Source organism: Pseudomonas sp. GW822-FHT02G04 (genome assembly GCF_058802085.1).
Genome location: NZ_JBXANU010000004.1, coordinates 113,483 through 171,153, shown reverse-complemented (window position 1 = coordinate 171,153; position 57,671 = coordinate 113,483). Strand labels below are relative to the sequence as shown.

Genomic DNA, 57,671 nt, shown 5'->3' with positions numbered 1-57,671 from the left:
ACCAGGTCACCTTCGACAAAACGCTTGAACCAGGTGTCCTGCGGCGCGTCGGCCTGCGCATTGAGGCGGTCTTCGACAAAGGCAAAGTGACCGCGCAACGCCTGCGGCAGGTTGGAATCGGCTGCGGCCAGTTCGATCAGCAACTCAAACAACTGGGGCAGGGAAGCGCCGGCGCCACCGTACTGCACTGGCACGCGCACGGCGCCAAAGCCCGCTTCCTTCAGCCACTTCACTTGTTCAAAGGGCAGGCTGCGGCTTTGCTCGCGCTCCAGTGCGCCAGCGGCGATGCGTGCAAAGATCGGCCGGAAGCGCTCGGCCAGGGCCTGGTATTCGGTATCGCTGGAGAGGGGGCGTGGCAGGTGCTGTTGCTGGACAGTCATGGTGCTGCTCCTTATGGAAGGCAAGAGACGCAACAGAGCAGTCGATCTGTTGCGTATTGCTGTTAGTGCACAGGTCGTGCCTGACACTGCAAAGTCCATATTACCGGGCGCGCGGGGGTGTTGACGAAGCTTGCGACTGTCGCCTGCCGGGTAACTTGTGGAAGCACTGACCGCCTGGCAACAGTGGCCGAGACGTGCTGTGTTGCGCGGACCCGGAGGCAACTGTTGTTCGCGCAACAGTTGATCATCAGCCTGTCCGCCAGGCGACACCGCACAAGTCTGAAAAAACTAAATAACTATTTGATTAATAAAGGTTTATTTAAGTGGCACAGTTGCTGCCTTAGTCCTTGTGCAGGTGCCGTGCTGGCCTCTGCCATCAGGAGGACGGGCAATGAACAACACACTGAAAGCGGTCGCAATGGAGTACGTGCAATGAGCCAGGACAACATCAAGTTTGCCTACTGGGTTCCCAACGTCAGCGGCGGCCTTGTGGTCAGCAAGATCGAACAGCGCACCAGCTGGGACATCGATTACAACCGCAAGCTGGCGCAGATCGCCGAAAAGGCCGGCTTCGAATACGCCTTGTCACAGATCCGCTTTACCGCCGGTTATGGCGCCGAAAACCAACACGAGTCGGTGACCATCAGCCACGCGCTGTTGGCCGCCACCGAGAAGCTCAAGGTGATCGCGGCCATCCTGCCTGGCCCTTGGAGTCCGGTGCTGGCGGCCAAGCAACTGGCCACGATCGACCAGTTCACCAACGGTCGGGTGGCGGTGAATATCGTGTCGGGCTGGTTCAAGGGCGAATTCCGGGCCATCGGCGAGCCGTGGCTGGACCACGATGAGCGCTATCGTCGCTCGGAAGAGTTCATCCGGGCGCTGAAGGGCATCTGGACCCAGGACAACTTCAGTTTTCACGGCGACTTCTACCGCTTCCATGACTACACCCTCAAACCCAAGCCACTGCAGCAACCGCACCCGGAAATCTTCCAGGGTGGCAGCTCGCGCGCGGCGCGGGACATGGCTTCGCGGGTTTCCGATTGGTACTTCACCAACGGCAACAGCGTCGAAGGCATCAAGGCCCAGGTCGACGACATTCGGGCCAAGGCTGCGATCAACGGCCACTCGGTGAAAATCGGGGTGAACGCCTTTGTCATTGCCCGCGAAACCGAGGCTGAAGCCCGCGCGGTATTGCAGGAAATTATCGCCAAGGCCGATCCGGAGGCCGTCAATGGTTTTGGCAGCGAGGCAAAGAACGCCGGTGCCTCCAGCCCTGAAGGCGAAGGCAACTGGGCCAAGTCCACCTTCGAAGACCTGGTGCAGTACAACGATGGCTTCAAGACCAACCTGATCGGTACGCCGCTGCAGATTGCCGAACGCATCGTCGCACTCAAGGCGGTGGGGGTGGACCTGGTGCTCAGTGGCTTCCTGCACTTTCAGGAGGAAGTGGAATACTTCGGCCGCAAGGTGTTGCCGCTGGTGCGTGAGCTGGAGCGCGAGGCGGTGGCGACCAAGGCTGCAGCACTGGCGTAAGGGACGGGAAAGGTCATGCCTACATTCACCGATAACCCGCAACCCGCCGCGGGTACCTTGCCGCAGTGGCTGCAACAGCAGGCACGTCAGCAAGGGACGAGCGTTGCCCTGCGCCATAAGCGCCTGGGGGTGTGGCAGGTGCGAACCTGGCGTCAACTGGCCGCTGAGGTTGAGCACCTGGCAACGGCCTTGCAGGTGCGTGGTTTTGTGCCTGGCGCGAACTTGGTGATTGTCAGCCGCCCGCGGCCGGAGGCGTTGATTGCTGCCCTGGCGGCACAGTGGTTGGGCGGCGTGGCCGCACTGTTGGATCCGCTGGAGGCTGCGGCCGCGCAGGTGCCGCTGTTGCATGAGTTGCGCAGTGAATGGGTGTTCGCCGAAGGCCATGAGGAGATTCAGCGCCTGCGAGCTGCCGGACTGGCACCAAGGCTGCTGATTTACGCCGACGGCCGCAGCCTGGCTGAGCTGAGTCGGGTCGGTGACACCCTGGCGTTCGCACAACTGCTGCAGGGCAGCGATCAGCGGCTGCAACCCCAGGCCCGAGCCGAGCGCACAGCTTTTGCCTTCTACCGTTTGGGCGCGGGGCAGCGCATCGAGCAGCAGCGCATCAGCCACGCCGAGTTGCTACAGGAGGGCCGGCGCCTGGTGCACAGCGAGCAGTTGGGGCGGCGGGAAGAAGCCCTGGCGGCGCGAGCGTTTGCCGCGAGCGGTCAAGCGCGTTATTTGCTGGCGCCTTGGTTGATTGCCGGCTTTCGCCTGAATTTTCCGGAGAACCTGGCGACTCGCGACCAGGACCGTCGTGAGCTGGGCCCGACGCTGGTGGCCGGCACCCGGGAAACCTACGAGCGCCTGCATGCTCAGGTCCTGGCCCGCTTGCCGGAGCCAGGCAGCTGGCGCCGGCGGCTGGTGGATTGGGCGCTGGTGGCGCATCCCGGTGCGCTGCAACGGCACCTGGGGTACTGGCTGATCCGCCGGCCGTTGCGCGACGTCCTCGGCTTTTCCCGCATCCGCGCGCCTTTGTTGGTGGGCGAGGCGCTGGCGCCACAGACCCAGGCGTTTTTCCAGGCCTTGGCGATTGAGGTCCGCACCTGGCCGGACCCGGCGCAGTGGCACCGCCCCACGACGTGGCCAGCCCCGCTGGTCAACGGCTGGATCGAAGACAGCACGCAACCGGCCTGACAAGGACATGATTCATGGCACAGACACAGGCGACAAAGGTTGAACATCTGCTGGTGCTGGAAAACATTGGCTTGTCGTTCAAGGGCGTCAAGGCAGTGACCGACATCAGCTTTGCCGTGGCCGGCGGGGAGATTTGCGCCTTGATCGGCCCCAATGGCGCGGGTAAAAGCTCTCTGCTGAATGTGATCAACGGCGTGTACCAGGCCCAGCAGGGACGCATCCGCTTTGCCGGAGAAGAGCACCGGCGCATGCGCCCGCATGATGTGGCGGTGCGCGGCATTGCCCGCACCTTTCAGAACATTGCCTTGTTCAAAGGCATGAGTGTGCTCGACAACGTGCTCACCGGACGCACCCTCAAGCGACGCAGCAGCTGGATCGAGCAGGCCCTGCGCATCGGCCGCGCCGCGGGTGAAGACGACCGCCAGCGTGAGGCCGCCGAACGGATCATCGACTTTCTGCACATCCAGCCCTGGCGCGACACCCTGGTCGGCACGTTGCCCTATGGCTTGCAGAAGCGGGTGGAACTGGCCCGTGCCCTGGCTGCCGAACCGCGCTTGCTGTTGCTGGACGAACCGATGGCCGGGATGAACGCCGAAGAGAAGCAGCAGATGAGTCGGTTCATCGTCGACATCAACCGTGAGCTGGGCACCACGGTGGTGTTGATCGAGCACGACATTGGCGTGGTCATGGGCATTTGCGATCACGTGGTAGTGCTCGACTACGGCCGCAAGATCGGCGACGGCCCGCCCGATGAGGTGCGGCAAAACCCCGAGGTGATTGCCGCCTACCTCGGCACGCGCCACTAACCCCCGAGTCTACAGCGCCGCCAGCGATCTGCTGGCCGGGGACTCTTTGCCCGCAAAACAGGAAGGCCTATGGAATTTTTCTTCGAGGTGTTGATCGGTGGACTGCTGGCCGGGGTGATGTACGCCTTGGTGGCCATCGGTTTTGTCCTGATCTACAAGGCGTCCGGCGTCTTCAATTTCGCCCAGGGCGCGATGGTGCTGTTTTCGGCGCTGACCTTCGTCAGCCTGCTGGAGCGCGGGGTGCCGTTCTGGCTGGCGTTCGCCATCAGCCTGGCGGCGATGGTGCTGCTGGCGGTGGCTGTGGAGCGGGTGGTGTTGCGTCCGCTGGTCAACCGCTCGCCGATCACCTTGTTCATGGCCACCCTCGGCCTGTCCTACGTGATCGAAGGGTTCGCCCAGGCGCTGTGGGGCGCCCAGGTGCATGGCCTGGAACTGGGCATTAGTGACGAGCCACTGGAACTGGGCGGCATGCTGCTGTCGCAGTTCGACATTTTTGCCGCCGTGACCGCCGCGTTGCTGGTGTTGGCGCTGTCGCTGCTTTTCAACAAGACCCGTATCGGTTTGTCGTTGCGTGCCGTGGCCGATGACCCGCTGGCGGCATTGGCCGTGGGCATTCGCCTGCAACGGGTGTGGGTGCTGGTGTGGGCGGTGGCCGGGTTTGTCGGTCTGGTGGCCGGCCTGCTCTGGGGCGCGCGGCTGGGGGTGCAGTTTTCGCTGTCGCTGGTGGTGCTCAAGGCCTTGCCGGTGCTGATCATCGGTGGCTTTACCTCGATCAGTGGGGCGATTGTCGGCGGCCTGATCATCGGCGCCTCGGAGAAGTTGGCCGAGGTGTACCTGGGCCCCGTCATCGGCGGTGGTATCGAGAACTGGTTTCCCTATGTGCTGGCGTTGCTGTTCCTGCTGGTGCGGCCGGCCGGGCTATTTGGCGAGCGCGCGATCGAGCGGGTTTAAGGAGAGGCGTGATGTTTTATCAGGAAGCTGGTCAGTTCAGCACCCGCTATGCCCAGGACCGCCGGGTGTTTCGCCTGCGTCAGGACCGATACGGCTTGGTTGCCTTGCTGCTATTGGCCTTTGTCGGTGTGCCGTACCTGGGTAATGACTATTGGTTCAGCGCCATTCTGATTCCGTTCCTGGTGCTGTCGCTGGCCGGGCTGGGGTTGAACCTGCTGACCGGCTATGCCGGACAGCTGTCGCTGGGCTCGGCGGCCTTCATGGCGGTGGGCGCCTTTGCCACTTACAACATTGAGGTGCGGGTGCCGGGCTCGCCGTTGTTGCTCAGCATCGTCCTGGGCGGGGCAGTGGCAGCGCTGGTGGCGGTGCTGTTCGGCCTGCCCAGCCTGCGGATCAAGGGTTTCTATCTGCTGGTGTCGACCCTCGCCGCGCAGTTCTTTGTGACTTGGGCACTGACCCGTTTTAGCTGGTTCTCCAACAACAGCGCTTCGGGGGTGATCAGCGCACCGCGTCTGGAGATTCTTGGTGTGGATCTGAACTCGCCGGTGGGGCGTTACCTGCTGACCCTGGGCGTGGTGGTGACGTTGTTCTGGCTGGGTAAAAATCTGGTGCGCAGCGAACTGGGACGTAACTGGATGGCCGTGCGCGACATGGACACGGCCGCCGCGGTGATGGGCATTGCCTTGCTCAAGACCAAGTTGCTGGCGTTTGCCATCAGCGGCTTCTTTCTCGGGGTGGCTGGAGCGCTGTGGGCCTTCACTTACCTGGGCACTGTGGAGCCCCACGGTTTCGACTTGAATCGGTCCTTCCAGATCCTCTTCATCATCATTATCGGTGGCCTGGGCAGCATCCTCGGCAACTTTCTGGGCGCGGCATTCATCGTGCTGTTTCCGGTGCTGCTGTCGAACCTGATGGCCTTATTGCCGACCGGGCTGATCGATGCCGGGCAAATTGAAAACCTGCAGAAGATGGCATTTGGCGCCCTGATCATTGTGTTCCTGGTCAAGGAACCGGAGGGGCTGGCGCGCCTCTGGCAAAAGTTTCGCGAGCGCGCCCGGTTGTGGCCGCTGCGCTACTGAGCGACCGCGTAAGCGCCGGTTGTTCTGAATCCCTTTGGTTGAGCCTTCACTTGATTACTTGATTACTTGATAAGGAAAACATTGATGTTGAAACGATCTCTACTCAGTAGCCTCGCCCTGGCCGTCAGCCTGAGCACTGCCACATTGACTGCGCAGGCGAATAACGAACAGTACTTCCCGCTGCAGAGCTATCGGGTCGGACCTTACGCGGCCGGCGGAACCGGGTTTTTTGGTGGTTTTATCGACTACCTCAAGTACGTCAATGCCAATGGCGGGGTCAACGGCGTCAAGCTGACCTGGAGCGAGTGCGAAACCGAGTACGTGGTCGAAAAGGGCGTGGAGTGCTACGAACGCCTGAAAAAAGGTCTGAATGACGCGCCTGCCGCCGCTACCAACCCGCTGTCGGTGGGCATTGCCTACGCCACCCTGGAGCGCTCGACCGCGGACAAACTGCCGCTGATTACCATCAACCACGGCCGTACCGATTCCACTGACGGCAGCGTGTTCCCCTATGCCTTCCCCTTGCAGCTGAACCCGTACTCCGAGGTGTCGGCGATCATCAATTACATCGGCCAGCAGACCGGTGGCCTGGACCAGCTCAAGGGCAAGAAGATCGTCACCCTGTATCACGGATCGCCCTACGGCAAGGAAACCAACGAGGTGTTGCAGACCCTGGCCGACAAGTACGGGTTCAAGCTGACCCTGCTGGAAGTACCCCATCCAGGCAACGAGCAGCAGTCGCAATGGCTCAACATTCGCCGGGAAAAACCCGACTGGGTGATTCTGCGCGGCTGGGGCGTGATGAACCCGGTGGCGTTGAAAACCGCACAGAAAGTCGGCTTCCCGGCGGATCACATCATCGGCAACATCTGGAGCAATTCCGAGGACGATGCCCTCCCGGCCGGTGCCGCCGCCAAAGGCTATATCGCGATCACCACGCACCCCTCGGGCACCGATTTCCCGGTCCTGCAAGGCATCCAGCAGCAGGTGGTAGCCAAGGGCAATGGTGACCTGGCCGATCCGAAACGCTTCGGCACCGTGTATTACAACCTCGGTGTAGTGAACGGCATTCTCAATGTCGAAGCCGTGCGCATTGCCCAGGAGAAATTCGGCAATCAACCACTCACCGGCGAGCAGGTGCGCTGGGGCTTTGAGCACCTCAAGCTGGACGATGCGCGCCTCAAGGCACTGGGTGCGTTGGGCCTGGTGCAACCCTTGCAACTGTCGTGCTCGGACCATGAAGGAGGCGGTGCGGTGCGCTTCCAGCAGTGGGATGGCAGCCAGTGGAAACTGATCAGTGACTGGGTGCAGGCCGACCGTGCCTTGCTCAGGCCGATCATCGAAGCCTCGTCGCACCAGTACGCCAAGGAAAAGGGCATCACGCCGCGCGATTGCAGACAGGACAGCTGAGAGGTGAATCGGGCGAGTGGCGCGCTGTAGGCGCTGGCTTGACTGACTGGCATCAGGCAGGTGTCCAGTCATTTTTTTGGGGGAGGGAAGAGCAGCATGAACCATGTACCGATCTTGCAGATCGACGCGATTGAAGTCCTTTATGAACAGGCAATCCTCGCCGTGCGCGGGATATCCCTGGCGGTGCCGCAAGGGCAGATCGTGGTGTTGCTGGGGGCTAACGGTGCCGGCAAAAGCACCACGTTGAAGGCCGCGTCCAATCTGGTGAGGGCCGAGCGGGGCGAGGTGGTGCAGGGGCGGATTCTTTATCGAGGTCAGGATATCACCCGCAGTACGCCCGATAGCCTGGTGGCCAGAGGACTGGTGCAGGTGCTGGAAGGCCGGCATTGCTTTGCCCAACTGACCGTGGAGGAAAACCTGCTGACGGGCGCCCTGGCGCGTCAGGTGTCCATTGGGCAACTGAAGGCTGATCTGGAACGTATCTACAGCCAGTTTCCGCGACTCAAGCTGCGACGCAAAAGCCTGGCCGGCTACACCTCTGGCGGTGAACAGCAGATGGTTGCGCTTGGCCGGGCACTGATGGCACAGCCACAACTGGTGCTGCTGGACGAACCTTCGATGGGGCTGGCGCCGCAGATCGTCGAGGAGATCTTCGAAATTATCCATCAGCTCAATCAGCGCGATGGCGTGAGTTTTTTGATTGCCGAGCAGAACATCAACCTGGCCCTGCGTTACGCCCAGTACGGCTACGTGCTGGAAAACGGCCGGGTCGTTAGCGAAGGCACGGCCGAGCAGTTGGCCGCGCGTAGCGATATTCAGGATTTCTACTTGGGGGGCAGCGCCGTGTCGAGCGCCCAGTCACCCGGTTCATGGAGCTTGTAGTCCACGGGGTCGTGCAGGGGTTGGGGGCGCAGGTCCCGCGATCACATAGCGCTGGCATCGGTTTCGTGTTCGTCTGCAAATGCCATGAGCACTTCCAGATCGAGCACATCCAACTTTATCCGGGCGATAAAAGCAGAGAAGGCCAGGTTGGCGGCGAGTAGACGCAGATCGGAAGCCCAGGCCGGTACATGGACCGGACTCTGGAGCCAGCCGGACTCGAAAAGTGGAGCCAGGCGTACGGTATCACCCAGACTGAGGCGCCCCGCAAACAAATGGCCCACCAATTCCGGCCGGTTGTCGCGGATCGCGATGCGCAACAGGGTATGGACGCCGAGTAAACCGGTCAGGTAAGCGGCATCCTTGGTAAACGCCGAACCGCCATGCAGGTCGGCGCCGCGGAAAACCCGTTGGGTTGAGCGGAAGGACTCCTCTTGCGACTGACCGGCAGCAAGAAACCCTTCGAATACCTGGATGAAATCGGCGCCATCCAGCGCCTGCTGGACCGCAAGCACGCGCAGGGCAAGGCGACGCAAGCGGTTGATATCCATGCTGCCGGTGAACAGTTCTGCCAGGGTGGCAATACCCTCCTGAGTCTGAGTCGTGCGTGGCGCCCCCAGGCCCAGGCTTTTGAGATTGGGTTGGAGTGCGCCGTTTTGTGCCGTGGCGACATGCACGAAGGCCTCGTGGTGCAATAACTGATTCTTGTCCAGTTCCGAGAACAGAGCGCTGGCACGCAGGCGTATGCGGTTCGTACCGGCGATGGCCTTGGCGGCCAGGGTCGGGTCGAGCATGACCGTGATCCGGCCCGCGCCGAAGAAACGGTCCAGTTCCGGCTGCATCCAGGCGGCAAAGGCCTCGGCCGGGATCTCGGCCTGACTCGGCGGAATCCGGGCACCGCCCAGAAGGGCATCGGTGGTCTTGAGGAAGAAATGGGCCGCGTCCAGCATGCTCAGGTTCTGGCTCTGATAATAGAAATCCGGGCGCCGGTACAGCGCTGACGAATATTGAGTAAAGGCGGGAGTGCCGATGGCCCCCAGCATGCGTCCAGCCGTGGCATAGCTACGCGCTGTCATGGCGAGGTAGTTCCCGGCCGGATGCCCCTCATCGCAACGGCTGATAAAAGCTTCCAGGGCGGCGATGTCGGCGCTGTGCTCGCGCGGGCGCAATTCGACTCTGGGCAATTCTGCTTTCCCGCCGCGCCAATGCGCCAGGAAGACTTCCTCGACTCCATCCGGCCAAGACAGGGCATCCAGCACGCGGATCTTGCGGGCCAAACCGGGCAGAGCGGCATCGAGTTCAGACAGGGAAGCGGCGCTCATGGAGATCCCCTTGAGAGACAAGGTTCATTCGAAACAGCTTAGTCGTAGCCGACGTATTGCGTTGTGACTGATCAAGGGACCTGCTGTCAGCAGGGGCATCGTTCCTGTTTCACCCCAACACCATCCGGTCGCCAGGAAATTGAACGCACGCTAAGATCGCCTGCAAACGTTTCGACGCCATCGAGGCAACTTCACGGGGCTCTGTAGTGAACATCGACACCCGCATCAAATTCCGTCATCTGGTGTGCTTTCTCGAAATGGCTCGTCAGGGCAGCCTGGCGCGAGCGGCGGATACCTTGGCGGTGAGTCAGCCAGCGATGTCGAAGACGCTCAAGGAGCTGGAGGAGCTGCTGGCGGCAAGCCTATTTATACGCAGTAAAAGTGGTGTGAACCTGACCGAAGCCGGGGTTGCCTTTTTGCGTTATGCCGGGCCTTCGGTGCAGGCGCTGAGTGATGGGGTGAATACCTTGCGTGGTGGCGAATATGCGGCGGGCAAGGTTCGACTCGGCGTGTTGTCGACAGTGGAAAGCTTGCTGGTGCCTGAGGTTGTACGGCGCTTGCACGAGCGCCATTCGGCGCTGGTGGTGAGCGTGGTGACCGGGCCAAGCGCCTATTTGTTGTCGCAGTTGCGGGTGGGCGATGTGGACCTGGTGGTCGGTCGTATGACCGATAGTCCGGAGATTCAGGGGCTGACCTTCGAGCATCTGTACAGTGAATCCATGACGCTGGTGGTGCGCCCCGATCATCCCTTGCTGGCCGAGCCACTGGTGCGTGGCGCCCTGGAAGATTTCCCGCTGGTGCTGCCACTGGCAGGGACGACGATTCGCAAATATGCCGACAGCCTGTTCGTGCAATGCGGCATCAGCCAGTCGCGGCAGCGTCTGGAAACCTTGTCCGTGACCCTGAGCCGTCGTTATGTGTTGTCCAGCGAGGCGATCTGGATCGCGCCACTGGATGCCGTGCGCCTGGATCTGGCAAGCGGCGAACTGTTTGAGATCAATCTGGGGCAGCGCGAACCGGGTGGTTCGGTGGGGATTTCCAGTAACGCCAGCTTGCCCTTGTCACTGGCGGCCCAGTGGTGTGTCGAGGTGCTGCGCGAGGTAGGGCAGGCGTATCGCGAGGGGGCTTATCCATAACCATTTGGTTATGTGTTGAGGCTGGCTTTTCAATATTCCCCAGCCTTCTGTTGTTTGAAACTGCGCAGGCAGTGCTCCATAAATCAAACAACAGGAGATCGACATGTCTGATGCAGACAGCAGTCGTTTCGTTATTCGTGACCGTAATTGGCACCCCAAAGCCCTGACCCCTGATTACAAAACCTCTGTCGCCCGTTCTCCGAGTCAAGCCTTGGTGAGCATTCCCCAGTCGGCCAGCGAAACCAGCGGCCCGGATTTCTCTCACCTGAAGATGGGGCGGTTCGATAACGACCTGCTACTCAACTTCAATAATGGCGGGTTGCCGGTGGGCGAGAGGATCATCGTTTCCGGCCGGGTCTGTGATCAATATGGCAAGCCCATCCCGCATACCCTGGTGGAGATGTGGCAGGCCAACGCCGGCGGTCGCTACCGGCACAAGAATGATCGCTACCTGGCGCCACTGGACCCGAATTTCGGCGGTGTCGGCCGGGCTCTGACCGACCGCGATGGCTATTACAGCTTTCGCACCGTGAAACCCGGCCCATATCCTTGGCGCAATGGCCCGAATGACTGGCGACCGGCGCATATTCACTTTTCCATCAGTGGGCCATCGATTGCCACGCGCCTGATCACCCAGCTGTATTTCGAAGGCGATCCGCTGATCCCGATGTGCCCGATCGTCAAGTCGATCGCCAACCCAGAGGCGGTACAGAGCCTGATCGCCCGGCTCGATATGGGTAGCGCCAACCCAATGGATTGTCTGGCCTATCGCTTCGACATCGTGTTGCGCGGCCAGCGCAAGACTCACTTCGAAAACTGCTGAGGAGCGACGCTTATGCCTATCGAATTGTTACCCGAAACTCCTTCGCAAACGGCCGGCCCTTACATGCATATCGGTCTGGCCCTGGCGGCTGCCGGCAACCCGACACGGCCAGAGGAAATCTGGAATCAGATGGCCAAGCCGGGTGCCGAGGGCGAACAGATTCTGCTGATCGGTCATGTCTATGACGGCAACGGTCACTTGGTACGAGACTCGTTTCTGGAGTTTTGGCAGGCCAATCATGAAGGGGTTTACGACCCGGTCTTCGACTCGGAAAAAACCTTCAATAGCTTTGGCCGAACCGCCACCACCTTCGATGCAGGGGAGTGGACACTCAATACCATCAAGCCCGGCGTGGTGAAGAATGCCGCCGGGGTGCCGATGGCGCCGCACATCAATGTGTCGCTGTTTGCCCGCGGGATCAATATTCACCTGCAAACCCGGCTGTACTTTGCCGATGAGCCACACGCCAACGCGACGTGCCCGGTGCTTAATCTGATCGAGCAACCGCAGCGTCGCGAAACGCTGATAGCGCAGCGTTGCGAGGTGGATGGCAAGGCGGCTTATCGTTTCGACATCCGTATTCAGGGGGAGGGTGAAACGGTGTTCTTCGATTTTTAAAAGGCAACAAAAAGCCGCTGCCACCCTCACAGGGCGGCAGCGGCTTTCAGGTGTTCCCGGCTTACTTGCTGTCAGGCAGCGCGTAAGCGATCACATAATCGCCGCGATCGGGTGACTGACGCGCACCACCGGCGGTGATGACAATGTACTGCTTGCCTGTTTTCGGTGACACATACGTCATCGGGCCACCTTGGCTACCCACGGGTAGCCGGGCTTTCCAGGCCTCTTTTCCGTCTGCGGAGTTGAAGGCGCGCAGGTAGTAGTCCTGTGTACCGGCAATGAATACCAGGCCGCCCTGGGTGGAGAGCGTGCCGCCCAGCGTCGGCATGCCGATCGGCAACGGCAGATGCATCTTGATACCCAATGGGCCAGTGTCCTGGACGGTGCCAACCGGCACTTGCCACGCGACTTTCTGGGTTTTCATGTCGATCGCGGTCAGTGTGCCAAAGGGCGGTGCCTGGCAAGGGATACCGGCGACCGACAGGAAGCGGTTCTTGTTCACTGCATACGGGGTGCCTTTGAGCGGTACCGCGCCCATGCCTGTGTTCAGTGCTTCACCACCGGAGGAGGCCTTGGCATCTTTCTGCGCCGCAATCATCTGGATCCACAGGCCCAGACGCATGTCGTTGACGAAGATAAAACCGTGTACCGGGTCCGTCGAGAGACCGCCCCAGTTCATCCCGCCCAGCGAGCCCGGGAAGCTCAGCGAGATATCGGTGCCTGGTGCGGTGTACAGCCCGTCATAACGCATTTTCTTGAACGAGATACGGCAGAGCAGTTGATCGAACGGCGTTGCCCCCCACATGTCCGACTCGGTCAGCGTTTGCGCGCCGATCGCTGGCATGCCCACCGATTTCGGCTGAGTCAGCGAGTAAGGTTCGTTCGGGATGTTCGACGTTTTGACCGGAACCTCTTCAACCTTGGTCAGCGGTTTGCCGGTGGCGCGGTCAAGCACGAAGATCTGGCCGGCTTTGGTGCCGATCACGACGGCGGGCACCTTGCTGCCGTCGGCTTTGGTGAAGTCGATCAGGCTTGGCTGCATGGGCAGGTCGAAGTCCCACAGGTCGTTGTGGACGGTTTGGTAGACCCACTTTTCTTCGCCGGTTGTTGCGTTCAGTGCAAGAACGGAAGCGCCGTACTTGTGGTTCAGTGCCGTACGTTCCACGCCGTAGATGTCGGTGGACGAACTGCCCATCGGCAAGAATACGGTGTTCATTGCCGGGTCGTAGGACATCGGTGCCCAGCTGTTGGGCGTGCTGCGCACGTAGGTGCTGCCGGCCGCCGGAGCCTGCTTGTCTTCGGGGTTGCCCGGGTCGAATGCCCAGCGCATCTCGCCGGTGACGACGTCGAAACCACGGATCACGCCACCTGGCATGTCGGTCTGGACGTTGTCGGCGACACGGCCGCCGACGACCACGGTGGTCCCGGCCATCAGCGGTGCCGACGATAGCTGGTAATAGGAGTCAGGGACGTCGCCGAGACCGGCTTTCAGATCAACCTGACCGTTGTTACCGAAGCCCTGGCAGAACTCCCCTGTGTCGGCATCCACTGCGATCAGGCGCGCATCGATGGTGTTGGTCAGCAGACGGCGCTGGCAGTTGGCGCCGGCCGGTACCGACACGGGTTTGACAGGTGTGCTGCCGTCAGCAGGCTGGGCGAGCGCAGCGGTAGCGTCGAAGTAGGCGATACCGCGGCAACGTTGCCAAACACGGGTCTTGGCGTTGATCTCATTCTTCCACAGCTGTTTACCGGTGTCGGCATCCAGGGCGATGAGGTTGTTGTGCGGGGTGCAAATGAACACCTTGTCGCCAACCTGCAACGGCGTCATCTGATCTTCGGCGCCATTGCCGTCGCTGATCGCGATGTCCCCGGTGTTGTAGGTCCATGCCGGCACCAGCTTCGAGACGTTGCTACGGTTGATCTGGTCCAGAGCGGCGAAGCGGCCGCCACCTTCGTCGTTACCGTAGTGTTCCCAGTTTTTCTGGGCCTTGGCAGGGTCGACCTTGGTCAGGCCTGGGCCATCACCGGTCGGCGAGACAGGGGCATGGGGGACGAACATACCGGCTCCACCTGCAACCACGGCGATTGCCAGCACACCGCTCAGCGCGTAGCCACGGCGACCGCTGGCCAGGCTATTGGCCTTGCGCAGGTGAGGGTAGACCAATGCCACCAACAGGCTCAGCACGCCCAAGGCGAACAAGCGAGAGATCAGTGGCCAGAAGTTCAGCCCGACATCGGCCAGCGCCCAAATCACGGTAAGCGCCATCACCGCCGCGAACAGCCAGGCACCTTGCAGACGCTGCTTGAACAGCAGTGCGGCAGATACGATCAAACCGCAACCGGCGAGCAGGAAGTACCAGCTGCCACCCAGCGTGGCGAGGTAACCACCACCTGCTGCGAAGAATAATCCAAATACCAGCACGCCGAAGGCGACGACCCAGATGGGCCAGCGGCTGACGGATGCCGAAGGTCGAGATTTAGTCATGTTGCATGATCCTACTGACGCATGAACGTTTGTGGGGAGGGTTAAGAGTAGTGAAGGCAAGTCTGAAAATAGTTGTTAACTATTTGGTTAATAGCGCAAAGATATCAAAAAAATCGGACCCTGCGACAAATTGTCATTTACCGGAAAGGAGAAACACTGTTGCGCAGATAGTAACAATCGAGAGAAATGCCCCTGAACACGCGGGGCGAGCTGGCGAAGATTGCCTTCAGCCAGATGCGATTGGCCTACCGCAACGAGCGATAGGCAATGGGGTCGATGTAGGCCGACTGCAGGTCCCGCTCCGGGATCTCCCAGATGATTTGCTTTGGCGGCGTCTCTTTGGAAGCCGGGTTGTTGAGGTAGCTGTTTGCAGCGCCAGAGAACGCTCCGCCGTCTTTGGCGAAGTTACCCACGGGGGCGCCCAGTGCCTGCTGCAGAAACCCTGCGAAGTTGGAGTTGCGTGAGAATGAAGTGCCGATGAGCGCGGTGTTGGGGAGGTCGGCATCGCCAAAAAGGTCTGCCTCAGTGTCAGGGTTTGCGGCTGACGCAACGGGAAGTTCGTGGGTGCTGGTTTGGGCGACGATGTCGGGTGCGGGTTGCCATTTGAGTGGCAGCCAGTCGATGCCCGCCAGATGGACCAGATCGCCAGGTCGCACTGCGAGCGGGGCATGACTTTCGTTGAACGACCTGCTTGGCGTGGCGCTGATGCCCAGGGTCTTCAGGCGCTGTGTGATGGCATCGGCCGCCGCCCTCGCGCCGGATTCGCTCCAGTGTGTATCGGTGCGCAACCAGGCACTGGTGCCCAGTGGCGTCAGCGCAGCGGTCAGGTCCAGATTCGACACGCCACCCGCATCCAGCTTCGAGGTCCAGGCCTGGATGCGTCCTTCGAGAGCGGCTGGGCGGTGCAGTGCGCAACGCTGCCCGGAAGCGATGCGGCTCTTGTCTGGAACAATAACCACCAACAGCCTGATGCCACGTTGGGAGAGCTGTTGCTTCAGATCAATCACGGCCTGGGCTTTGGCGTCGGCATTGCGCTGCGCTTGATGATTGACCTTGAGCTCATCGGCCAGAAACAACCAGCCAGGACAGCCTGAGCGAACTCTCGGCCCGGTGTCACTGAGGAGCAGCCAACTGACTCCGCGCTCCAGCTCGGCGAAGGTCGTGGGGAGGTGAGCGTTCGACAGTTCCTTGGCGATCCGATGAGTAATATCACCGTCAAGAATCTGCGAGGTCAGCACTTCACCGGGTAACAGCGAGATCTGCCCTGAAACCATCAGACGGCCCGAGGACAGCAGCCCGACGAACAGGAATATCAGCAGTACCACGCCCGCCAACCGACTGCTGCGTGTCGCCAGATCATCTGCCTGAGTAGGGGGCGGGGTGTGCTTTAGGCTTGTCATCAGAATTGGAAGTACAGGAAGGGTACGGTTTCGCGACTGGCGATCAGTGCGAACGACAGCATGAAACCGGCGATGGGCCAAAGGGCGGTGGGGTAGAGCAAAAGGCCGCCCAGTCGTTTCTCACAGTAAGGGTGCAACAACGGTGCAACGACACCGAACACCCCCAGCAAACCCGCAAGGCCTTGTACCGGGCGTAGGGTCGCGGACAGTTCGTCGCCGAGGGCAATGCCCTGCAGCCCGAACTGTCCGGCATACAGGCTCAACGCGCTATGAAAGTCGGGGGCGCGGAACAGTGTCCAGGCCAGGCAGACGAACAGCAGCGTCAGCCCATGGGAAAACACTGGCGGTATCGGGGGCAGGGTAGAGCTGTTCCAGAGACGATTCACACACAACGCAATGCCATGGGCGCTGCCCCACAGCAGATAATTCCAGCTATCGCCACCGTGCCAGAGGCCGGCGATGGCCATGATCAGGAACAGGTTGCGATAAGTTTTCCAGGTGCCATTGCGATTGCCACCCAGCGAAATATAAAGATAGTCACGCAGCCAGCTGGACAGCGACAGATGCCAGCGGCGCCAGAAGTCCTGAATGCTGTTGGCCAGATAGGGACGGTTGAAGTTCTCGGGGAAGTGGAAGCCCAGCATCAATCCAAGACCAATGGCCATGGCGCTGTAGCCGGCGAAGTCGAAAAACAGTTGCAAGGAGTAGGCAAGGCAGCCGATCCAGGCGTCAGAGAAACTTGGGCTCTGCACATTGAACGCCACGTCGACCACCGGCGACAGGGTGTCGGCCACCAGGACCTTCATGCTCATCCCGACCATGAACCGGCGTGCGCCGAGTGAGAAATTCTGCAAGTTGAAGTGACGCTGGTTCAGCTCACGTCGAACCCAGTCATAGCGAATGATGGGACCGGCGACCGAATGGCCGAACATCGAAATATAGGTGGCGTAATTAATGAAGCTGCGTTCGGCCGGCACGGTACGGCGGTGTACATCCACCAGATAGGAAATCGCCTGCAATACGATAAACGATAGCCCGGCCGGCATGATGACCCGCTGCCATTCCAGCGGCATGGCGCCAGACCAGGTGAGGGCATCGATCAACGTACCGGCGACGATGTTGGCGTACTTGTACCAGCACAGCACCGCCGTGTTGAGCACGATCAATGTCACGAGTAGCCGCACGCGGCCCTGGTCTTTTTCCCGCAAGGCGTCAATCAGCAAGCCGCCGGCCCACGCCGTGATCGTCAGCACCACATGCACTGCGAGAAAGCGAGGGCTCAACCAGCCATAGAACAGCCAGCTGCCGATCAGTAACGTGACGTTGCGCCAGGCGGCTGGGCACACTGCATAGCTGCACAAGAACAGCGGCAGGAACAACGTCAGAAACTCGAGAGAGGCAAAAACCATGGTGGTGGCGCGATCCGATCAGTGGGCCAGGACGTCAGTCGCGAGCAACAGGTGCGGGCCATTTGCGCCAGGTAGCAGCACAACGCTGTAGCGCTCGCCGGCCTTGAGCTGGCCGAGGTCAAGCGGGGCACCGACGTTGGTTTGGGCGCAGACCAATTGAACCGACAGGTTGACCGGGTTGATCGCTCGGCGTTGCACGCTGCCGTCGGCCACCTCCTTGAACAGGTCAGCGTTTTTCCCTGCAGCACGCAAACCGGCCTGGGTGCACGCTGGATCGGCGCTGATAAACGCCAGCGAGGCTCTCAGGCTATTGAAATCGTCGGGTTGCTCACGGATGACGACCTGGCGGATACCTTGAGCGCTGTCTGGCAAAGCGATCACACTGGCGAATTCGCCTGCTGCCACCTGGATGTCCAGCGGCTGGCTTTTGCCGTTGCGTTCCAGGGTGCCCTTGATCGGCTGGTTGGCGGGCACGGGCAGGTATTCGGACACGGCATTCGAACCCTCGAGCCTGAGGCTGGCCCGCGAGCCTTCGGCCAGCAGCTGCAAGGGGCGGTCGGCGGCATTGATAAAACGCAGGAAAGCCGAGTCCTGATCCGGGCCCGTCGGGTACAGGGCAATGTCGGCGGCCTGGGCGTGCAGGCTCAGCATCAAGGGCGCGAACAGCGCCCAGCCACATGCGGATCGGATCATTTGCCGGCTCCTGTGCTGCTGACGGTGTTGGCGGGCAGTTTGGCCAACGCACTGCCAATTGCAGTGCCCCAGGCTTGATAACCGGCGACGGTGAAGTGCTGCCCATCGGTGGTGATCCACTGCCCGGGTTTGGAGAACGTCAGCGAATCGATGTAGGTGCAAGGCGCCACGTTCGCGGCCAGAAACTGCGACATCAACTGGGTGCGGGCATCATTCTTCTGGTACATGCCGCCGGCTTTGCCCCAGGCCGGGCCCACCCAGGCGCAACGGGTCCCGGTGGCCGCGATGGCCTTGGCCAGGCCGGTGACGCTTTGCCATGCCCAGGCCTTCGGAAACACGGGCTTGTCATAGGACGCCATGGTGTCGCCGATGACCAGTACCACCAGGTCGGGTTTGTCGGCGGCGATCAGGTCCTGGATCGGTGTGGTGGTGGCGTCACGGCCCTTGATCACAATCTTTTCGTTGCCTTTGCGCTCGGCACCGCAGTCGACCTTTTTACTGATCAGCCAGTCGCCAGCGCTGGCGCCACAGGCGCCGATGGAGTGAACCAGGGCGCCTTGGCGAGTCAGGTTGTCGTGCAGCGGCTCCAGCAAATGGTCCGCGAGGCTCATATGGCTCTCCCCAAGAACAAGGAGAGTCAGGCCGGCAAGGGCAGAAGTGGGCATCGAAAACTCCAGAATGATCAGTTGGAATAAGGCGAGGTGTACGGGCTGACCGGTAGGCTCATGGGGCCGCTGATGTCCTCGAACAGGTAACGCAAAGACAGGGCGCCGCTGAATTGTTGGTAGTCGTGGGCGTTGTCCAGGCCCAGATTGGCGCCCAGCAGGAAGTTCGAAGCGAGCTTGTATTCAGCTGCCGCGGCGACGCTGTAGCCGATCCCGGTTTTGCTTTGCCCGGCGTAGCGCAGGCCGGAGGCCGCCTGCAGGGCTTTGTCGGTCGGGAAATAGTCGGCACTGTCTTGCTCGAAATGCTGCACGCCGACCGAGCCCTTGACTTGATACGTCAAGCGCCCGGTGCGTTGTGCCCAAGTCACCGGCACGCCCAGCGCGAAGAATGTCTGCGGGCTGAAATAGCCGCCGTGCCCATAGGTGAAATAGTCCTGATTGTTCGCGTAGCTGATGCCGGTCATGCTCAGGCCGACGGTCAGCTTGCTGTCTGTTGCATTTTGCAGGTACCAGTAGACACCGCTGCCCAGTTCACTGCGGCTGTTGGATTCGACATGGTTGCCCAACAGCTGGTGCCAGGAGGCGTAGCCATAGGCGCCGACTTCGCTGTCGTCATAGCTCAACTGGCCGCGCCCGCCGTTGGCGGTCACACCGCCCCAGGACTGCCCGCTGCGTTTGTCCGTGGTGCCGGCAAACGAGGTGACGCTGTCAGTCACCGGACGCCGGGAAACGCTCACCCCGTAGCGGACATTAGAGGAGTCGCTTATGGGGCGATCAACGCTGATGCCGCCGGTGGCGGTGGAGTATTTGAAGCCGAGCGGGGTGGTGCCGAGATCGGCCTTGAGCCCATCCGCGGGCCGTTGAATAGCGACGGAAAGGCCAACACCCTCGGCTTTTTGCGAGCCAACGCCGTCGTTCTGCGCACCGCTACCGAAGCGCTGCAGTGCCTCGCCGCTGGCACTGCCGGCGTTCAGCGAGACCGGCGTCACGCGCAGGGCGACGCGGCTTTCATCCAGCGGGATATTGATTTCCAGCGGCGTTTCAATGTCGGTCAGTTTGCTCAACCCCGACTCACTGTTGTTGCTGCGAATGCTCACGCCCTGGGTGACGTAGGCACTGCGCTCGTGAAGGATTTTATTTAGCGCCAGTTGCGCGGGGCTGATGTCTTCACTCACCAGTGCTGCGCGCGGCAGCTGCGACTCGAATGGATTGCTCGCCTGCTGTGGCCTTGGCAGGGCGTCGATGCCAAAAGGGTTGTTAGACCTCACGCTGCCCGGCATCTCCTGAGCCGGTGGCGGGATCGCTGCCAGCAAGGTGTCGCGACTGACCTCGCTACGTGGACCCGACACCCCCGCAAAAGGGTTGGGCGCCACTGTCGAACCGGCCAGTTGGCCGCTCTGGTTTCTGCGTTTCTCGCTCTGTTCGATGGCCACTGCCTTGCGCAGCAGATCGGTCGCCGTGCCGGTCTTGCCCATGTTCTGGTAGAGGCGTGCGGCTTCGGTCAGCGTTTGAGGGTTGCCGGATTCGGTCTTGAGCAACTGTTGCAGTGCCTGTTCGGCAAAGCCTGTGTCATGTGCCAACACCGCCGCGTCGGCGGCACCCAACAGCAGTTGCGGGTCGTTTGGCTGACGTTGTAATAGCGGTTTGTAGAGTTCGAGGGCTTTTGCCGTGTCGCCGTTGGCCGAATACATTCGCGCCAGCGCCGCGACGGCAGCGCTGTCACCGGGACGTTGCGCCAGCGCGGGCGCCAGCGTGTCGTAAGCGCTGGCCAGATTGCCTTGTTCACGCAAATGGTCAGCCTGGCGGATGCGATAGAGATGGAGCAGGTCGTCGAAACGCTTGCGAGTCGGTGCGTTCAAGGGCTTGTTCTGAAGGTCGCGCAGAATCTCGTTGACCTGTGCGTCTTCTCCGGACTCAAGCAGGACCGCGGCGTATTGCAGGATGAAGTCCGCCGAGGGCGCAGGGGTGTGTTGCAACTGTCCGCGCATGAGGGCCAGCGCACGGGTCGGCTCGCCGATCTCGACATAGGCCGAGGCCAGGCTCTCCGTGCGATCTGGACTGTTGTTAGCCATCGGCTGAATACGATCGAGCAAGGTCAGGGCTTCCTGGCGCTGTCCGCGCTTGCCCAACCCGATCGCCTGGCTGAGTTGCAGGTTGAGGCTGACATCAGCGGCCAGTGCTTCCATGTCCGGGGTGCGCTGGTCGGGGCGCAAGCGTCCCAAGGTTGCCTGGGCGGCTTTCCACTCACCCATCTGGACCGACAGCAAGGCGCTGACGTAAAGCGCATCGGCATTGTCGGGATGGGCCTGAAGCATGGTGTTGATCAGCTCCCGAGCCTTTTGCGGTTCGCCCATTGCCAGGTTCAGGCGGGCCAGGGCGAAACGTGTCCAGATGTTGTCCGGCTCAACGCGCAGCGCGTCTTGCAAGGCGTTGCGCGCAGCGGGCAGGTCGTTGCGTTGTTCGGCGAGGGCGGCCAGTTGTGTCGCGCGCAAGGCTTGCAGGCGTGCGGACTGGCCGATCTTTGCCTGTCCGGTGGCTGGCAGGCTGTTGATCAGTTGCAGGGCTTCATCGTTCTTGCCGCTCTTGAGCAGCACGTTGACCAGCCCTTCCAGTGCTTGAGGGTCGTCGCGGCGCAGATTCAAAATCTGCCGATAGTTGCGCTGAGCGTCATCGAACTGGCCCGCGCTGGCCTGAATATCCGCCTGGGCGAGGCGAGCGTCCACCCCGTCTGGATTCTGCCGCAGCGCCTGGTTTACCAAGGCTTGTGCCTGGGCTGTCTGGCCTTTGGCTTGGGCGTCGCGGGCCTGCTGCAACGCAGACCAGTAGCGCACTTCGTTCAGCGCCACTTGCCAGCGGCTGCCGTCGTGTTGTCGCGTGGCCTGACCCAGGAGCTTTTCCGCTTCGGCCAGTCGCTGTTGCTGCTGGCGAATAACGCCAAGGCCGCCCAGCGCGTCAGCATCATCGGGCCGGCTTTTCAAGCGTGCTTGAAAAGCCTGTTCGGCGGTGGCCTGATCGCCTTCTTTGAGCGCCTTCAGGCCGCGCGCGACTTCGGCGGGCGGTTGCCATTCCTTGCTGGGCGTCGTTGCCGGCTGTTGCTTGCCCTTGTTCATCTGCGCGCGGATTTCCACGTCATCCGGATGCGTCTTGAGGTACGTCTCGAACAACGGCACTTGTGCCGGATTGGGCGGACCGATCCAGGTCAGCGCCAGACGCCAGCTTTCGTCGGCATCACCGGCAATGTCGGTACGCTGGGTCAGCGCGGCCAGGGCGCGAATGCCCTCGGCACGGCTGTCTTCATGGCGGATCAGATGCTTGGCGTAAAACAGCGCGACGATCGAGTCGTTGGGCATCTCTCGTTGCAGGCGCTGGAATCCGCTGCGTGCTTGCGCCCAGTCAGCCTGATTGAAGGCCAGGTTGTTGTAATACTCGCGGCCGATCGTACCTTGAGGTGGGCGGCCATCGAACAGCGAGCGAAACACGGCGGTCGCCTTGTCACGCTCACCGGCATCGACGAGGCGCCGAGCCTCTGCCAGACGCTGCTGGTTCTGCGGTTGGGCCACGTTGATGTCCTGCGCCAATTGCAGTGCCTGCCGAGGCGGTGGCTGGATGGCCTGCAAGCGGGCGAGGTATTGCTGTGCCTGTTGTGGCTTGCCTTGTTGCACGCCGATCAAGCCCAGGCCATACAGTGCGTCAACCTGGACCGGGTCCAGCAGCAGGACTTTCTGCCAGACTTCCGCAGCGCGTTGAGGGTTGTTGTGCGACTGCCAGTACTGCCCTTGCTCGACGAGCAATGTCTGTGGTGTCGGACTTTGAGCGTGTGCAGCAGCGGCCGTCCATGCGCTCATGATGCCGATGGCTAGCGTGCGGTGGTGCGGGTGCATGCGGTCTCCCAGGAGAGTTTCAGCGTTCCGTCTTCCCGGAATCGGTAATGTTTATCTGCCCAACCGAGCGCGAACAGGCTAAGCATGAAGTTGTAGTAACGCGGCGGACTGGCGTCGGCATCAGGCCTGGCCAGCGCCTCTTGCAAGGCGAGTTCCACGCGGTGTCGTTGCTGATCGGCCAACCGGGGATGCCCCTTGGCCTCAAGGTAGGGAATCAGTGCAGCCCAGAATCCGAACGGGCTCTGACCCTTAACACTGCCGTGGATAACCTGGACTGTTTCCGGGGGGGAACCCGTCGCGACTGTGCTGCGGGCCATGCCGTCCAGCCGTTTGAGCAGGAGCGCTGCCAGCGGTTCGGAGGTGTCACCCATGCCCAGCCAGAGGTACGCGCGAATGGCATCGTAGCTGCCCGTGTCGCCGTTGATCGGGTCGCTTATGAAGGCACCCGATTGCGCGGAGGTGCCTTGATAACCGACCCAGTCAGCGACGAAACCGTGGTGGCTTGATTGGGCAATCATCGTTGCGGTGTTGTTGGCAATCGCTTGCCAGGGCCCGTTGGGGGCTTCCTTGGCCAGCCGCCGTAACAGTGGCAGTGGCAGGTAGCTGGGGTTCAGGCGCCAGAGCGCATCCGGCAGGACGAAGCCCTGTGGTCCAGGCAATACCATCGGCCCCAGTCCGGGCAGCGTGACGACCAATTGCGCTTCAATCATCGCCATCAGGTGCAGGGCATCCTGGCGATAGTCCGGCCGATGCCACAGGCGTGCGGCTTCGAGCAGGGCGTAGGCGATCCACAGGTCGGCGTCGGCGGCCGAATTGGCGTCTTGCAGGCGCCACTGACCGTCCGGGCCTTGCCCCCATAACCAGCCTGGCAGGCGTGTGGCGGTGGCGGAGCCTGCGAGGTTGGCTGATGTCCAGCGCCAGAGTTTGTCAAAGCGTGCCTGATCGTTGCCGATCAGTGCGAAGAGCATGCCGTAGGACTGCCCTTCAGAGGTGCTGTGATTGTTCTCCAGGCTCGATTCCAGAACCCGGCCGTCGGCCTGGACGAAGCGTGTTGAATAGGTTTGCCATAGTGGCCAGGTCGGCAGTTCACAGGGGGCTGCGGCCGCTATCACAGGGGCCGGCAGGGCGAGCGCAAGCACCGCGCTCAACCTGCGCGCGTTACCGCGCAGGCACTGGCGAAGTGAAACAACCCGGCTGCTCATGGACGGCACAGGCATGCGCGGCTTATTGGCCAAGACGACGTTTGGCCCGTAAGCGCAGGGCCAGGTAGGCCATCGAGGCAAGCAGCAGGACCCCGAGGAGAGTGAACAGCATGAGTGCCATTACGTTTTGCGAGAGGTACCACTGCAGATAGCGCAATGGGCCCATGCTCCCGACGTAGTAATCCTGTTCGGCGACCAGCGATTTGACATGTTTGCCCTTGACCACCACCAGACTGCCTTGCAACTCGTGGGCGTTTTCTTCGCTGCTGAGCAGGGCGTTAGTCACGTCAGCCAAGCCGTTAGGCCTTGCGCTGGCGATAAACACCACACTGCGCCCACTCTTGAGCGGCGATTCGAATCCAGTCAGATAAGCACTGCCGTCGTCAGCGCTGAACCTGAAGCTGCTGCGCGCTTCACGCAGATTGGTTTTCGTATCCGGGCTGATCCAGTTGCGCAGACGCAAGGGCAGGTCAGACAGTTCAAAGTACTGCGCAGCAGCTTCGTCCTTGGCCGGCAGCAGGCTTTGCCATTGCTCCAGCAGCGGCTGATTGTTGCCCGAGGCGAGCACCAGCAAATCCCGGTCGCGTTGCTCTGCCACCTGGTCGGCGTGGACCACCTTTACACCGGTGGCCGGGTAACCGGTGGAGTCACCGAAGCGCCCCAGCACGGTCAGATAGGCGCTCAGGTCCGCCGGGCCCGGCTCGTTGGGCAGGATCACCGATGTTTCAGAAAGGTCGGCCATGCGGGTGAACGGGAAGCCGCTGTCCTTGAACACCCCGAGGTTGGGCATGGCCATGAAGTGTTCGTATTGGCTGAGGTCCAGGGTCGAGTCCGGGTCGATCACGCCGCGCATGTTGTCGATGATGATGTCGCGGCAGTCGCCCTGTTTGATGTAGTCATACATAAAGCGAAATTGCAGGCGTGATTGCAGCGCTACGGAATTGAGCGGCAACAGCATGCGCGATGTGCGGGCCAGGCTGTCGTCGGTTTTGAGCATCGCCAGCAGGCTGTCGCTGTTGCCGAGTTTCTCGATCGAAGGCAGATCGATCGACTTGATGAAGGTATCGTTGAAGTGGACCAGCAACGAGGAATTGGTGGAGACCGGTTGCGGCGTATAGCGGTACTTCAGGTCAAGTTGCGCGCCGGGTTCACGCCAGTTGAACAGGTCGGGTGGCAAGCGCAGCGCCACCGTCATTTGTCCCGGGTTGTAACCCGACACATTGAGTTCTGCGGGCTTCGCCAGTTCACCCAGGCGAACCGGGCGGTCGGAGGGCAGCCAGTTAGGCGCGTCGTACGGTCGGCGTGGCTTAAGCGAGTCGATCCGGTCGATCACCACGCTCTGCCCGGAAAAGGCTGAGCCACCGAGGGCCAGCGCTGTCGCGGCGACCTTGAGATCGGCGCCATCGCGCCCGGAGACGATCAACAGTTTGCCCTGAGCATCATTCGGGTTGCTCACGAGTGTCAATGTCGGCCCCGTGGCCTCTTTGATCGGTAAGCCACTCAAGGCCGTTGATTCGCTGCCGCTGACAAACACCACGGCGTTGCCTTTGGCCGGCAGGCTGCTGAGGCTGGCGGGGAAGGTTGCGCCGCGGTAGCTGGCCAGGGCGCCAAACCAGGACGACAGGATACCGGCGGCCTCAAGCTCAGGGCCGCCCGGGCGCGCGGCGAACACGAAGGGCAGCTTCAGGGGCGAGGCGTCTCGACGATCGAACAAGGGCAGAGGCAGAGCGGACAGGTCGTTGGGCTGTTTAATCGAGGACACCTGGAGGCTCAGCTGGCTCTCGTTGCCGATCTTGGCCCACAGGCTGGAGTGCAAAGGGTCTTCACATTGCATCGTGTAGTGACCGATGAACTGCAGGCTGAGCCGGTTGAATTCGGTGATGGTCTGCGGCGGAATCTGCACGGTCCGGGTCTGCAATTTACCGGCCTCTTCCTTCGGGAGGGGCAGGCTGGCGGCCACTTGATCGTTGATCAGCACGTTGATTTGCGAAAGGTCGGCCAGCAGCGCCGGTGAATAGCTGTACTGCAGTGTGACCTGCGCAGCCGTGACGACTTCATCGGCGCGCACATCGAAATTCACACTGTCGGTAGCCTCCACGCCTTTAAGGTTCATCGAATAGCTTTTGCCCAGCTCCTTGAGGGTGCGGGTATAGCTGTTGCTCGGGGCATCTGTCCCGGGCAACGATGCGACCGGCATCACCGCCGGCTCTGTGGCGCTGATTGGGGTGGTAGCACTCAACGCCCAGTCGCTCCAGCCCACTAGTGAGCAGGCGAGCAGCATGAGTGAGCGACGAGGAGGAAAGGTCCGGCGAGTGGAAGGCTTCAAGATCGTTGCGTGTCCGCGGTGGGGTCGATAGGGGATGGAGTGTCCGGGCGTTTGCGCAGCAGCGCCTGGCTGTCCTTCAGGGTGGCAACGAACAAGCGCAGGATGGCGCGCAAGCCAATGCTGCTGACCTCGCGCAACGCCGACATTGGCGCGTCGAGGCGGCCGTTGCCCCACGTGTTGGCCCAGGTGTCGGCCCGTGAAAAGGTCAGTCGCACCAGCTCACTTTGCTGGCGCAGGGTCAAACCCTCGAATTTCACGCCTGCCACGTTGTCGTTGCTGAAGATCGTTGTTGCGGTAAAGAGGCTTGAGGGAGGTGTGCGCAGAATGCACAGCCGCAGCTTCTCTTTGGCGCTGAGCTGAACCTGCGGTGGCAGTGCCAGACCCACGCCGTTTTGTGAGAAATCCCGGGTTATGCAATCGAACGATGTGCCGTCTTCGCGATAGACGCGCACGGGCAGATCCGCGGGCACCCTGGGCTCGTTGCGCACCTGAGAGGACTCAGTGGCCACCGCCACGGCGGTGCTGACGATGATGATGTTGTACACGGTCCAGATCAGGTTGATCAGCAGGGTAGTGACCTCGGACGAATCACTCCCGACCAGTTTCACCACGCCGATCGCCAGACCGATCATGTTCAAGGTCAGCAGGACGATGTAAGGCCGCGCGAGCTTCCAGTTGAAATAGTCCTTTTCGATGGTGCCGCCCTTGTCGGTTACGTTGAATTTGCCCAGCGAAGGGCTGATCAGGGCGAGCAGTACCGGTCGCATGATGTGCCAGGCCAACACCGACTCATACACTTCGTTCCAGAAGGAGTGGCGGAAGCGCCCCTGGATGCTGGAGTTGGTCAGGCTGGAATGGAAAATATGCGGCAGTACATAGACCGTGACCATCAACGCCGAGGCGTGGAAAATCTGCGCGTCGAAGAACAGGTAGGCCAATGGTGCGGTCAAGAACACCAGGCGAGGCAGGCTGTAGAAAAAGTGCATCATGGCGTTGAGGTAGCAGATGCGCTGCCCCAGGTTCAGTCCTTTGCCAAACAATGGATTGTCGGTCCGAAAAATCTGCACCATACCCCGCGCCCAGCGTATGCGCTGGCTGATGTGTCGGGAAAGGCTTTCGGTGGCCAGTCCCGCCGCTTGTGGAATGGCGAGGTAAGCGGTATTGAAACCACGGCGATTGAGCTTGAGTGCCGTGTGCGCATCCTCCGTCACGGTTTCGGTGGCGATGCCGCCGACTTCCAGCAAGTGAGTCCGCCGGATGACCGCGCAGGACCCACAGAAGAATGCCGCGTTCCACAGGTCGTTGCCGTCCTGCACCAGGCCGTAGAACAGCTCACCTTCATTGGGTACCGAGCGAAAGGTATCGAGGTTTTTTTCGAACGGATCGGGTGAGTAGAAAAAGTGCGGCGTTTGCAGCAACGCCAGGTTCGGATCCTTTAAAAACCAGCCCATGGTGATTTGCAGGAAGGAGCGGGTGGGCACGTGGTCGGCGTCGAATATGGCAATGAACTCGCCATCGGTGACTTTGAGGGCCTCGTTGAGGTTCCCGGCCTTGGCATGTTGATTGTTGTCGCGGGTAATGTAGTTGACACCAATCTGCTGACAGAAAGCCTTGAATTCCTCCCGGCGTCCGTCATCGAGCACGTGCACCCGCAGTTTGCCCTCGGGCCAGTCAATGGCCTGAGCCGCGAGCACCACCAGTTTGACGATACCCAATGCTTCGTTATAGGTGGGAATGAACACATCTACCGTCGGCCATTGCGCGGGTGGCTGTTGCAGAAACTGCGGTTTACGGTGCAGCGGCCAGGCGGTCTGTATATAGCCGAAGACCAGCACGAGCAAGGCATACAGTTCTGCCAGCACCAGCCCGTAGCCAAATACGGCATCCAGCCAGTTGTCGAAGTCCAGGGTGTCGGACAGGCGCCAGTACATGTAACGCAACGAAGCGATCAGCGAGAGGGTGATCAGGGTCAGGATCGCCAGACGCCCGGTTTGCTTGCGGATGATCAGGCTGGCGGCAAAACAGACGGAGGCAAACACGGCCTGGGAATACAGATTCTGCGGCGCAGTGAGGATACCCAGCACCAACAATGCTGCAATCAGACCGCCTGAGATTTTCAGGCCCAGGCGCCAATGCCGGGGCCATTGACTGACGCGATCCTGGAAGCTATCCAGCAGCTTTTGCAACCACCAGGTCTTTGCAGGTAGCTGATTCAGCTGGGCGGTCATGGCGTGCCCTGCTGGCTGGAAGCGTCCGCGAAAAGCAGGGCATGGACCGCGCCTGATAACGACAGAATGTCCTGACAGCCAATGCTCTCAGGTGCGTACTGCATCAGGTCCCGACCATAGGCCAGCGACTCGTTGAACTGGTGATCGAGGCGAATCGTCCCGATCAGGTTAGCGCCGAGCCGTCGCCGAAACAGCACGCCCATGTCCCTGCTGAACGAGCGCGAGTCATCCCGTTGGTTGAGCACATACCGCTGCCGCTGTGCGCGTCGCAGGCTGGTTTCCAGCCACTGGGTCATGGTGTCCAGTGCCAGGTAGGAGGCCGCGTCGGCCACCGTCATCACCAGCACCAGATCGGCGGCGTCGAGTGCCTGTTGCGAATAGACGGTCGCACCCGAAGGAGTGTCCAGGATCACAGTATCGTTTTCGCTGAGGTTCATTGACGCAAGGTGCTGATTCAACCAGTCAGGATTTTCAAGCATCAACTGCCTGAGCAATCGGCGATCGTTCAGCTCGCCAGTGCCGAAGGGCAGGCACTCACTGTCGCTAAAGCCCGGCAGGCGATGAGCGCCCCAGTCGGCGTCCTGCTCTTTGAGCTGGATCAGCCCGGGAGCCGGCCTGGTGATACCCAAGTGGCTGGACAGCGCGTTCTGAGGGTCCAGATCAATCGCGATGACTCGCCCGCCAGGGTGCCGAAGTGTTTTCGCGAGGCCAGCGGCGACGGTGCTTTTACCCACCCCACCATTCGCTGAAACGATAGCAATGACCTTCGCCTTGGTCCGCTTGCGAGTCGTTTCTGGCAGGCCGTCTCGACGAATCTGGTTAAGTTCACGCAACAGGTCGCTCAATCGCTGACGGTCACCCGTAGCAGAACTCGCAGGTGACTCGGTCAGGGGAGGGGATTTGGGTGACGGTGGCGAGAGGGCAACATTTTTCACAGGCTCGACCGGCGCGCCAATCAATAAAGAAGGCTGTGGCTCGTCCAGCAGAAAAACAGGGGGCGTTGGTGTTGCTGGAGACAATGCCGTCGACGGTTCTGACTCAGCCACCGCAGGTATAACCGGGTCGTCTTTGAAGTCTTTATAGTTCGGTTGTATTTCTTGGTAAGTCTCCACGTTGGCGCCAAAACGTGTAAAGAGTTTCGTAATGTCGTCTACATATTTCATGCGTTATACCAAGAATGAAATAACTTAGAAACTCAGCATTCCATTAACTTAACAAAGTTGATGCGTAGTCTGGGCGTTGGCAGAGTGCCATTAATTTAGGGCGTCTATGTCAGTGTGTCAATGATTGTTATAAAAAGTCAGCGAGGCTTGTTAGTGTTCATGTGAATGTTATTAGGGTGTTGTGTTATTGGTGGGAAATGTGAATATTAGAAGGCCGCCAATAACAAATGTTAAATGAGGTGTGATGTAGTGATGGGTAGTGGGTGTACTTGTCGGGAGAAATAATTTTCGATGGCTCGCTTGCGACGTTCAACACCAAGGAGTGCCGAACGCCGTAGGCAGGCTGAAATGTCTCGCTATGCTGCTCGAATAGCGTTTCGGTGGTCACTGCCAGCGTCGGTCTGGCAATGCTGATGACGCTGTTCATTTCGAATGGCGTCAGTTTGTAGTTGAGAATGACCGGAACTGCACCTCATTGGGTAGAACAAAGAATTTATGGTTAGATAAGAAAGTACTACAGAGGCAGGCTGTATGTAAATTGTTTCAATTAAGCATCGATGTAGTTATTTCTCCGATACCAATCCAGGGTATCGGTCAATGTTTCCGTCACGGGGCGGAACTTGCACTCCAATTTTTTTTGGCTTTTGTTGTGGCTGAAATGGGTGCGCCCTTGCTCTTGCTCCATAAGTTTGACAGTGGAGGTACTGATGAGCACCGGCTTTTTCGTAATTCGGTAATAACCTTCATAAATCAAGGCAATGATACGCAGCATGAACAGTGGCACTTTGCGCTCTGGCGCTTTTACGCCACTGACACTGGAGAGCGCCTGGAAAATGCTTTTCATGTCCATGTGAGTGCCGGCTGCCAGGTAGCGTTCTCCGGATCGGCCGCGTGTGATTGCCGCAAGTTGATGCTCCGCTACATCCCTGGCATCGACAACGGAAAAACTTCCAGGCAGTACGCCGGGCAATTTTTTTCCGACAAAGTCGAGCAGGAACTGTCCTGATGAGGTCGGGCCGATGTCCCCAGGGCCAAACATCCAGCCAGGCAATACCATGGCGACGAACATGTCTGGGTGCCGCAACAGAAATTCCTGAACTTTCTGTTCAGACAATATTTTACTCAAGTAATAATCGTCAGCCTCCGATTCACTGCGAGACATTGTTTCATCGATCACTTGATCTTTGTTGCCCTTCAGCACGGCAATGGATGAAGTATGGACTGCACGACGAATGCCAGCGGCATAAGCGGCTTGCAACAGGCGCTCGGTTCCGGTCACATTGGTGTCATACAGTTTCTGCCAGTGCTTTGCGCCTTTGTAACTATCGCGGAAGGGCTCAGACCTCAGGCAGGATGCGAATAGGGGGGTGGGGCGTTGCCTGATATGGAGCCAGTGCATCTATGCTGCCGTGCGCGGATCTGGAATTTGCCGTTGTCTGCATTGAGCCGAGTCCGAAAAACGCGTTGACACTCATAAAATCATGCCCGTGCGATACGGGGGGCTTTCAGGCCTGCTGAGTGACTGTGCGGAGTTGATGCTATGAAATTGTTCAGGCCGTTACTTCAGCGGCCCGTAGCCTTGCTGTGGGGAGGGTTGGCGCTCTCCTCAATTGGTGACGAACTCTTCGCGATTGCCATCGCCTGGATGGCGGTGCAGATCGCCGGTACCGATGCGAGCTGGCTCAGTGCTTTACGCGGTGCTGCTGCGTTGGCAGGCGCATTGCTGGGTGGAATATGGGCGGAGCGTTGGGACCACCGTCGCACGATGATCGGCGCCGATCTGGCGCGGGCCGGGCTTGCCTTGATTCCGGTGATCGCCTGGGGGCTTGGCATCATGAGTCTCTGGATGCTGGCGGTGCCGCTCATGCTCATGATGATCGTCAACTCGCTCTTCGAACCAGCGCTGCGGGCCAGTCTGCCGCGCATTGTTGCGGCACCGGACCAACTGCAATCGGTCAACGCACTGTTCGATGCCATCATCCGGGTTGCCCGGGTGATCGGGCCGATGCTGGCCGCGGCGATTACGTTGCTGATTCCGATCGAGCATCTTTTTACCCTGAACGGCATCACATTCCTGATCTCCGCCTGGGCGGTCATGAAGCTGGGTAAAGCGTTGCCGCGCCAACCTGTCAGGGCGACCAGCCGACGTGCCGGTTTTACTGCCGGCTGGCGAAGCCTTGTTGGGCGCAGGCAAATGCAGGCAGTGTATGTGTGTGCGGGACTGGGCAATGTTGCCTGGAGCGTGGGTATCTCGATCGGCATGGCGCTGGCCGTCGTCAAATACGATATCCAGGGTTACGGTGTACAGGGTTTTGCTGCCTACGGCCTGATCATGGGCGCCTATGGGGCAGGGAACCTGATCTCCATTTTTGTCGTGGGCAATCTGCAAATCCGCCGCTTGTATCACGGGTTTACCTTCGGTTCCGTGGTTAACGGCTTGGGCATCGCAGCCATCGGTGCAGCCGTGATGTATCTGCCAGCGGAGCATGTTCTGGCGGGGATGATGATCGGCGCAGGTCTTGCGGCACTCGGTGGGCCACTGATCGACATCTCGTTCATTCTGCTCATTCAAACCAGATTCAAGCAAAGCGAGATCGCGGGGCTGGCAAGGCTGCGCTTTGCCGCGCTGGGGGCGTCGATTCTGATAGCCGGTGCCTGCGGTGCGGCGCTGTATGCCCACTTTGAAACCGGCCTGATTATTGTCGGTGCCGGGATTTTCGAAGTGATCGTGGGGGCCATTGTGTTGCTCGTCCCCAAGGACAACGGAGCCGTACAGGCGAATAAGGAAGAAGTCACTTCGTTGTCGTCTTCATCCTTGGCCGATGGTAGCGAGGTGGCCAGATGAAACAGTGCCATGACTATGTAAAAGACCACGCCGAGCTAACGCCGAACGGTAGCGCTCAGTGATCCTGGAACGCTTTCAATCCTCGTTGTACCGCGGGCCTGGCTTCGATCGCATCGAACCAGCGTGATAAGCGTGAAAGCACTTTCCAATCCAGCCAGTCACGAAATGATGCCGCAATGGTGAAAGCAGAGATGTCCGCCATGGAGAACTGGTCTCCGGCCATAAAGTCGTCGGTAAGAAACCGTTCTGCATAGACAAGTTGTTCAATGACGCGCAGATCGATGAGTGTGGCCGCATCATTAAACCCTGCCTGGCGCAGGAAAAATGCGGCATGACTGGGCCCGATTACGTCCGTTACGAAAAAGAAGTAACGATCAAACACCAGGTCGCGCTTTGGTCCGCGATGCGCTGGTGCAAGCCGACCGGGAGCTTTTGCATCAGCGAATTGAATGATTGCGTTCGATTGGTTAATGACCAGCGCGGGTGTCGATGTATGGTCGACCAGGGTTGGGACTTTTCCTGCCGGATTAAGCGCCAGGTACGACAAGTCGCGTTGCTCATTCGCCTGCAAATTCAGTCTTCGTGCGGTGTAGGGGATACCTGCTTCCTCCAAGGCTATTGCAGCCCTCAGACTGTTGCCGGTAGGAGCGCCATACAGCTCTATTTTGGGGTTCATCAGGCACTTCCTGGAAATGAATGGATGATCATTGGATGCTAAGTGAAAAGCGGCGTATGCGCATGTCTTCAAGACCAGGCGCATACGACCATCGTGATCACCCCTCGAACGCTTGCCGGTTTGCGCGTACGAAGTCACCCACCGTTTGAGGCGCTTGTCCGGTGATTTCGCCGATAACCCCGTCCTCACCGCTAAAGATTCCGTTCTGGTAATCGACCGCGACTGCAAGGAAGTGCTGGATCACAAACTCCGGCAGGTCGTAGGTCTGCAGATGCTGGCGATACTCTTCCAGAGTTGAAGGGCTGTAGGTGATGGTGCGACCTACGATGCCGCTGATTTCGTCGGCAATCTCTTGATGGCTCAGCTCGACAGGGCCGTACAGCGGGTAGGTTTTCCCGATATGGCCAGACGGCTGCGTGAGAACGGCAGCGATCAGTCGTGCCTGGTCTTCAGCGGCGATGGGGGCATGTCGGCCGGTGCCGTATGGCAGCGTGATCTTGTTCTCTTTCACGATCTGATCAAGCACCCACGGAAAGATCAGCCACTCGGAAAAGAACGTCGGGCGGATATGGACGGTGGGCACGCCAGACCAGTCAAGTACGCGCTCCGCGATCCAGTGGTCGCGCGCGGCGTGACTCAATGAATCTTCCCGAGCGGAAATCTGCGACATTTCCACCACGACCTCGACGCCGGCTCGCCGGGCGGCATCCGCAAAATAGGCGGTCGCCTGAATGTAGCCAGGACGCACGGGATAGCACAGGTAGGCGCCTGTGACCCCCTCCATCGCACGAATGATGTCGTCATGTTCAAGGAGGTCGCCAACGAATATTTCGGCGCCCTCGCTCCGAAGCGCTGCGCTGCGTTCGTCCTCTTGGTGCACAAAAGCCCGAACCGCATGACCTCCATTGAGAAGGTGGCGAATGGTGTAGACGCCCGTTTTTCCCGTAGCGCCGGTGACGAGGTATTTGCGTTGCTGCATGGTGAATACTCCAAAGTTAAGGAACACACATTGCTCGCGCCGATATCACGTATCAGGCGTTACCAATTCAAGAAGGTTGCGCAGTAGCGCACCGCTGTCAGCTATCGAAAGGAGCGTGATCAATCAGGTCGCACACATTCGGGCAATCGAACCCGTGCACGTGACGACGTCCGACGTCAGCGAGCCCAGTGCCAATCGCGGTGTGAGGTTTCTTCTTGGCCACTTCAGCGACCGCTTGGGTAAACGCGGCTTTCATGCCAATGCGGGGGTAGAGGGCCAGCGTATCCTCGACCAGCGATGGCGTGATTTCCTCCAGCCGTAATCCCATCACGTCGACATGGGCGCCCATGTAGATCAGGGCGATCTCTGGCTGCTTGCGGTCGGCGATGCCGGCACTGGAGTGAAGGGCGATCGCATCCCAAACCAGCTCGGCTTTCGATTCCGGGTAACCGTTGTCCAGCAGGAAGCGGCTGGCGGCGTCGGCGCCGTCGACCTCAAAGCGTTGGTCGGCCGCAAACTCGTACGTCAGACCCAGGTCGTGCAGCAGGGCGGCGAGATAGACGGCCTCACGGTCGTATTTCAGGCCTCGCTGCCGGCCGAGGAACTCGGCAAACCACCACGTGCGATGCACATGGTGCAGGAGCGCTGTCGAGTGAACGCGTTCTACGAGGAACGAGGCCTTGCGAGCGAGTTCAGAGTCTGGAGCGCTGAAGCCGCCGATGATGACTGGGGTACTCATGTTTGCTTCCGGGGATTAAGTTGGCTTGCAGTTCATTCTAAGTAGTCGCTATTGGCAAAATTGACTATTTTCAGATGATTTGTGCCAATATGCGAAGCAGCTCAATGCGGGAGATCGCTGTGAGAAAAACAAAGAAATCAGTCCATTCCTTTGTCGGCGTAGCGCAAAAACGAGTGGTGATTCTAGGGTTGCCGCCCGTGGATTCGCTTGATGTGATCGGCCCGGCAGAGGTGTTTGCCTATGCGAACAATCTGCACCGTGGTGACGCTGCCCCCTACACACTCGAACTCGTTTGTGCGGGTGCCAATGAACACCTGGAAAGCAGCACCGGCATCGCACTTATGGCGCACAAGACGCTTGAACAGGAGCGTCTTGAAAACAAGCCCATCGACACGTTGATCGTGACGTCGGGCTGGAAAGCCATGGATCATCTGGATCAAACGGCCATCGAGTGGATCCGCACGCGAGCCAGAGATGTCAGGCGTGTGTGTTCGATCTGTGTCGGGGCCTTCGCCTTGGCCGAAACAGGGCTTCTGGATGGTCGAAAGGCAACAACCCACTGGCGGATGGCACGCAGCCTGGCCGATCGCTATCCCAGCGTGCAGGTGGACCCCAATCCGATTTGGATCAAAGACAGCAACGTGTACACCTCGGCAGGCATATCGGCGGGAATCGATCTTGCGCTTGCATTGGTCAGCGAAGACCTGGGTGACGACATCGCTTTGGAGGTCGCGAAAAATCTGGTTCTGTTTCTGCGACGTCCAGGCGGCCAGGCACAGTTCAGCGTTGCACTCCAGTCGCAGCATGCGACAGGTTCGAACCTGGATGAGTTATGCGTATGGATCAGTGAGCATCTGCATACGGAGCTGACGGTCGAGATACTTGCAGACAGGCTCGCCACCAGCGTGAGGACCTTGATTCGCATGTTTCAGCGGGAGTTCAAGACAACGCCTGCGAAGTACGTCGAGGACGTCCGGGTCGAAGCGGCCTGTCGGCAAATAGAGCTGGGAAGACGGTCGATGGAGGAGGTTGCGCGCCGATGCGGCTACCACAGTGTCGACGTGCTCAGAAAAGCCTTCGTGCGACGCATGGGGGTGAGTCCAAAGGAGTACGCACAACGTTTCGCGCCGACTAAAGAGCCCGCTTAGGCATGCCCGTTCGACGAGCATGGGCAAGTAGAATGTGAACGCTGCTCAGCACTAATGTGACTTGTCATGGTCAATAAACCCCGCGCGACCGTCAGCGGTCGTACTGCCCGGCGCCGACCGGATCCGTATCGGCATTTTGATCAAGGACAGTGAAAGCATGCTCACCGCAATATAATCCGCAACCGCCTCCACCTGGCCCCGTGAATCGGGACTCGCCGTACGTTTACCCCTCAATCCAATTCGAAGATTTAAAGCATGCACCTACGCAAAATTGCAGTTGGGCTGTCGGCCCTTGTTTTGCTCTCGACCGGGGCACAAGCCCGCAGTCTGCTGGACCTCCTCAACCCCCCCAGCCACCATCAGGAACAAGCGTCCCACTCGGGCTCGATCAGCCAGAACGCGGCCCTGGAACTCTATTCAAACAAACAGAAACAGGCATCGTTTGACGGCTGCGCGGATCTGTTCCCGGCAGCGAAACCGATCAACACCGCCACTGTGCCTGCCACAATGAAACCCTTGGCCCTGTGCTCCGACAACTTCGCGGTGCTGTACTCGCAAACCAGCAAGACGCCGCTGGTAGTGGTCGAACGCCTTAATGCCGCCCAGCTGCAGGATGCCAAAGGGGAGGAGCGCACCAACCAGTTCTACCCGGACCCACGCATCCCCAAGAGTGGGCGGGCAGAGTTGAGCGACTACCGTAGCCAACATCCGGCCGTGGACCGTGGCCATCAATCCCCGGCAGCCGATGCACCGAACCCCAATGCAATGGCCCAATCCTTTGCGCTGTCGAACATGGTGCCGCAAGACCCAACCAACAACCGGAAGATCTGGAGTAAGGTCGAGTCCGATGTCAGAAAGTTTGCCAAACGAGCCGATGGCAATGTCTTTGTCTTTACCGGCCCGCTCTTTGATTCAGGCCACGCCACCGTCGGCGACAACAAGGTCTGGGTGCCGACCCGCCTGTTCAAGCTGGTTTACGACGCATCGTCCAAGCGTGCCTGGGCTTACGTACTGCCCAACGCTGAAACCCGTATCGAGAAGCCGATGGACTATGACGCTTTCGTAAAGAGTACCGGGCTCAACTTGCTGGGGAATCTACCGGTCACAGGTTCCGTGGGACGCTCTTGATGGCTTGCACCCCAAAGGCTGGATGCACCGATGGGATTTGTCATTTGCATGTGATTGAAATAAAAACCATCGGGTAATCCGTAGCAGCTGCCGAGCCGGCGAGGTTGCGTTCGGCTGCGAAGCAGTCGTCAAACCGGAACTTGCGGTGCGTCAGGCAGACCGCGCAAGCCGAATTCACGACTGCTGTGCAGCCGAACGCAGCCTCGCAAGCTCGGCAGCTGCCACAGAGAGTGTGTCGCGGCTAGCGCGCCGCCCAGGCATTGAAACGCGCCGATTCTGTTGATGGATGAAGGGAAGTCGTGATGAACCTTGCCGACAATTACATTGGCAACTTCGTCAAGGAGTGAGCCAGGGGCGGGTGATCAGCGTCGAGGCGATCATGCGGGCGTCAAACGAGCCTCAGGTCCCGCGCTACCCCGTGTAGTACTTATCCCAGAGCTTGTTGCGGAATCGCTTGCCCGGATCGTATTGCGCCTTGAGTGCGAACAGGCGTCGCGCATTGGGGTAGGCACGTGAGAACTGCTCTCGCGTCGCATGCAACTGGTAGGGCAGATAATAAGTCCCCCCAAGCGACAACGCGGCGTCGATAAGTTCGCGCGTCCACACGCCGACTTTTTCACGGTCGGCCACGCTAACGTGTTGCCAGTAATAGAGTACGAATGAAAACACTTCTTCGCGTGCCCAAGACAGGCACGAGTCGGGGTCGCCCGGCGAGTGCCGGATAGAGACGTTGACGGCGTCAACGCGGTACGCCTGCAGGATGGTGGTCAATTGCTGTACGAACGCGTTGAGCCGGGCGACCGGTACAAAATACTCCTGCAACGCGTAGGTGCTGTTTCGGGTTGCAATAGGCCCGAGCGAGGCGACATCCGCACTGGCCTCGTAGTTGCGCCGTACAACCGGGTGGCTGAGGTAGCGCAGTGGATCGATCACATCCTTGCGAATCAACGGGCCGCCGGGAAGTTTGGCCACACTCCACATGGCGATCTGGTCGAACCTGTACGATTGCCCCGGTGCGACCAGCCTGTCTTCGACTGTCAGCTCTTTGTCCGTGGTGCGCCAGGTGACGGAGGTGGCCTGATCAAAGTAGGGGGGCGCCAGATCGGCGTTGTGCAGGATTGCCTGTTCGTTCCCGCGGATCTGCTCATTGAAAAATGTCGGGTAATTGGCAACTGACATTCGGTGTACCTGGCGCTCCATCGTGACGTTGGACGCAAGGTCCAATTCGACCTCAGTGATGACCCCCAGTGCGCCATAGCCACCGATGGCTGCGTGGAACAAGTCGGCATTTGCGGTGCGGGACGCTTCTACTACCGAACCGTCGGCGAGCACCAGTTGGAGGGAGCGCACCGAGTTGATCACCGGGCCGGCACCGACATAACGCCCATGCGCATTGACCGACAGTGCCCCGCCGACGGTAAAGTTGGCATAGCTCTGCATGATCTTTACCGAAAGGTCGTGTGGGTCGATGACCGACTGCAGGTCGCGCCACCGAATCCCTGCTTGCACGCGTATGAGCCTGTTCTCGGGCGAGTAATGGATGACCTGATTGAACTGACGCATGTCGATGTGCAGGCTGTCCTCGGTGGCAATCTGTCCGCCCATGCTATAGCGGCCACCACCAATGCAGACCGGGCCAGATCCTGCGGCGAGCGCTTGCCGAATATCATCCGTCGTATGCGGGGTGAGGAGACGGTTAACCCCAATCGGGTTGAGAAGCGTGACGTCGTTAACCAGGACGCCTGAAGACGCAGCCCATAACCGCCAAGGCGACAGTGCATTGACTGCTATGCAGGTCATGCCAGCCTCGAGTAGTTTGCGCCGTGTGAACTTCACTGTGCCTCACGCCTCGCCTGAGGCTGCTCTATTCCCGAGGCATCTCATCGCTCAGCCACCAACAACAACGACTGCGGCACCGGACTTTGCGGGTGCTGCGGCTCCTGCAGGGCGGCCAGCCGAAAACCGGCCATGTCCAGGGCGTTGAGCCAACTGGACATGGTGCGCGAGTACCACGGCATGGGTCGCCACTGCCCCTTGAACCCGGCGAAGGTTTCTTCCCGCCAACCGTCCTGATAGTCGCCCGCCGCCGCGGTCCACGGATGCAGCGTCTGGATCACCAGCGCGCCGCCCGGGGCGAGCAGGGCGTTCATGGCGGCGAGCAGGGGGATGATGTCCTGGTGCAACAGGGCGAAGTTGGCGCAGATCAGGTCGTAGTCGCTGCCGATGTCCACCTTCGCCTCTACCAACTCTTCATAGCTCGCCAAATGCACCCGCGAAGAACCCGCCGCCCGCGCTGCCTCGACCAGCGTCGCGTCGCCATCCACACCGACCGCGTTGATGGCCCGTTCAGCCAGCGCGCGCAACAGCCAGCCCTCGCCGCAGCCCAGGTCGAGCACACGCTCGGGCTGGCGGCCCAGTATCGCCAGCAGGATTGCCTGGTCGGTGACCTTGAGGCGGCTTTCGATGGCGCCGCTGCGGATGGCCTCAATCCAGGATTGAGCGTTGTGGTGCCAGCTCTGGAGGAGGGTGGATTCGAGGGTGGGCATTTCGATGTCCGCAGTGATGGGTTGGAGGGAAGAATAGGACAAGTGCCGGTGTGGCGGACCTTGTCGGTGGCGCTTTATCTGCGTCCGGTCGAAATGACCGTCAATCCGGGGATAGAACTCGTTGCTTGAAGCGATCTGGCCAACGGCTGCGCACAGTCGTTCGGCATGATCTAAGCTCCTCAAGGTATGGCTTTTCGAGCAGGGGTTTCCATGCGAAACACACCTGATAACAGTCTGAAAATAGCGTTGAAAGCCTGTAGAGACAGCTTTGTTTCTGTTGGCTTTTTCAGCTTTTTCATCAACGCGCTGATGCTCGTTCCTACCTTCTATATGCTTCAGGTATATGGACGAGTGGTAACCAGCGGAAGTCTGACTACCCTGGCCATGCTGACGTTGATCATGACCGGGCTGGTGGTCACGCTCGGCGCGCTGGAATGGGTCCGTTCGCGCATCATGGTTCGGGTCAGTACCCGGCTGGATGTGTTGCTGGGTCGCCAGGTCTATAAGGCCAGTTTCAAACGGGCGCTGGAAAGTGGCGGCATGGATGCCTCGGCCCAGTCGCTCAATGACTTGACGGGCTTGAGACAGTTTCTCTCCGGCAATGGATTGTTCGCCTTTTTCGATGCGCCCTGGTTGCCTATCTATGTCGCTGTGATGTTCATGTTCCATCCCTGGTATGGCTGGGTGGCGGTGGGCAGTGCGTTGTTGTTGTTATTGCTCGCGTTTCTCAACGAGAGGTTGACGGGGCCGGCACTTGCCCAGGCTAACAAGGAACATATTGGCGCGACGCTCCACACCACGAAAAATCTGCGCAACGCTGAAGTCATCGAGTCCATGGGCATGCTTGATACCCTGATGGACCGTTGGGGGCGTCGCCAGAGAAATGTCCTGTTGCTGCAGTCCGGGGCGAGCGATAGAGGTGGCATCATCAGCACGCTTTCCAGGTCTTTCCGGATCCTGGTGCAATCGCTGATCCTGGGCCTGGGGGCGTACCTGACCGTGGACCACCAGGTGGGGCCAGGCATGGTGTTTGCCGGGTCCGTGCTGCTAGGGCGTGCATTGGCCCCCATCGATCTGATTATCGGCAGCTGGAAGGGCTTTATTGCGGCCCGTTCGCAGTACCGCCGTCTCAACGACATCCTCGACAAACAACAGGCTCAGCCCGAGCGCATGTCATTGCCTGCGCCCCAGGGGCATGTGCAGGTGGAGAATCTGATCGTCTCGGCACCAGGCTCGAAAACCCCGATCATCAAAAACATGAGTTTCAGCGTACCTGCCGGCTGCATTGTCGGAATCATCGGTCCAAGTGCCGCGGGCAAGTCCACCCTGGCCAGGGCACTGATGGGGGTATGGGCGCCGCAGCATGGGGTGGTCCGGCTCGATGGCGCGGACATCTGTGCGTGGGACAAACATGAACTTGGGCCGTACATAGGTTACTTGCCCCAGGACATCGAATTATTCGAAGGCAGCGTCAGCGAGAACATTGCCCGCTTCGCCGAGGTCGATTCCGAGAAAGTCGTTCTGGCGGCCAAGTCTGCCGGCGTTCACGAAATGATTCTGCTGTTGCCCGATGGCTATGACACCGTCATTGGCAGCGATGGCGTCATGCTGTCGGGAGGGCAGCGCCAACGCATAGGCCTGGCCCGTGCCCTGTATGGCAACCCGCGGCTGATTATCCTCGACGAGCCCAATTCCAATCTCGACGAAGTCGGTGATCGTGCCCTGGCGGTGGCCATCCAGCAGCTCAAGCTGACAGGTGCAACCGTTTTTGTGATTACCCACCGAACCAACATTGTGTCCCAACTTGACCGGCTGATGGTGATGAGTGATGGCGCTATCAGTCTCTATGGACCACGCGAACAAGTGCTGGCCGAACTCGCGCAGCGGGCACAAAAGCACGCCACGCAAGCGGGCGCAAGCGTGGCTTCGGTGGCTACTCGCAAGGGTGATGCCGATGAACAGTACGATGCTCAGTCGTCAAACAGATAACTTCGCCGACCTGGCGGTATCTGATCGAAAGATCCGTCGCCTGGGTTTTGGCATTGTCTTGATGATCTTCGGGGTGTTCGGCACCTGGGCGGCGGTCGCACCGCTCGATGGTGCGGCTTACGCGCCTGGCGTGGTCACCGTGCAGGCTTACCGGAAAACGGTACAACACCTCGAAGGTGGCATCGTCAAACAGGTGTTGGCCCATGACGGTGACATCGTCAAGCAAGATGACCCGCTGATTATTCTCGATGATTCCCAGCTGCGATCCGAATACGAGATGACCCGAAGCCAGCTCATTGCCGCCAGAGCCATGGAGGCAAGACTCAAGGCTGAGCGGGACAATCTGCCAGTAATTGGCTTTGACGTCATGACCGATTCCGACAGTCAGCGAGGTGCCGAAGCGCGCCAGGGCGAGACCCAGGTATTCAACGCACGACGGGGGTCACGGCTGGGCCAGATATCGGTTCTGAAAGAGCGCATTGGTCAGTTGAATCAACAGATCAAGGGGCTGGAGGCGATGATCGGGGTCAAGGGCCAACTGAATAAATCCTACAGCGGTGAAATCGTTGAATTGACCGACATGTTGTCGCAAGGATTCGTCGACAAACAACGGCTGCTTGAGCAGCAGCGCAAGCTTGAAATGGTCAAGTCCGAATTGGCCGACCATCGTTCGACCATCACCAGGACTCGCCTGCAGATCAATGAAACACAGCTGCAGATTCTACAAGTCGATAAAGACTTCAATGCCGATGTCGCCAAACAATTGGCCGATGTTCAGACCAAAATCTACGACCTGCAAGAGAAGGCTTCCGCCCTGGAGGACCGGCTCAGCCATATCATCATCCGCGCACCTGAGTCGGGCATGGTGATTGGCATGACGGTGCATACGATTGGCGGTGTCGTGCGCTCGGCGACGCCTCTGCTGGACATTGTTCCCTCGGTTTCTGAACTGGTCATAGAGGCCCAGGTGGCGCCGGTCGATATCGATCGCATCGCCATCGGCAAGCGTGCCGATATCCGTTTCGGTGCGTTCAACAGTGCGACCACGCCGGTGATCCAGGGCGAGGTCATCAATGTCTCGGCGGACCGGCTGGTCAACGAAAAGAGCGGGACTCCCTATTACCTGGCCCGGGTCCGGGTTACCGAAGCCGGTGTGCGCGCCTTGGGTGATCGCAAATTACTGCCGGGGATGCCTGCGGACGTGTTGATCATCACAGGGCAACGCACGCTGTTGCAATACCTGATGCAGCCGGCCCGCAATGCCATCTCTCAATCGATGATCGAGGAATGATCGTGCGAATGCCAGCAGCTCTGCCGGGCGGTCTGCTCATGTTTGCACTGGGCAGCGATATTGCCTTGGCGCAAACCACTGCGCCGTCACCGACCGGGGTCAATGCCTCGACGTATTCCACTGACCTCATGCAGTTGTATCGCGAAGCCCGGCTGGAAGATCCGCGAGTATTGGCCTCGTATGCGCGAGCGAAGGCGGGCGAGGAACATCAACGCGAGGCCCTGGGCTCGCTGTTGCCACAGGTATCGCTCAACGCCGGGCAGAACCGGATTCATCAGGAGAGCGACCTGGTGCAGCGCAGTTACGATAGCGAAATCTACAGCCTGGTGCTGCGTCAGTACCTCTACAACAAGGCCGCGTGGGAGAACTACCAAAGATTCAAAAGCCTGGCCAAGCAAACCGAATCGGAAGCGCAGGAGGCCCAGGCCGAGGCCACCGTGGATTTGGCCCAGCGTTACTTCGCCGCGTTGGCGGCCGAGGATGAACTGGAGTTGGTAAAGGCGGAGCGTCAAACCACGCAAAAGAGTCTGGACAGAGTCAATGCGTTGTACGAAAAGCAGCTGGCGTTGATTACCGATCAGCTCGACCTCAAGGCCCGGGTCGATTTGCTGGCAGCGCAGGAACTGGATGCCCGGAACCAGGCCAGTATCACTCGCGAGGCGCTGGCGGAGATCGTCGGCCGGCCGGTCAAGGAGAAGCTCAACCGGATTCGCGATGACGTGCAACTGCAGGTGTCGGCGCAGAGTCTTGAATCGTGGGTCCGCGAGGGTATAGAGCAAAACCCGGCGCTCAAGGCCAACCAAAGCGGCGTCGAAGCAGCAGGTGCTGCGTTGCGCGGCGGCAAGGGCGGGCACTATCCGACCGTGAGCCTTACTCTGAGCGCACAGCAGACCAACGAGGGCTACAACAACTCCCTGGCGCCGCGCACCGACAGTTATGTCGCCGGTATTGGCGTGCAAGTGCCGCTGTACAGCGGCGGCTCAACCTCGGCGCGGGTGCGTGGGCTCTACCAGGATCAGATTGTGGCAGAGCAGCAACTGGAATCGGTCCAGCGCCAGGTGGTCAAGGAGATCACCACCGCTTACCTGACCGCCAACTCGAGCGCAGAAAAGATCAGTGCGAGCCGGCATGCCCTGGCCTCGGCACAGCTGTCCAGAGTGGCGGCAGAGAAAGGACTCAGTTACGGAATGGTCAATGCCGTCGATGTACTGACCAGCGTACGCAACGAATTCCGGGCTCGTCGTGATCTGCTCAAGACGCAATACGACTTCGTCACCAATGTCTTCACGCTCAATCGCTGGGCGGGAAAACCGCCTGTCGAGGGTGTCGAAAACGTCAATGCCTGGTTGAGCCCCGGCAGCTCCAGCAAAAACCTCACATCCCCCTGATCCTGCCAGCAATACCGACGTTGTATACCCTCCAGCCAGACTGGTTTTTCAGTGCCTGCCCCACGGGCCTGAGGCCGGCTTGCGGGTGGTTCGGCGAGGTAGATTTCGCCGATAAATTGACGGTTGTTTTATTGTCATACTTTGCTGCGCGCCACTCGTCGGTTAATTGACGATTTTGATCGGGTCAGGCTTTGACCGCAGGTCGCCGGCGGCGAGCCTAAGACCTTGATTTTCTAGGGTTGAGGGCACCCTGGGGAACGTCGGCCGGGCTACCTGTATGAGGCTAAGTCGACGACTGGCAAATGGCTAGGCTGGCAGTGCGCCGGGCTGGCCTAGACTCAGTTGAGCGGTTCGAGGGAGCACATCATCAAGCGCAAACTATTGATGATTATTCCTGTTTCTGTTGTCTCGATGGCTTTTGCCCGGCTTCTGGGAACGTCCGCAATCCCTGCCGGTGCAACGGGTGGAAGTGTCCCAAAGGCTAATACCCGGGCGGGCACTGTCAAGGCCTGTCGGCGCTCGCATCTGTCCTTCAATCGTGGTGGCCAGGTGATTGAGCTGCTGATCCAGGAAGGCCAACGGGTGGAGGCCATCGTTCATATTCCAAGGGAGTCAGGACGGTAATGACGACCCAAATAAAACCAATACGCGTGATGCTGATCGATTGTCGTCCCCTTGTTCTGATGGGCCTTCAGGACTTGATCAATGCCCGCAAGCCTCAGATGGAAGTGAGCGGTCAGGCCACCACCTATACCAAAGCGCTGGATCTTGCCGATCAGTTGCGTCCCGATGTCATTTTTTTCAGTTTCTTTCCGGATGCGCTGAACCCATTGGCGGTCGTCGCGGGGCTCGCCCGCAGCGCCGAAATGAAAGTCCTGGTGCTCAAGAGCCTGTACGAAGCCGTCCCCGTTGCCCAGGCGATAGAGGCGGGTGCACGCGGCGTCGTGCTGGCGGAAGACCCGACGGAATCGATCATCCGAGCCATCATCCAGGTCCACCATCGCGACATCGGGCTGGATAGAGCCTGGGTCGGTGGGCTTTCCGACTATGCCGCGACCGGGCATATTCCTTTGAAATGCAATTCGGAGCAGGCGAAACAGGCGCGGCTGACGCTGCGTGAAAGGGAACTGATTCGCGCCATCGTGGGGGATCCGTCTGCCAAATACATGTGCATCGCCGGGCGCTTGGGTATCAGCGAGCACACCGTGCACAATCACCTCAGTAACATTTATCAAAAGCTTGATCTCGTTAACCGTATCGACTTGCTGATATACGCACAGAAGCACGGGCTCACCAACAATGAAGAACCGCCCGAGTCCACTTGGGTTGAACTGCATTGAATTTCTTTGGGGCACCCAGGCCGTCACTGTGTCGCCATCCGTGAATCTCATATCAGACCTGTAAGGCATGCGAGGGTGGCTTCTACGCCACCCTCGCATTCTTTCACGCGCGCGCTTCCTCAGGCGCTGCCATGGACAATGTCAGTACTCAGCAGATCGACCCCGACCAAGGTGATGGTCGTTATTTGTCCGCCCGTTTCGGTAACCGTCACGATGCTGTTTGCGCCGCTGTTGTCGATCTGGGCAACGGAGCTCTGGTCGCCGTTGAGCACCAGCGTGTCGCGCAAGCCTGCGCTCGCATCGAAGCCGGTGACCTGGTACTTGTTTTGGGTGAATGACAAATCGATGTTGAAGGCATCCCGTTCACCGCTCGTGCCCACCAGCGTGAAGTCGAAGGTGGTGCCCAGGTCGTTGGCGAACAGGTTGGCGTCGAACGCACTCGTCGCCGAGTCTCCATCCTTGTCCGTCAGCGTCGCGTTGAACGCCAGCTTGACATCGCTGGCCAGGTTCTCGGTCTGCTGAATGAACTGGATCACCGGGATCTTGACATCGCCTCGGCCCATCGTGAGTTGAACCGCGTCAATCAGCAGCGAGCCTTGCTTCTGAACGAGGAAGGACACTTGTCCGCCGGCCTCCGGCGTCACGGTGTTCACCTCGGTGAGGTTCGAGGTCGAGCCATCCTCGTAGTAGATCCTGTAGTACAGGTCCTCGGTCGCCGTGTTGTAACCCCCCACGGAGTTGTCGATAAAGATCTTCATGCCCGTCAGCAGGCTTTCCGGATTGATCACGAAGCTTTCATCGGCATTGCTGATGGCCACCAGGCTGTCTCCCTGGAGAATGTTATTGGCGACGCCGATGCCGGACGTGCTGACGTTCATGGCCGCCGAGTCGATGTACGACGGCAGCGGGGTGGTCTGTATCTGGGCTTCGGTGGGGTCGGGTTTACCTAGCCCGATGCCGGTCAGGATGTCCGCAGTCGACGCCGTTGCCTTTGCGGAAAAGAACACAATCTCCTCTGATGGCGAAGGGATGGTCGGTGGATTCTGCGCCGGGATCAGCAACGTGCGCACTGGATCCGGGCCACCGGCACTGAGCGAACCGTCGGCACTGCTGAGCACAATCGTCGAACTGAAGCCTTGCACCAGGTCCAGTGTGTAGCTGCCATTGGCATAGGCGGTCAGCGTGTAGTCGACGGAGGTATTCGCGGTGGCGGCGTTGTTGTCGAAATCGCCGGTCAACGTGCCTGCAAAGTGGAACGCGCCGTTGACGTCCGGTGAGGGCGACTGCTCGGTGAGTGTGCCGGTTCCGGTCGTGGTCGTGTTGTCTGGCCGGACGAGGGTGAACTGGTTATTCACCAACGAAATATCCAGACCGGTTGCACCCAGCCCGTCGGCTCCGTTCGAATGATCCCAGTACCCTTGTTGTGGAAGGACACTACCGGTCCCGATCAGGTTGCCGAAGGCGAGTGATGGGCCGTCGTCCTTGAACACCAGGTTCTGGCCGATGTTGAGGGTCGCCTGGGCGCTGTCACCGTCCCCATCGGTCTTGGTCGCTATCAGCGTCACCAGGTTGTCCGCGGTCAGGGTCTTCGAGTCATCGGGATTGGTCGCGTTGGGATGCACTACCGCGCGGAGTTGGTCGAGGGTGACGTCACCGTTGGCGGCGACGCTGGCCGTGAACACCAGCAAGTTGCTGGTGGCCGTGCGGCCTTCGACCACGCCGCCGTTGAGCGACAGGTTGACCGCCTGGCCGCTGGCCGTGTCCACCAGCCCGGAGGCACCCACCACCACGCCCAGCGCATAGGTCAGTGTGCCGGCCCCGTCAGCGCCAAACGCCGAGGTGAAGTTGGCGGCAAAGCTCTTGGTATCGTTGGTCGCCAGTACCGTCTCGTCGACTGTCAGCGTCGGTTCCGTGCCGGTGGTGCTGATGCTGGGTCCGTCGTCCTTGAATACCAGATTCTGGCCGATGTTGAGGGTGGCCTGCGCGCTGTCGCCGTCCTTGTCGGTCTTGGTCGCTGTCAGCGTCACTAGGTTGTCCGCCGTCAGGGTTTTCGAGTCATCGGGATTGGTCGCGTCGGGATGCACCACGGCCCGGAGTTGGTCAAGGGTGACGTTGCCGTTGGCGGCCACGCTGACCGTGAATACCAGATCGTTGCTAATCGCCGTGTGGCCTTCTACCACGCCGCCGTTGAGCGACAGGTTGACCGCCTGGCCCGTGGCCGTATCCACCAGCCCGGAGCCAGCCGCCACCACGCCTAGGGCATAGGTCAGCGTGCCGGCACCGTCAGCGCCAAACGCCGAGGTGAAGTTGGCGGCAAAGCTCTTGGTATCGTTGGTTGCCAGTACCGTTTCGTCCACCGTCAGCGTTGGCTCGGTGCCGGTGGTGCTGATGCTGGGGGCGTCATCCTTGAACACCAGGTTCTGGCCGATGTTGAGGGTGGCCTGGGCGCTGTCGCCGTCCTTGTCGGTCTTGGTCGCGGTCAGCGTCACCAGGCTGTCCGAGGTCAGGGTTTTCGAATCATCGGGATTGGTCGTGTCGGGATGCACCACAGCGCGGAGCTGGTCGAGGGTGACGTCGCCATTGGCGGCGACGCTGACTGTGAACACCAGCTGGCTGGTGGTGGCCGTACGGCCTTCCACCACGCCGCCGTTGAGCGACAGGTTGACCGCCTCACCGGTGGCCGTATCCGTCAACCCGGAGCCACCCGCCACCACGCCCAGCGCATAGGTCAGCGTACCCGCACCGTCAGCGCCAAATGCCGAGGTGAAGTTAGCCGCAAAGCTCTTGGTATCGTTGGTCGCCAGCACTGTTTCGTCCACCGTCAGCGTCGGTTCCGTGCCGGTGGTGCTGATGCTGGGGGCGTCATCCTTGAACACCAGGTTCTGGCCGATGTTGAGGGTGGCCTGGGCGCTGTCGCCGTCCTTGTCGGTCTTGGTCGCGGTCAGCGTCACCAGGCTGTCCGAGGTCAGGGTTTTCGAATCATCGGGATTGGTCGTGTCGGGATGCACCACAGCGCGGAGCTGGTCGAGGGTGACGTCGCCATTGGCGGCGACGCTGACTGTGAACACCAGCTGGCTGGTGGTGGCCGTACGGCCTTCCACCACGCCGCCGTTGAGCGACAGGTTGACCGCCTCACCGGTGGCCGTATCCGTCAACCCGGAGCCACCCGCCACCACGCCCAGCGCATAGGTCAGCGTACCCGCACCGTCAGCGCCAAATGCCGAGGTGAAGTTAGCCGCAAAGCTCTTGGTATCGTTGGTTGCCAGTACCGTTTCGTCCACCGTCAGCGTTGGCTCGGTGCCGGTGGTGCTGATGCTCGGTCCGTCGTCCTTGAACACCAGGTTCTGGCCGATGTTGAGGGTGGCCTGGGCACTGTCGCCGTCCTTGTCGGTCTTGGTCGCTATCAGCGTCACCAGGTTGTCCGCGGTCAGGGTCTTCGAATCATCGGGATTGTTCGCATCGGGATGCACCACAGCGCGTAGCTGGTCGAGGGTGACATCACCGTTGGCGGCCACGCTGACCGTGAACACCAGATCGTTGCTAATCGCAGTGCGGCCTTCCACCACGCCGCCGTTAAGCGACAGGTTGACCGCCTGGCCCGTGGCCGTGTCCACCAGCCCGGAGCCAGCCGCCACCACGCCCAGCGCATAGGTCAGCGTGCCGGCACCATCGGCGCCAAACGCCGAGCTGAAGTTGGCGGCAAAGCTCTGGGTGTCGTTGGTTGCCAGCACCGTTTCGTCCACTGTCAGCGTTGGCTCGGTGCCGGTGGTGCTGATGCTCGGTCCGTCGTCCTTGAACACCAGGTTCTGCCCGATGTTGAGGGTGGTCTGTGCACTGTCGCCGTCCTTGTCGGTTTTGGTTGCGGTCAGCGTCACCAGGCTGTCCGAGGTCAGGGTCTTCGAGTCATCGGGATTGGTCGTGTCGGGATGCACCACAGCGCGGAGCTGGTCGAGGGTGACGTCGCCATTGGCGGCCACGCTGACCGTGAATACCAGATCGTTGCTCAGCGCCGTGCGGCCTTCGACCACGCCGCCGTTAACCGACAAATTCACCACTTGGCCGGTGGCCGTGTCGGTCAACCCGGAGGCACCTGCCACCACGCCCAGCGCATAGGTCAGCGTGCCCGCACCATCAGCGCCAAACGCCGAAGTGAAGTTAGCCGCAAAGCTCTTGGTATCGTTGGTCGCCAGTACCGTCTCGTCCACCGTCAGCGTTGGCTCGGTGCCAGTGGTGCTGATGCTCGGCCCGTCGTCTTCGAAGATCATCTTGGAGCCGATTTCGGCGGTTGACGTGCTGGACTGCAGCACCTTGAAGCCGCCAATGTCGAAGTCAGCGTGCGTCTTGTCGCCGTTCTTGTCGGTCAGCAACCCGGCGTTCTCGATCATCACGCGGTTGTGGTCGGTCGCCGTGCTGTAGGTGATCTGCGAGTCGGTCGGAACGCCGGTGATCAGCACCGTGCCGTCGGCGTTGTAAGTGATGACGACGCCGCTGACGGGGGCGCCCGCGAATGTCTTCACGGTGACACTGCCGTTGGTGATCGCGACCTTTTCGGTGCTGTCGTTGGCGTAGCTGTTGACGAAGTTAACGCCGCTCTGCGACCCGCTGACGTTGTCGGCGTTCTTGACGGCGGTGAGCAACAGCTTCGCGGTCGTGCCGCCCGTCTCCTGCACGACCTTGAAGGTCGCGGAGCGGGCGCCGAAGTACTGGGTGAAGTCGATGTTCTGTTCGACACCCGCTTCGCCCGGGCTCAGGTTGGGAATCGTGAAGTCCGCCTTGGCACCGGTGACGAAGCTGAAGCGCAGGCCTTCCTGTTCGGTGATTGCCTGGTTGTTGGTGCCCAGGGTTGTGCTGCCGCCGCCCTGGCTGCTGTTGACCGTGTCGGCGCTGGTGATGGCAGCACTGCTTGCCGACTGATCCAGCGGATCCCTGCCGGTGACGACGATAGAGACACCGGGAATCCGGCCGTTCACATCGGCCGTCGCGCCCATGGTCGTGAACATCAGGAACAGCTGCTGGCCCGACGGCGCATTGGCCAGACTGAATTCCGCGTCCTGACCGGCTCCGATGAACACCTTATTCAGCAGATTGACCGCATCGTCGGGATTGCTAGCGTCTGGATGCTTGAGCGGTTGGTACTCCACGGTCCAGATCTTGCCGCCCGAGACCGGCGATCCGGTTTCTTCGATATAGGCCGCGAACACGATCGCGCCGCTTGCGCTTCCGGCTCGCCCCAGAAGGATGTTGTTGTTCGTGTCGGTATAGAGAAGGATGTTGGCGCCATCGAGGGTATCCAGTCCGCTGTCCAGGCCATTGAGCGGTACGCCGGTGTTGTCGACGAAACTGATATCGGTAATATTTGCTCCGGGGTCAGCGGAGACGCTGAACGCATTGCTGCCGGTGTTGCCTGCGGCACCGGTGTAGCCGCTCAAGGCCGCACCCGTTGCGGTACCTGCTGCCAGTGCGGTCAAACGGGCAGAGAAAGTCGAGGGCAGGGACGCTACCAGAATGTCGTTGTCATTCGCGTCTCCTGCAGGGCTTGGCGTGGCGGTGGCGTTTTGCAACCCGGCCGTTTCGTCCAGCGAAACGCTCGCGCCGCCGGCCACGACGCTCATAGGGTTGGCCGTAAGCGACGTTGTCATCACTGAATCGAGGGTCGGAATGTATAGGAGGGCAGGGTCGCTCGTTAGCGATGAATTTTGCTCGCCGATAGCCATGACTTTCTCCAAAGCAAGTGCGGTCATCGAGGCCTGACCGTTGACCTTTGGTCGCAACTATGGAGAAGCGCCGGGAATTGCGCATCAGCCGAAACTCCCACGCGGGCTGGGAGTTTCAGACTAGCCATCCTCGTTGGAGGCCTGTCGCAGGGTGCCCGGCGTGGTACTCGAGCGCTCACAATGAATGCGATTGATGCGGATCTGATAGTGGAACTGCAAAAAAATGCGAGGGTGGTTTCCACCACCCTCGCATCCTTTCACGCATGCGCTGCCTCAGGCGCTGCCATGGACAATGTCGGTATTCAGAACATCAACCCCGACCAAGGTGATGGTCGTGATTTGTCCGCCCGTTTCGGCAACCGTCACGATGCTGTTTGCGCCGCTGTTGTCGATCGACTGGACAACGGCGCCCTGGTCGCCGTTGAGCACCAGCGTATCGCGCAGCCCTGCGTTCGCATCGAAGCCGGTGATCTGGTACTTGTTCTGGGTGAATGACAAATCGACGTTGAAAGCATCCCGCTCACCGCTCGTGCCCACCAGCGTGAAGTCGAAGGTGGTGCCCAGGTCGTTGGCGAACAGGTTGGCGTCGAATGTACTCGTCGCCGAGTCCCCATCCTTGTCTGTCAGCGTCGCGTTGAACGCCAGCTTGACATCGCTGGCCAGGCTCTCGGTCTCATGAGTGAACTCGATCGTCGGGATCTTGATCTCGCCTCGGCCCATCGTGAGCTGAACAGCGTCGATCAGCTTCGTGCCCTGCTGCTGAATGAGGAAGGACACCTGTCCGCCGGCCTCCGGCGTCAGGGTGTTCACCTCGATCAGGTTCGAGAACGTGCCATCCTCATAGTAGGCCCTGTAGTACAGGTCCTCGGTCGCCGTGTCGTAACCCCCCACGGAGTTGTCGATGAAGACCTTCATACTCGTCAGCAGGCTCTCCGGATTGATCACGAAACTTTCATCGGCATTGCTGATGGCCGCCAGGTTGTCTCCCTGGAACAGGTTATTGGCGATGCCGATGCCGGCCGTGCTGACGTTCATGGCCGCAGGGTCGATGTACGACGGCAGCGGGTTGGTCTGTAGCTGGGCTTCGGTGGGGTCGGGGGCTCCAAGCCCGATACCGGTCAGGATGTCCGCAGTCGACGCCGTTGCCTTCGCGGAAAAGAACACGATCTCCTCAGATGGCGAAGGAATAGTCGGCGGATTCTGCGCCGGGATTAACAAGGTGCGCACCGGATCCGGGCCGCCGGCACTGAGCGAGCCGTCGGCACTGCTGAGCACGATCTGCGAGCTGAAGCCTTGCACCAGGTCCAGTGCATAGGTGCCATCGGCAAAGGCGGTCAGCGTGTAGTCGACGGTGGTATTCGCGGTGGCGGCGTTGTTGTCGAAATCGCCGGTCAGAGTCCCTGCGAAGTGGAACGCACCGTTGACGTCCGGTGAGGGCGATTGCTCGGTGAGCGTGCCGGTTCCGGTTGTGGTCGTGTTGTCTGGCCTGACGAGGGTGAATTGGTTATTCACCAACGAAATATCCAGACCGGTTGCACCCAGTCCGTCGGCTCCGGTCGAATGATCCCAGTATCCCTGTTGTGGAAGGATGCTACCGGTCCCGATCAGGTTGCCAAACGCGAGTGATGGGCCGTCGTCCTCGAACACCAGGTTTTGCCCGATGTTCAGCGTCGCATGGGCGCTGTCGCCATCCTTGTCGGTTTTGGTTGCGGTCAGGGTCACCAGATTGTCCGCTGACAGGCTCGTCGAATCATCCGGATTGTTTGGATCGGGATGCACTACGGCCCGTTGTTGGTCGAGGGTGACGTCACCGTTGGCAGCCACGCTGACGGTGAACACCAGCAGGTTGGTGGTGGCCGTGCGGCCTTGCACCACACCGCCGTTGAGTGACAGGTTGACCGCCTCACCGGTGGCGGTGTCGGTCAGCCCGGAAGCGCCCGCGACCACGCCCAGTGCATAGGTCAGCGTGCCCGCGCCATCGGCACCAAACGCCGAGGTGAAGTTCGCCGCGAAGCTCTTGGTATCGTCGGTCGTCAGCACCGTTTCGTCGACCGTCAGGATCGGTTCCGTGCCGGTGGTGCTGATGCTGGGTCCGTCATCCTTGAACACCAGGTTCTGGCCGATGTTGAGGGTCGCGTGGGCACTGTCACCGTCCTTGTCGGTGATGGTTGCGGTCAGGGTCACCAGATTGTCCGAGGTCAGGGTCTTCGAATCATCCGGATTGGTCGTGTCGGGATGCACCACGGCACGGATCTGATCGAGGGTGACATCACCGTTGGCGGCCACGCTAGCCGTGAACACCAGCAGGTTGCTGATGGCCGTGCGGCCTTCCACCACGCCGCCGTTGAGCGACAGGTTGACTGCCTCACCGGTGGCGGTATCGGTCAGCCCGGAAGCGCCCGCGACCACGCCCAGTGCATAGGTCAGCGTGCCCGCGCCGTCAGCGCCAAACGCCGAGCTGAAGTTGGCGGTAAAGCTCTCGGTGTCGTTGGTCGCCAGCACTGTTTCGTCGACCGTCAGCGTTGGCTCCGTGCCAGTGGTGCTGATGCTGGGTCCGTCATCCTTGAACACCAGGTTCTGGCCGATGTTGAGCGTGGCATGAGCGCTATCGCCATCCTTGTCGGTGATGGTTGCCGTCAGGGTCACCAGATTGTCCGAGGTCAGCGTCTTCGAATCATCCGGATTGGTCGTGTCGGGATGCACCACGGCACGGATCTGATCGAGGGTGACGTCGCCATTAGCAGCGACGCTAACCGTGAATACCAGCAGATTGGTGGTGGCCGTACGGCCTTCGACTACACCGCCGTTGAGTGACAGGTTCACCGCCTCACCGGTGGCCGTGTCCGTTAGCCCGGAACCGCCCGCGACCACACCCAGTGCATAGGTCAGTGTGCCCGCACCGTCAGCGCCAAACGCCGAGCTGAAGTTGGCGGTAAAGCTCTGGGTGTCGTTGGTTGCCAGCACCGTTTCGTCCACCGTCAACGTAGGTTCCGTGCCGGTGGTGCTGATGCTGGGTCCGTCGTCCTTGAACACCAGGTTCTGCCCGATATTGAGCGTCGCATGGGCGCTGTCGCCGTCCTTGTCGGTGATGGTGGCGGTCAGGGTCACCAGGTTGTCCGAGGTCAGACTGGTCGAATCATCCGGATTGGTAGGGTCGGGATGTACCACGGCGCGGATCTGATCGAGGGTGACGTCGCCATTAGCGGCGACACTGACGGTGAACACCAGCAGGTTGGTCGTGGCCGTGCGACCTTCGACTACTGTGCCGTTGAGTGACAGGTTCACTGCCTCACCGGTGGCCGTGTCGGTCAGCCCGGAGCCGCCCGCGACCACACCCAGTGCATAGGTCAGGGTGCCAGCACCGTCAGCGCCAAACGCCGAAGTGAAGTTGGCGGTAAAGCTCTGGGTGTCGTTGGTGGCCAGCACCGTTTCGTCCACCGTCAACGTAGGTTCCGTGCCGGTGGTGCTGATGCTGGGCCCGTCATCCTTGAACACCAGGTTTTGCCCGATGTTCAGCGTCGCGTGGGCACTGTCGCCATCCTTGTCGGTGATGGTGGCGGTCAGGGTCACCAGGTTGTCCGAGGTCAGACTGGTCGAATCATCCGGATTGGTAGGGTCGGGATGTACCACGGCGCGGATCTGATCGAGGGTGACGTCGCCATTAGCGGCGACACTGACGGTGAACACCAGCAGGTTGGTCGTGGCCGTGCGACCTTCGACCACGGTGCCGTTGAGCGACAGGTTCACCGCTTCACCGGTGGCCGTATCCGTCAGTCCCGACGGGCCGGCAGTCACACCCAGCGCATAGGTCAGAGTGCCCGCACCGTCGGCGCCAAACGCCGAAGTGAAGTTGGCGGTAAAGCTCTGGGTGGCGTTGGTGGCCAGCACCGTTTCATCGACCGTCAGGACTGGCTCCGTGCCGGTGGTGCTGATGCTCGGTCCGTCATCCTTGAACACCAGGTTCTGGCCGATGTTCAGCGTCGCATGGGCACTGTCGCCATCCTTGTCGGTGATGGTGGCGGTCAGGGTCACCAGGTTGTCCGAGGTCAGACTGGTCGAATCATCCGGATTGGTAGGGTCGGGATGTACCACGGCCCGTTGCTGGTCGAGGGTGACGTCGCCATTAGCGGCGACGCTAACCGTGAACACCAGCAGGTTGGTGGTGGCGGTGCGGCCTTCGACCACGGTGCCGTTGAGCGACAGGTTGACCGCTTCACCGGTGGCCGTATCCGTCAGTCCCGACGGGCCGGCAGTCACACCCAGCGCATAGGTCAGCGTGCCCGCACCGTCGGCGCCAAACGCCGAGGTGAAGTTGGCTGCAAAGCTCTGGGTGGCGTCGGTGGTCAGTACCGTTTCATCGACCGTCAGGACTGGCTCCGTGCCGGTAGTGCTGATGCTGGGTCCGTCATCCTTGAACACCAGGTTCTGGCCGATGTTCAGGGTCGCATGGGCGCTGTCGCCGTCCTTGTCGGTGATGGTGGCGGTCAGGGTCACCAGATTGTCCGCCGACAGACTCGTCGAATCATCCGGATTGGTTGGATCGGGATGCACTACCGCCCGTTGCTGGTCAAGGGTGACGTCACCGTTGGCGGCCACACTGACGGTGAACACCAGCAGGTTGGTCGTGGCCGTACGGCCTTCCACCACGGCGCCGTTGAGCGACAGGTTGACGGCCTCACCGGTGGCCGTATCGGTCAGTCCGGAGCCGCCCGCGACCACGCCCAGTGCATAGGTCAGTGTGCCCGCACCGTCAGCGCCAAACGCCGAGGTGAAGTTGGCGGTAAAGCTCTGGGTATCGTTGATCGTCAACACCGTTTCGTCGACCGTCAGCGTTGGTTCGGTGCCGGTGGTGCTGATGCTGGGCCCGTCATCCTTGAACACCAGGTTTTGCCCGATGTTGAGGGTCGCATGAGCACTGTCGCCATCCTTGTCGGTGATGGTGGCGGTCAGGGTCACCAGATTGTCCGAAGTCAGCGTCTTCGAATCATCCGGATTGGTCGTGTCGGGATGCACCACGGCACGGATCTGGTCGAGGGTGACGTCACCATTGGCGGCCACACTGACGGTGAACACCAGCAGGTTGGTGATGGCCGTACGGCCTTCGACCACGGCGCCGTTGAGCGACAGGTTGACGGCCTCACCGGTGGCCGTATCGGTCAGTCCGGAGCCGCCCGCGACCACGCCCAGTGCATAGGTCAGTGTGCCCGCACCGTCAGCGCCAAACGCCGAGGTGAAGTTGGCGGTAAAGCTCTGGGTATCGTCGGTCGTCAACACCGTTTCGTCGACCGTCAGCGTTGGTTCGGTGCCGGTGGTGCTGATGCTTGGCCCGTCATCCTTGAACACCAGGTTTTGCCCGATGTTGAGGGTCGCATGAGCACTGTCGCCATCCTTGTCGGTGATGGTTGCGGTCAGGGTCACCAGATTGTCCGAGGTCAGCGTCTTCGAATCATCCGGGTTGGTTGGGTCGGGATGCACCACGGCACGGATCTGGTCGAGGGTGACGTCACCATTGGCGGCCACACTGACGGTGAACACCAGCAGGTTGGTGATGGCCGTTCGACCTTCCACCACTGCACCGTTGAGCGACAGGTTGACTGCCTCACCGGTGGCCGTATCCGTCAGCCCGGAGCCGCCCGCCACCACACCCAGCGCATAGGTCAGCGTACCCGCACCGTCAGCGCCGAACGCCGAGGTGAAATTGGCGGTAAAGCTCTGGGTGTCGTTGGTGGCCAGCACCGTTTCATCGACCGTCAGCGTTGGTTCCGTACCGGTAGTGCTGATGCTCGGTCCATCATCCTTGAACACCAGGTTCTGCCCGATGTTGAGCGTCGCATGAGCGCTGTCGCCATCCTTGTCGGTGATGGTTGCGGTCAGGGTCACCAGATTGTCCGAGGTCAGACTCGTTGAGTCATCGGGATTGGTCGTGTCGGGATGCACCACGGCGCGGATCTGGTCGAGGGTGACGTCACCATTGGCGGCGACGCTAACCGTGAACACCAGCAGATTGGTCGTGGCCGTACGGCCTTCGACTACACCGCCGTTGAGCGACAGGTTGACTGCCTCACCAGTGGCCGTATCCGTCAGCCCGGAGCCGCCAGCGACCACGCCCAGCGCATAGGTCAGCGTACCCGCGCCATCGGCGCCAAACGCCGAGGTGAAGTTAGCGGTAAAGCTCTGGGTGTCGTTGGTGGCCAGCACCGTTTCGTCCACCGTCAGCGTTGGCTCCGTGCCGGTAGTGCTGATGCTGGGCCCATCATCCTTGAACACCAGGTTCTGCCCGATGTTGAGGGTCGCATGAGCGCTGTCGCCGTCCTTGTCGGTGA

Annotated in this window: 37 protein-coding genes and 1 pseudogene (2 of these 38 running past the window's edge); 17 read left to right on the top strand and 21 right to left on the bottom strand. The window is 60.4% G+C overall.

The window, feature by feature from the left end:
* On the bottom strand, nt 1-380 hold the 5' portion of the coding sequence (locus tag AC1RO5_RS07550; protein ID WP_493174103.1) for an acyl-CoA dehydrogenase family protein. The gene continues 859 nt to the left of window position 1, outside the view; only the first 380 of its 1,239 coding nucleotides appear in the window; its start codon is at nt 378-380; the stop codon falls past the left edge of the window.
* Nucleotides 381-812: 432 nt separating this feature from the next.
* Here AC1RO5_RS07550 and sfnG point away from each other — a divergent pair, with 432 nt between their 5' ends.
* The 7 genes from sfnG (at nt 813) to AC1RO5_RS07515 (ending at nt 8,217) form a co-directional block, all read left to right on the top strand.
* Nucleotides 813-1,913, top strand: coding sequence for a dimethylsulfone monooxygenase SfnG (gene sfnG, locus AC1RO5_RS07545; RefSeq protein WP_493174101.1), 1,101 nt, complete (start codon nt 813-815; stop codon nt 1,911-1,913).
* A 15-nt stretch (nt 1,914-1,928) separates the two neighbouring features.
* Nucleotides 1,929-3,089, top strand: a complete 1,161-nt coding sequence (locus AC1RO5_RS07540; protein ID WP_493174099.1) for an AMP-binding protein — start codon at nt 1,929-1,931, stop codon at nt 3,087-3,089.
* Nucleotides 3,090-3,103: 14 nt separating this feature from the next.
* Entirely contained in the window at nt 3,104-3,895 is a 792-nt protein-coding gene (locus AC1RO5_RS07535; RefSeq protein WP_493174097.1) for an ABC transporter ATP-binding protein, read from the top strand.
* A 69-nt stretch (nt 3,896-3,964) separates the two neighbouring features.
* The gene (locus AC1RO5_RS07530) at nt 3,965-4,846 is read left to right on the top strand and encodes a branched-chain amino acid ABC transporter permease (RefSeq protein ID WP_477792594.1); all 882 of its coding nucleotides are present in this window, start codon (nt 3,965-3,967) and stop codon (nt 4,844-4,846) included.
* Between the two features lie 11 nt (nt 4,847-4,857).
* Nucleotides 4,858-5,925: a branched-chain amino acid ABC transporter permease gene (locus tag AC1RO5_RS07525; RefSeq protein WP_493174095.1), complete on the top strand. Its 1,068-nt coding sequence runs from the start codon at nt 4,858-4,860 to the stop codon at nt 5,923-5,925.
* An 84-nt stretch (nt 5,926-6,009) separates the two neighbouring features.
* Nucleotides 6,010-7,335 carry an ABC transporter substrate-binding protein gene (locus AC1RO5_RS07520; RefSeq protein ID WP_493174093.1) on the top strand — a complete coding sequence of 442 codons (1,326 nt, stop codon included), beginning with the start codon at nt 6,010-6,012 and terminating at the stop codon, nt 7,333-7,335.
* Between the two features lie 96 nt (nt 7,336-7,431).
* Nucleotides 7,432-8,217, top strand: a complete 786-nt coding sequence (locus tag AC1RO5_RS07515; RefSeq protein ID WP_493174091.1) for an ABC transporter ATP-binding protein — start codon at nt 7,432-7,434, stop codon at nt 8,215-8,217.
* Between the two features lie 41 nt (nt 8,218-8,258).
* Here AC1RO5_RS07515 and AC1RO5_RS07510 read toward each other — a convergent pair whose 3' ends face one another.
* Nucleotides 8,259-9,536 (bottom strand): peptidase MATCAP family protein, encoded by a 1,278-nt coding sequence (locus tag AC1RO5_RS07510; RefSeq protein ID WP_493174089.1) that lies wholly within the window; start codon nt 9,534-9,536, stop codon nt 8,259-8,261.
* A gap of 206 nt (nt 9,537-9,742) precedes the next feature.
* Between AC1RO5_RS07510 and pcaQ the strand changes: the two genes are divergently transcribed.
* From pcaQ to pcaG, 3 genes are all read left to right on the top strand, one after another.
* A complete protein-coding gene (gene pcaQ / locus AC1RO5_RS07505) occupies nt 9,743-10,672 on the top strand; it encodes a pca operon transcription factor PcaQ (RefSeq protein ID WP_493174087.1) in 930 nt (309 codons plus the stop codon).
* Between the two features lie 103 nt (nt 10,673-10,775).
* Entirely contained in the window at nt 10,776-11,495 is a 720-nt protein-coding gene (gene pcaH, locus AC1RO5_RS07500) for a protocatechuate 3,4-dioxygenase subunit beta (RefSeq protein WP_493174085.1), read from the top strand.
* A gap of 12 nt (nt 11,496-11,507) precedes the next feature.
* Nucleotides 11,508-12,113: a protocatechuate 3,4-dioxygenase subunit alpha gene (gene pcaG, locus AC1RO5_RS07495; protein WP_493174083.1), complete on the top strand. Its 606-nt coding sequence runs from the start codon at nt 11,508-11,510 to the stop codon at nt 12,111-12,113.
* Nucleotides 12,114-12,174: 61 nt separating this feature from the next.
* On the opposite strand, the gene AC1RO5_RS07490 is transcribed toward pcaG, so the two are convergent.
* The 12 genes and pseudogenes from AC1RO5_RS07490 to AC1RO5_RS07435 form a co-directional block, all read right to left on the bottom strand.
* On the bottom strand, nt 12,175-14,598 hold the full coding sequence (locus tag AC1RO5_RS07490) for a glucose/quinate/shikimate family membrane-bound PQQ-dependent dehydrogenase (RefSeq protein WP_493174081.1): 2,424 nt from the start codon (nt 14,596-14,598) through the stop codon (nt 12,175-12,177).
* Between the two features lie 245 nt (nt 14,599-14,843).
* On the bottom strand, nt 14,844-15,998 hold the full coding sequence (locus AC1RO5_RS07485) for an alginate O-acetyltransferase AlgX-related protein (RefSeq protein WP_493174079.1): 1,155 nt from the start codon (nt 15,996-15,998) through the stop codon (nt 14,844-14,846).
* Nucleotides 15,998-17,407: an MBOAT family O-acyltransferase gene (locus AC1RO5_RS07480; protein ID WP_493174077.1), complete on the bottom strand. Its 1,410-nt coding sequence runs from the start codon at nt 17,405-17,407 to the stop codon at nt 15,998-16,000. Before AC1RO5_RS07480 ends, AC1RO5_RS07485 begins: the two co-directional genes overlap by 1 nt.
* Nucleotides 17,408-17,425: 18 nt before the next feature.
* Nucleotides 17,426-18,100: an alginate O-acetyltransferase AlgF gene (locus AC1RO5_RS07475; RefSeq protein ID WP_493174075.1), complete on the bottom strand. Its 675-nt coding sequence runs from the start codon at nt 18,098-18,100 to the stop codon at nt 17,426-17,428.
* A complete protein-coding gene (locus tag AC1RO5_RS07470; protein ID WP_493174073.1) occupies nt 18,097-18,765 on the bottom strand; it encodes an SGNH/GDSL hydrolase family protein in 669 nt (222 codons plus the stop codon). The genes AC1RO5_RS07475 and AC1RO5_RS07470 overlap by 4 nt, the downstream gene beginning before the upstream one ends.
* A gap of 17 nt (nt 18,766-18,782) precedes the next feature.
* On the bottom strand, nt 18,783-22,646 hold the full coding sequence (locus AC1RO5_RS07465; protein ID WP_493174071.1) for a cellulose biosynthesis protein BcsC: 3,864 nt from the start codon (nt 22,644-22,646) through the stop codon (nt 18,783-18,785).
* Nucleotides 22,622-23,863, bottom strand: coding sequence for a cellulose synthase complex periplasmic endoglucanase BcsZ (gene bcsZ / locus AC1RO5_RS07460; RefSeq protein WP_493174069.1), 1,242 nt, complete (start codon nt 23,861-23,863; stop codon nt 22,622-22,624). Before bcsZ ends, AC1RO5_RS07465 begins: the two co-directional genes overlap by 25 nt.
* Before the next feature lie 7 nt (nt 23,864-23,870).
* A complete protein-coding gene (gene bcsB, locus AC1RO5_RS07455) occupies nt 23,871-26,174 on the bottom strand; it encodes a cellulose biosynthesis cyclic di-GMP-binding regulatory protein BcsB (protein WP_493174067.1) in 2,304 nt (767 codons plus the stop codon).
* A complete protein-coding gene (bcsA, locus tag AC1RO5_RS07450) occupies nt 26,171-28,402 on the bottom strand; it encodes a UDP-forming cellulose synthase catalytic subunit (RefSeq protein ID WP_493174065.1) in 2,232 nt (743 codons plus the stop codon). Before bcsA ends, bcsB begins: the two co-directional genes overlap by 4 nt.
* Entirely contained in the window at nt 28,399-29,565 is a 1,167-nt protein-coding gene (gene bcsQ / locus AC1RO5_RS07445) for a cellulose biosynthesis protein BcsQ (RefSeq protein ID WP_493174063.1), read from the bottom strand. The genes bcsA and bcsQ overlap by 4 nt, the downstream gene beginning before the upstream one ends.
* A 262-nt stretch (nt 29,566-29,827) precedes the next feature.
* Nucleotides 29,828-30,022 (bottom strand): annotated as a pseudogene (locus AC1RO5_RS07440) (long-chain fatty acid--CoA ligase); the annotation flags it as partial.
* Between the two features lie 90 nt (nt 30,023-30,112).
* Nucleotides 30,113-30,964, bottom strand: a complete 852-nt coding sequence (locus AC1RO5_RS07435; protein WP_493174061.1) for an NAD-dependent epimerase/dehydratase family protein — start codon at nt 30,962-30,964, stop codon at nt 30,113-30,115.
* 141 nt (nt 30,965-31,105) lie between these two features.
* Here AC1RO5_RS07435 and AC1RO5_RS07430 point away from each other — a divergent pair, with 141 nt between their 5' ends.
* Complete coding sequence (locus AC1RO5_RS07430; protein WP_493174059.1) at nt 31,106-32,410, top strand: MFS transporter; 1,305 nt, start codon at nt 31,106-31,108, stop codon at nt 32,408-32,410.
* 55 nt (nt 32,411-32,465) lie between these two features.
* On the opposite strand, the gene AC1RO5_RS07425 is transcribed toward AC1RO5_RS07430, so the two are convergent.
* The 3 genes from AC1RO5_RS07425 to AC1RO5_RS07415 form a co-directional block, all read right to left on the bottom strand.
* Nucleotides 32,466-33,086, bottom strand: a complete 621-nt coding sequence (locus AC1RO5_RS07425) for a glutathione S-transferase family protein (protein WP_493174057.1) — start codon at nt 33,084-33,086, stop codon at nt 32,466-32,468.
* A 97-nt stretch (nt 33,087-33,183) separates the two neighbouring features.
* Entirely contained in the window at nt 33,184-34,065 is an 882-nt protein-coding gene (locus AC1RO5_RS07420; RefSeq protein ID WP_493174055.1) for an NmrA family NAD(P)-binding protein, read from the bottom strand.
* Nucleotides 34,066-34,162: 97 nt separating this feature from the next.
* Nucleotides 34,163-34,804 (bottom strand): HD domain-containing protein, encoded by a 642-nt coding sequence (locus AC1RO5_RS07415; RefSeq protein ID WP_493174053.1) that lies wholly within the window; start codon nt 34,802-34,804, stop codon nt 34,163-34,165.
* A 104-nt stretch (nt 34,805-34,908) separates the two neighbouring features.
* Here AC1RO5_RS07415 and AC1RO5_RS07410 point away from each other — a divergent pair, with 104 nt between their 5' ends.
* Nucleotides 34,909-35,952 (top strand): GlxA family transcriptional regulator, encoded by a 1,044-nt coding sequence (locus tag AC1RO5_RS07410; protein ID WP_493174051.1) that lies wholly within the window; start codon nt 34,909-34,911, stop codon nt 35,950-35,952.
* 255 nt (nt 35,953-36,207) lie between these two features.
* A complete protein-coding gene (locus AC1RO5_RS07405) occupies nt 36,208-37,080 on the top strand; it encodes a DNA/RNA non-specific endonuclease (protein ID WP_493174048.1) in 873 nt (290 codons plus the stop codon).
* A 411-nt stretch (nt 37,081-37,491) separates the two neighbouring features.
* On the opposite strand, the gene AC1RO5_RS07400 is transcribed toward AC1RO5_RS07405, so the two are convergent.
* Nucleotides 37,492-38,880 (bottom strand): FAD-binding oxidoreductase, encoded by a 1,389-nt coding sequence (locus tag AC1RO5_RS07400; RefSeq protein ID WP_493174045.1) that lies wholly within the window; start codon nt 38,878-38,880, stop codon nt 37,492-37,494.
* An 80-nt stretch (nt 38,881-38,960) separates the two neighbouring features.
* Nucleotides 38,961-39,626, bottom strand: a complete 666-nt coding sequence (locus AC1RO5_RS07395; RefSeq protein ID WP_493174043.1) for a class I SAM-dependent methyltransferase — start codon at nt 39,624-39,626, stop codon at nt 38,961-38,963.
* A gap of 210 nt (nt 39,627-39,836) precedes the next feature.
* Here AC1RO5_RS07395 and AC1RO5_RS07390 point away from each other — a divergent pair, with 210 nt between their 5' ends.
* The 4 genes from AC1RO5_RS07390 (at nt 39,837) to AC1RO5_RS07375 (ending at nt 45,634) form a co-directional block, all read left to right on the top strand.
* Nucleotides 39,837-41,615 carry a type I secretion system permease/ATPase gene (locus AC1RO5_RS07390; RefSeq protein WP_493174040.1) on the top strand — a complete coding sequence of 593 codons (1,779 nt, stop codon included), beginning with the start codon at nt 39,837-39,839 and terminating at the stop codon, nt 41,613-41,615.
* Entirely contained in the window at nt 41,593-42,906 is a 1,314-nt protein-coding gene (locus AC1RO5_RS07385; protein WP_493174458.1) for an HlyD family type I secretion periplasmic adaptor subunit, read from the top strand. Before AC1RO5_RS07390 ends, AC1RO5_RS07385 begins: the two co-directional genes overlap by 23 nt.
* Nucleotides 42,907-42,914: 8 nt before the next feature.
* The gene (locus AC1RO5_RS07380) at nt 42,915-44,294 is read left to right on the top strand and encodes a TolC family outer membrane protein (protein WP_493174036.1); all 1,380 of its coding nucleotides are present in this window, start codon (nt 42,915-42,917) and stop codon (nt 44,292-44,294) included.
* 623 nt (nt 44,295-44,917) lie between these two features.
* Complete coding sequence (locus AC1RO5_RS07375; RefSeq protein ID WP_493174034.1) at nt 44,918-45,634, top strand: response regulator transcription factor; 717 nt, start codon at nt 44,918-44,920, stop codon at nt 45,632-45,634.
* A 119-nt stretch (nt 45,635-45,753) separates the two neighbouring features.
* Here AC1RO5_RS07375 and AC1RO5_RS07370 read toward each other — a convergent pair whose 3' ends face one another.
* Both AC1RO5_RS07370 and AC1RO5_RS07365 read right to left on the bottom strand, forming a co-directional pair.
* Nucleotides 45,754-51,348: a DUF5801 repeats-in-toxin domain-containing protein gene (locus AC1RO5_RS07370; protein ID WP_493174456.1), complete on the bottom strand. Its 5,595-nt coding sequence runs from the start codon at nt 51,346-51,348 to the stop codon at nt 45,754-45,756.
* A 273-nt stretch (nt 51,349-51,621) separates the two neighbouring features.
* A protein-coding gene (locus tag AC1RO5_RS07365) for a DUF5801 repeats-in-toxin domain-containing protein (protein ID WP_493174032.1) crosses the window boundary here: on the bottom strand, nt 51,622-57,671 show its 3' portion. It continues 1,828 nt past the right edge of the window; only the last 6,050 of its 7,878 coding nucleotides appear in the window; its start codon lies beyond the right edge, outside the window — the gene reads right to left on this strand; its stop codon occupies nt 51,622-51,624.

What these genes read in the sequence shown, in the direction of transcription:
- sfnG (WP_493174101.1), top strand. Translation starts at nt 813, where the DNA reads ATGAGCCAGGACAACATCAAGTTTGCCTACTGGGTTCCCAACGTCAGC.
- AC1RO5_RS07540 (WP_493174099.1), top strand. Translation starts at nt 1,929, where the DNA reads ATGCCTACATTCACCGATAACCCGCAACCCGCCGCGGGTACCTTGCCG.
- AC1RO5_RS07535 (WP_493174097.1), top strand. Translation starts at nt 3,104, where the DNA reads ATGGCACAGACACAGGCGACAAAGGTTGAACATCTGCTGGTGCTGGAA.
- AC1RO5_RS07530 (WP_477792594.1), top strand. Translation starts at nt 3,965, where the DNA reads ATGGAATTTTTCTTCGAGGTGTTGATCGGTGGACTGCTGGCCGGGGTG.
- AC1RO5_RS07525 (WP_493174095.1), top strand. Translation starts at nt 4,858, where the DNA reads ATGTTTTATCAGGAAGCTGGTCAGTTCAGCACCCGCTATGCCCAGGAC.
- AC1RO5_RS07520 (WP_493174093.1), top strand. Translation starts at nt 6,010, where the DNA reads ATGTTGAAACGATCTCTACTCAGTAGCCTCGCCCTGGCCGTCAGCCTG.
- AC1RO5_RS07515 (WP_493174091.1), top strand. Translation starts at nt 7,432, where the DNA reads ATGAACCATGTACCGATCTTGCAGATCGACGCGATTGAAGTCCTTTAT.
- AC1RO5_RS07510 (WP_493174089.1), bottom strand. Translation starts at nt 9,536, where the DNA reads ATGAGCGCCGCTTCCCTGTCTGAACTCGATGCCGCTCTGCCCGGTTTG.
- pcaH (WP_493174085.1), top strand. Translation starts at nt 10,776, where the DNA reads ATGTCTGATGCAGACAGCAGTCGTTTCGTTATTCGTGACCGTAATTGG.
- pcaG (WP_493174083.1), top strand. Translation starts at nt 11,508, where the DNA reads ATGCCTATCGAATTGTTACCCGAAACTCCTTCGCAAACGGCCGGCCCT.
- AC1RO5_RS07490 (WP_493174081.1), bottom strand. Translation starts at nt 14,598, where the DNA reads ATGACTAAATCTCGACCTTCGGCATCCGTCAGCCGCTGGCCCATCTGG.
- AC1RO5_RS07485 (WP_493174079.1), bottom strand. Translation starts at nt 15,998, where the DNA reads ATGACAAGCCTAAAGCACACCCCGCCCCCTACTCAGGCAGATGATCTG.
- AC1RO5_RS07480 (WP_493174077.1), bottom strand. Translation starts at nt 17,407, where the DNA reads ATGGTTTTTGCCTCTCTCGAGTTTCTGACGTTGTTCCTGCCGCTGTTC.
- AC1RO5_RS07475 (WP_493174075.1), bottom strand. Translation starts at nt 18,100, where the DNA reads ATGATCCGATCCGCATGTGGCTGGGCGCTGTTCGCGCCCTTGATGCTG.
- AC1RO5_RS07470 (WP_493174073.1), bottom strand. Translation starts at nt 18,765, where the DNA reads ATGCCCACTTCTGCCCTTGCCGGCCTGACTCTCCTTGTTCTTGGGGAG.
- AC1RO5_RS07465 (WP_493174071.1), bottom strand. Translation starts at nt 22,646, where the DNA reads ATGCACCCGCACCACCGCACGCTAGCCATCGGCATCATGAGCGCATGG.
- bcsZ (WP_493174069.1), bottom strand. Translation starts at nt 23,863, where the DNA reads ATGCCTGTGCCGTCCATGAGCAGCCGGGTTGTTTCACTTCGCCAGTGC.
- bcsA (WP_493174065.1), bottom strand. Translation starts at nt 28,402, where the DNA reads ATGACCGCCCAGCTGAATCAGCTACCTGCAAAGACCTGGTGGTTGCAA.
- bcsQ (WP_493174063.1), bottom strand. Translation starts at nt 29,565, where the DNA reads ATGAAATATGTAGACGACATTACGAAACTCTTTACACGTTTTGGCGCC.
- AC1RO5_RS07435 (WP_493174061.1), bottom strand. Translation starts at nt 30,964, where the DNA reads ATGCACTGGCTCCATATCAGGCAACGCCCCACCCCCCTATTCGCATCC.
- AC1RO5_RS07430 (WP_493174059.1), top strand. Translation starts at nt 31,106, where the DNA reads ATGAAATTGTTCAGGCCGTTACTTCAGCGGCCCGTAGCCTTGCTGTGG.
- AC1RO5_RS07425 (WP_493174057.1), bottom strand. Translation starts at nt 33,086, where the DNA reads ATGAACCCCAAAATAGAGCTGTATGGCGCTCCTACCGGCAACAGTCTG.
- AC1RO5_RS07420 (WP_493174055.1), bottom strand. Translation starts at nt 34,065, where the DNA reads ATGCAGCAACGCAAATACCTCGTCACCGGCGCTACGGGAAAAACGGGC.
- AC1RO5_RS07415 (WP_493174053.1), bottom strand. Translation starts at nt 34,804, where the DNA reads ATGAGTACCCCAGTCATCATCGGCGGCTTCAGCGCTCCAGACTCTGAA.
- AC1RO5_RS07410 (WP_493174051.1), top strand. Translation starts at nt 34,909, where the DNA reads ATGCGGGAGATCGCTGTGAGAAAAACAAAGAAATCAGTCCATTCCTTT.
- AC1RO5_RS07405 (WP_493174048.1), top strand. Translation starts at nt 36,208, where the DNA reads ATGCACCTACGCAAAATTGCAGTTGGGCTGTCGGCCCTTGTTTTGCTC.
- AC1RO5_RS07400 (WP_493174045.1), bottom strand. Translation starts at nt 38,880, where the DNA reads ATGACCTGCATAGCAGTCAATGCACTGTCGCCTTGGCGGTTATGGGCT.
- AC1RO5_RS07395 (WP_493174043.1), bottom strand. Translation starts at nt 39,626, where the DNA reads ATGCCCACCCTCGAATCCACCCTCCTCCAGAGCTGGCACCACAACGCT.
- AC1RO5_RS07390 (WP_493174040.1), top strand. Translation starts at nt 39,837, where the DNA reads ATGCGAAACACACCTGATAACAGTCTGAAAATAGCGTTGAAAGCCTGT.
- AC1RO5_RS07385 (WP_493174458.1), top strand. Translation starts at nt 41,593, where the DNA reads ATGCTCAGTCGTCAAACAGATAACTTCGCCGACCTGGCGGTATCTGAT.
- AC1RO5_RS07380 (WP_493174036.1), top strand. Translation starts at nt 42,915, where the DNA reads ATGCCAGCAGCTCTGCCGGGCGGTCTGCTCATGTTTGCACTGGGCAGC.
- AC1RO5_RS07375 (WP_493174034.1), top strand. Translation starts at nt 44,918, where the DNA reads ATGACGACCCAAATAAAACCAATACGCGTGATGCTGATCGATTGTCGT.
- AC1RO5_RS07370 (WP_493174456.1), bottom strand. Translation starts at nt 51,348, where the DNA reads ATGGCTATCGGCGAGCAAAATTCATCGCTAACGAGCGACCCTGCCCTC.